36 protein-coding genes (1 of these 36 running past the window's edge) are annotated in these 57,671 nt (G+C 63.7%); 17 read left to right on the forward strand and 19 right to left on the reverse strand.

The annotated features are described in order from the left end of the window. Nucleotides 1-152: 152 nt before the first annotated feature. Nucleotides 153-923, forward strand: coding sequence for an amino acid ABC transporter ATP-binding protein (locus VNH11_28260; protein HVA50281.1), 771 nt, complete (start codon nucleotides 153-155; stop codon nucleotides 921-923). A gap of 112 nt (nucleotides 924-1,035) precedes the next feature. Here the strand turns inward: VNH11_28260 and VNH11_28265 are convergent, their stop codons facing one another. The 8 genes from VNH11_28265 to VNH11_28300 form a co-directional block, all read right to left on the reverse strand. Then, nucleotides 1,036-1,470 carry a cysteine peptidase family C39 domain-containing protein gene (locus tag VNH11_28265; GenBank protein ID HVA50282.1) on the reverse strand — a complete coding sequence of 145 codons (435 nt, stop codon included), beginning with the start codon at nucleotides 1,468-1,470 and terminating at the stop codon, nucleotides 1,036-1,038. Nucleotides 1,471-1,480: 10 nt separating this feature from the next. Then, a complete protein-coding gene (locus tag VNH11_28270) occupies nucleotides 1,481-1,876 on the reverse strand; it encodes a hypothetical protein (protein ID HVA50283.1) in 396 nt (131 codons plus the stop codon). 17 nt (nucleotides 1,877-1,893) lie between these two features. Further along, entirely contained in the window at nucleotides 1,894-2,898 is a 1,005-nt protein-coding gene (locus VNH11_28275; GenBank protein HVA50284.1) for a C-terminal binding protein, read from the reverse strand. An 8-nt stretch (nucleotides 2,899-2,906) separates the two neighbouring features. Continuing rightward, nucleotides 2,907-3,956: a sugar phosphate isomerase/epimerase family protein gene (locus VNH11_28280; protein ID HVA50285.1), complete on the reverse strand. Its 1,050-nt coding sequence runs from the start codon at nucleotides 3,954-3,956 to the stop codon at nucleotides 2,907-2,909. Nucleotides 3,957-4,132: 176 nt separating this feature from the next. Next, entirely contained in the window at nucleotides 4,133-4,618 is a 486-nt protein-coding gene (locus VNH11_28285; GenBank protein HVA50286.1) for a YbhB/YbcL family Raf kinase inhibitor-like protein, read from the reverse strand. Between the two features lie 111 nt (nucleotides 4,619-4,729). Continuing rightward, entirely contained in the window at nucleotides 4,730-6,532 is a 1,803-nt protein-coding gene (gene pepF / locus VNH11_28290) for an oligoendopeptidase F (GenBank protein ID HVA50287.1), read from the reverse strand. A 155-nt stretch (nucleotides 6,533-6,687) separates the two neighbouring features. Beyond that, a complete protein-coding gene (locus VNH11_28295; GenBank protein HVA50288.1) occupies nucleotides 6,688-7,206 on the reverse strand; it encodes a phosphatidylglycerophosphatase A in 519 nt (172 codons plus the stop codon). Between the two features lie 61 nt (nucleotides 7,207-7,267). Next, nucleotides 7,268-8,083, reverse strand: a complete 816-nt coding sequence (locus VNH11_28300; GenBank protein ID HVA50289.1) for a DUF4058 family protein — start codon at nucleotides 8,081-8,083, stop codon at nucleotides 7,268-7,270. Nucleotides 8,084-8,352: 269 nt separating this feature from the next. Here VNH11_28300 and VNH11_28305 point away from each other — a divergent pair, with 269 nt between their 5' ends. From VNH11_28305 to VNH11_28315, 3 genes are all read left to right on the forward strand, one after another. Next, complete coding sequence (locus VNH11_28305) at nucleotides 8,353-10,140, forward strand: NADPH-dependent assimilatory sulfite reductase hemoprotein subunit (protein ID HVA50290.1); 1,788 nt, start codon at nucleotides 8,353-8,355, stop codon at nucleotides 10,138-10,140. Beyond that, nucleotides 10,137-10,538 carry a hypothetical protein gene (locus VNH11_28310; GenBank protein ID HVA50291.1) on the forward strand — a complete coding sequence of 134 codons (402 nt, stop codon included), beginning with the start codon at nucleotides 10,137-10,139 and terminating at the stop codon, nucleotides 10,536-10,538. Before VNH11_28305 ends, VNH11_28310 begins: the two co-directional genes overlap by 4 nt. Nucleotides 10,539-10,691: 153 nt before the next feature. Continuing rightward, the gene (locus VNH11_28315) at nucleotides 10,692-11,432 is read left to right on the forward strand and encodes a hypothetical protein (GenBank protein HVA50292.1); all 741 of its coding nucleotides are present in this window, start codon (nucleotides 10,692-10,694) and stop codon (nucleotides 11,430-11,432) included. Here the strand turns inward: VNH11_28315 and VNH11_28320 are convergent. Then, nucleotides 11,333-11,767 (reverse strand): DNA polymerase ligase N-terminal domain-containing protein, encoded by a 435-nt coding sequence (locus tag VNH11_28320; GenBank protein ID HVA50293.1) that lies wholly within the window; start codon nucleotides 11,765-11,767, stop codon nucleotides 11,333-11,335. The two genes, VNH11_28315 and VNH11_28320, sit on opposite strands and share 100 nt — an antisense overlap. 620 nt (nucleotides 11,768-12,387) lie before the next feature. On the opposite strand from VNH11_28320, the gene VNH11_28325 reads away from it, so the two are divergent. The 9 genes from VNH11_28325 to VNH11_28365 all read left to right on the forward strand — a co-directional run bounded on the left by VNH11_28325 (nucleotide 12,388) and on the right by VNH11_28365 (nucleotide 38,919). Then, nucleotides 12,388-12,627, forward strand: a complete 240-nt coding sequence (locus tag VNH11_28325; GenBank protein ID HVA50294.1) for an addiction module protein — start codon at nucleotides 12,388-12,390, stop codon at nucleotides 12,625-12,627. Next, nucleotides 12,618-12,920, forward strand: coding sequence for a type II toxin-antitoxin system RelE/ParE family toxin (locus VNH11_28330; protein HVA50295.1), 303 nt, complete (start codon nucleotides 12,618-12,620; stop codon nucleotides 12,918-12,920). The genes VNH11_28325 and VNH11_28330 overlap by 10 nt, the downstream gene beginning before the upstream one ends. A 239-nt stretch (nucleotides 12,921-13,159) precedes the next feature. Continuing rightward, complete coding sequence (locus VNH11_28335) at nucleotides 13,160-14,293, forward strand: hypothetical protein (GenBank protein HVA50296.1); 1,134 nt, start codon at nucleotides 13,160-13,162, stop codon at nucleotides 14,291-14,293. 773 nt (nucleotides 14,294-15,066) lie between these two features. After that, complete coding sequence (locus tag VNH11_28340) at nucleotides 15,067-15,624, forward strand: sigma-70 family RNA polymerase sigma factor (GenBank protein ID HVA50297.1); 558 nt, start codon at nucleotides 15,067-15,069, stop codon at nucleotides 15,622-15,624. A gap of 163 nt (nucleotides 15,625-15,787) precedes the next feature. Then, nucleotides 15,788-22,711, forward strand: coding sequence for a protein kinase (locus VNH11_28345; GenBank protein ID HVA50298.1), 6,924 nt, complete (start codon nucleotides 15,788-15,790; stop codon nucleotides 22,709-22,711). 542 nt (nucleotides 22,712-23,253) lie between these two features. After that, a complete protein-coding gene (locus VNH11_28350) occupies nucleotides 23,254-34,212 on the forward strand; it encodes a DUF4214 domain-containing protein (protein HVA50299.1) in 10,959 nt (3,652 codons plus the stop codon). A gap of 599 nt (nucleotides 34,213-34,811) precedes the next feature. Next, a complete protein-coding gene (locus tag VNH11_28355; GenBank protein ID HVA50300.1) occupies nucleotides 34,812-36,629 on the forward strand; it encodes a hypothetical protein in 1,818 nt (605 codons plus the stop codon). A gap of 41 nt (nucleotides 36,630-36,670) precedes the next feature. Further along, nucleotides 36,671-38,140 (forward strand): hypothetical protein, encoded by a 1,470-nt coding sequence (locus VNH11_28360; protein HVA50301.1) that lies wholly within the window; start codon nucleotides 36,671-36,673, stop codon nucleotides 38,138-38,140. 35 nt (nucleotides 38,141-38,175) lie between these two features. Then, the gene (locus VNH11_28365; GenBank protein ID HVA50302.1) at nucleotides 38,176-38,919 is read left to right on the forward strand and encodes a hypothetical protein; all 744 of its coding nucleotides are present in this window, start codon (nucleotides 38,176-38,178) and stop codon (nucleotides 38,917-38,919) included. 315 nt (nucleotides 38,920-39,234) lie between these two features. On the opposite strand, the gene queA is transcribed toward VNH11_28365, so the two are convergent. The 4 genes from queA to VNH11_28385 all read right to left on the reverse strand — a co-directional run bounded on the left by queA (nucleotide 39,235) and on the right by VNH11_28385 (nucleotide 43,206). After that, nucleotides 39,235-40,284: a tRNA preQ1(34) S-adenosylmethionine ribosyltransferase-isomerase QueA gene (gene queA / locus VNH11_28370; GenBank protein HVA50303.1), complete on the reverse strand. Its 1,050-nt coding sequence runs from the start codon at nucleotides 40,282-40,284 to the stop codon at nucleotides 39,235-39,237. Beyond that, the gene (locus VNH11_28375; protein HVA50304.1) at nucleotides 40,281-41,123 is read right to left on the reverse strand and encodes a phosphoenolpyruvate hydrolase family protein; all 843 of its coding nucleotides are present in this window, start codon (nucleotides 41,121-41,123) and stop codon (nucleotides 40,281-40,283) included. Before VNH11_28375 ends, queA begins: the two co-directional genes overlap by 4 nt. Before the next feature lie 2 nt (nucleotides 41,124-41,125). Then, nucleotides 41,126-41,788: a DUF4038 domain-containing protein gene (locus VNH11_28380; GenBank protein ID HVA50305.1), complete on the reverse strand. Its 663-nt coding sequence runs from the start codon at nucleotides 41,786-41,788 to the stop codon at nucleotides 41,126-41,128. A gap of 71 nt (nucleotides 41,789-41,859) precedes the next feature. After that, nucleotides 41,860-43,206, reverse strand: coding sequence for an MFS transporter (locus VNH11_28385; protein ID HVA50306.1), 1,347 nt, complete (start codon nucleotides 43,204-43,206; stop codon nucleotides 41,860-41,862). Nucleotides 43,207-43,405: 199 nt separating this feature from the next. On the opposite strand from VNH11_28385, the gene VNH11_28390 reads away from it, so the two are divergent. Beyond that, nucleotides 43,406-44,731, forward strand: coding sequence for a S41 family peptidase (locus VNH11_28390; GenBank protein ID HVA50307.1), 1,326 nt, complete (start codon nucleotides 43,406-43,408; stop codon nucleotides 44,729-44,731). 204 nt (nucleotides 44,732-44,935) lie between these two features. Next, nucleotides 44,936-45,166: a hypothetical protein gene (locus VNH11_28395; protein HVA50308.1), complete on the forward strand. Its 231-nt coding sequence runs from the start codon at nucleotides 44,936-44,938 to the stop codon at nucleotides 45,164-45,166. An 11-nt stretch (nucleotides 45,167-45,177) separates the two neighbouring features. On the opposite strand, the gene VNH11_28400 is transcribed toward VNH11_28395, so the two are convergent. Beyond that, the gene (locus VNH11_28400) at nucleotides 45,178-45,510 is read right to left on the reverse strand and encodes a hypothetical protein (protein ID HVA50309.1); all 333 of its coding nucleotides are present in this window, start codon (nucleotides 45,508-45,510) and stop codon (nucleotides 45,178-45,180) included. Between the two features lie 627 nt (nucleotides 45,511-46,137). On the opposite strand from VNH11_28400, the gene typA reads away from it, so the two are divergent. Further along, nucleotides 46,138-47,973 (forward strand): translational GTPase TypA, encoded by a 1,836-nt coding sequence (gene typA / locus VNH11_28405; protein ID HVA50310.1) that lies wholly within the window; start codon nucleotides 46,138-46,140, stop codon nucleotides 47,971-47,973. A 364-nt stretch (nucleotides 47,974-48,337) separates the two neighbouring features. On the opposite strand, the gene glnE is transcribed toward typA, so the two are convergent. Both glnE and pncA read right to left on the reverse strand, forming a co-directional pair. Then, nucleotides 48,338-51,484 (reverse strand): bifunctional [glutamate--ammonia ligase]-adenylyl-L-tyrosine phosphorylase/[glutamate--ammonia-ligase] adenylyltransferase, encoded by a 3,147-nt coding sequence (gene glnE, locus VNH11_28410; GenBank protein HVA50311.1) that lies wholly within the window; start codon nucleotides 51,482-51,484, stop codon nucleotides 48,338-48,340. A gap of 64 nt (nucleotides 51,485-51,548) precedes the next feature. Further along, nucleotides 51,549-52,184 carry a bifunctional nicotinamidase/pyrazinamidase gene (gene pncA, locus VNH11_28415; protein ID HVA50312.1) on the reverse strand — a complete coding sequence of 212 codons (636 nt, stop codon included), beginning with the start codon at nucleotides 52,182-52,184 and terminating at the stop codon, nucleotides 51,549-51,551. A gap of 163 nt (nucleotides 52,185-52,347) precedes the next feature. On the opposite strand from pncA, the gene VNH11_28420 reads away from it, so the two are divergent. After that, nucleotides 52,348-52,479 (forward strand): hypothetical protein, encoded by a 132-nt coding sequence (locus tag VNH11_28420; GenBank protein ID HVA50313.1) that lies wholly within the window; start codon nucleotides 52,348-52,350, stop codon nucleotides 52,477-52,479. Between the two features lie 84 nt (nucleotides 52,480-52,563). Here the strand turns inward: VNH11_28420 and VNH11_28425 are convergent, their stop codons facing one another. The 3 genes from VNH11_28425 to VNH11_28435 form a co-directional block, all read right to left on the reverse strand. Then, a complete protein-coding gene (locus VNH11_28425; GenBank protein HVA50314.1) occupies nucleotides 52,564-54,801 on the reverse strand; it encodes an HlyD family efflux transporter periplasmic adaptor subunit in 2,238 nt (745 codons plus the stop codon). Between the two features lie 188 nt (nucleotides 54,802-54,989). Further along, on the reverse strand, nucleotides 54,990-55,928 hold the full coding sequence (locus VNH11_28430) for an HlyD family efflux transporter periplasmic adaptor subunit (protein ID HVA50315.1): 939 nt from the start codon (nucleotides 55,926-55,928) through the stop codon (nucleotides 54,990-54,992). A 10-nt stretch (nucleotides 55,929-55,938) separates the two neighbouring features. Beyond that, a protein-coding gene (locus tag VNH11_28435; protein ID HVA50316.1) for a biotin/lipoyl-binding protein crosses the window boundary here: on the reverse strand, nucleotides 55,939-57,671 show its 3' portion. Its footprint extends 301 nt past the window's final position; only the last 1,733 of its 2,034 coding nucleotides appear in the window; its start codon lies off the right edge, out of view — the gene reads right to left on this strand; its stop codon occupies nucleotides 55,939-55,941.

Consider the following 57,671-nt stretch of genomic DNA (forward strand, 5'->3'; position numbering starts at 1 on the left):
AATTTATCAGCCACGCGGGCTGACCAAGCCGACGCGAGCTCTGTCTCGCGAATTACGGCTCAACGACTGCTGTTTTGCCGCCGCACCCAACGCGACGGCCGGCTCGAACTATGTCCGGAAACCGCGAAACTTGAACTAAGACCGAAACCCAAATGTCGAATCCCGACGCCGAACCGTTCATTGCCATCCGTGGTTTGACCAAATCCTATGGCACGCGGCAGGTGCTCGACGGCGTCACGCTTTCCGTCGGCGCGGGCGAGACGCTGGTGGTGCTTGGCCCCAGCGGCAGCGGCAAATCGACGCTCTTGCGGTGCATCAATGGCCTGGCCCACTGGGACGGCGGCCAGATACGTGTTGGTCCGCACGCGGTCGACGCCGACCAGCCGCGTGCCAACGGCAAGCTGACGTGGCCGCCCATTCGCCGCTTGGTGGGAATGGTATTTCAAGACTTTCAGCTTTTCCCGCATCTCACGGCGATGGAGAACGTCATCGAAGCCCCCGTCCACGTGCTCAAGCTGCCTCGAAGCGAGGCGAATGCCCGTGGAAAAATGCTTCTCGACCGCGTCGGCCTGGCGGACCGCGCCTTGGCTTATCCCGAGCAGCTTTCGGGCGGGCAGAAGCAACGGGTGGCGATTGCCCGTGCCTTGGCCATGCAGCCTCAAGGCTTGCTGTGCGATGAAATCACCAGCGCGCTCGATCCCGAGTTGAAGCACGAGGTGTTGACGGTGCTCGAAGGTCTGAAGCGCGACGGGCTGACGCTGGTGATGGTGACGCACGAAATGGGTTTTGCCCGTCGGGCGGCAGACCGGGTGGTGGTACTGGCCGATGGTCGCCTGATCGAGGAAGGCCCGCCCAGCCAGGTGCTTGACGCCCCGCGCCACGAGCGGACGAAACAGTTATTGGCCCAACAAATGCCGACCTAATCTGCACCACCGTATCATTTCGGAATTGAAAACGCGGCGCTGGCCGAGGCCCGGAAAGGTGTTCAAAGCGGCGAGCCACGCTACCGCGGGCGGCCGTGACGCCGGTTGCCTGTTATGCGCTCGCCGCTTTCCAGCACACGACACTTCGGCCCCCTAGGCGCTCGTAGGCCAGCCGGAAAAGGCGAATCGACTTGCGCACCGGACGTGGCTGCATGGGATCGTGATACCAAATCGACGCTTTGCTGACGCGAGTCGGAATAACCGTATGGATTCTTGCGTTTCGCAACGAATGCCGATCGCGCGCGGCGGGGGTCAACTCGAAGACGGCGCGATCGATGTATGCGATCGGCAGTTTTCCATCGGCCAATAATTGCCCTAGCTGATTGACATTCGGTTCCTGGATCTCCGCCGCCAGTCCGAATTGCCGCGCAAGTCGCTCAAGTTCGCCGATGTCCGTACCATCCACTTCCATGCGAGCCTCGTCCTCCAGATCGCGTTCCGCCACCACCGTGCCGCATGCAGCCAGCACCATGCGAAGGCAAGCCAACGCGCAAGTGTTACGGTTCTCCTGCTTGAAAAGTGGAAGCTTGATACTCATCCCACTGGCGCTTTCCTTCTGGATCGGCGGCGATTTGCCGCGCTCGCTCCTGCATTGTTTTCAGGTCGGTCAACTCCGTGATCCGCTCTCCGTCGACCGCGAGATCGCCCAAGTATCCCTCGAACCCCGTCGGATAACGAAGATTCACGGCCACAATCCAGCGACGGCAGCCGTCATCCGACTTCTCCTCCCGAATCCCGGCAACGGTCCACAGCATCGGGCGCTTCGCCTCGAACAACAAGTAGATTTGCGCTCTTTTGAGAATCGCCTCTTCTTCCAGGTCGACGGGCGGGATCTTTTTCCTGGCCGCCGTCTTCCGGGCCCTCGCTGGGACCGCTTTTTTGTGACTTTTCATGACAACACCTCCACCGGCTAGTTGACCACGTTCCGCAACGGCAGACCGACGAGTGCCCGGCGGCAGGCTTCGGCGCCCTTGATGCGCATGTCGAGCAGACCCTCCTCGCTGTAGAAAGCCGTGTGCGGGTTGAGGATCACGCGGTGATGGGCCGGATGATCGGGGTTTCGCCAGGCCACGATCAGCGGGTCGTGGTCGGCGGGCGGCTCGAAGGGCAACACGTCGAGCGCCGCGCCGGCCAGCTTGCCCGAAGCGACGGCGGCCGGAATGGCCGCGGTATCGACCACCGCGCCCCGCGACGTGTTCACCAGGTAAGAGCCGTCGGCCATCTTCTCCAGCGTTTCGGCGCGCATCAGGTGGCGGGTTTCGTCGGTCAGCGGACAGTGCAGGCTGACGACATGGGCCTGGGCCAGCAGCTCGTCGAGCGATTCGACGCGGCGGACGCCGAGCGACTTGTCGCGGCCGTCGGGCGCAAACGGATCGTAGTAAACGACGTCCATACCCAGCGCCTTTCCCCGCAGCGCCGCCGCCGATCCGATCCGCCCCAGGCCGACGATGCCCAATACGCGCCCGCGCAATCGCCGCAGCGGCGCCGCATGACGATAGCTCCAGTCGATCTTTCCCTGCCGCAACTGCGAGTTCAACAGCGAGATGCCGCGGGTCATCGACAACATCAGGCCGATCGCCGAATCGGCCACTTCCTCGGTGCCATAGTCGGGCACGTTCGCCACCGGAATCCCGCGCTGGCGGGCGAACTTCCAGTCGACGTTGTCGAAGCCCACGCCGCAGCGCACGATGAGCTTGCACCGCGTGAGCCGCTCGATCGACCGGGCGGTGAACTTCAAGCAGTGATAGATCATCACCGCGTCGGCGTCTTCGACGCGGCCGACGAGCTGCTCCTCGTGGTCGGCGCGGAGCACCTCGACGCGGGCCAACTCGCCCAAGACGCTTTGTTCCGTTTCGGGCGGATGGGTGAGGAAATCGGTGATGACGACTTTGTTCGGGCGGTTGGATGTGGTCATGGCGGCAACTACACCTTCCTCGCCAACATGCGATCGAGCGCGTCGGACGTTTGATAGACGAGCGCTTCGGGGTAATGCTCAAAGGGATGGAAATACTCGAAGGTCAGGTATCCGTCGTAGCCCACCTTGTCGAGCGCCTCGATCACGGCCGGCCAATTGGTGGTGCCGTCGAGCAGCGTGCGGAAGGTGCTCAAGTTGAACTCGTGCGTCCGCTTGTCCCACTCCTTGAAATGAATGTTCTTGATCCGCTCGCCCAGAATCGGAATCCAATGTTCGGGGAACTGATACTGCATGATGTTGCCCGTGTCGAAGTGGACCCGCACGTGTGGGCTTCGAAAGCTGTCGACAAACTCGACCATCTCCTGCGGGCTGAACAGAAAGGCGTTGGCGAAGATGTTTTCCAGGTTGAGCGTGACACCCGCTTTCTCGGCTTCGGGCACGAGCTGACGAATCGCCTCGCGTGCCCGGCGGTCGCAAACGTCGTTGGGCACCGGTTCGGTCCCTTCGACCCACGGAATGTAGACCGCGCCGGGCACGACCAACAAGTTATCGGTGCCCAAGCGTTCGGCCGCCGCGATCATCTGCCGGGCAAGCTGGAGTCCTTTCTTTCGCCGCTGGGCGTCGTTGGAGGTGAGCGAGTAAGGCCAATAGAGGAACGAGCAGACGCCGCTGATGGCGATGCCGGTCTTGTCGGCCAGGTGGCGGATGCGGTCGATTTCTTCGGGACCCGACTCGGCCGAGAATTCACCCTGCAAGGCAAAATTGATCTCGACTCCATCGAAGCCCGCGTCTTTGGCCAACTGGAAACAGTCGGCCAGCGTCATCTTCTGGGGGTAGGGGAAGGCCCAGAGATTGATCGACTTTTTCATCGCGTAGCGCTTGCCCGGCCTGTTGACGGGTTGGCTTTCGGCCTTGGCGTCGCGCTCTTCGCCCTGGGCCAGCCCTTGGGCCGCCAGAAACGCGCTGCCGAAGGCGGCCGTGTAGGCCAACAGCTCGCGGCGATCGAGCGGGCCGGCGCCGGAGGAAGACCGAAGTGGCTTGGTGGTTTGGTCGGCCATGGTGAGATGCTCCTGGAGGATTAGGCGTCGGGTTGCCGGCATCGGGCGTCAGGTTGCATGTGCGTTCAGCGCACCGCTGACGCGCGTCGCGCCGGACGCCTCATTCTGCAATGTCGGCCGGCTGCTGACAACCGTAGTGCCCGTCGCAAGCAGCGCCGCAACACGGACATCCGCCCTCATTTCCGCTCGTAGGTGCCGATCAGCACGCCTTCGGCCAGCAGGTGCCCTTTCATCGCATCGAGCAGTTCCTGCTTGGTCGCCTTGGCGTGGAGCGAAAGCGGCGCATCGAGCGCGTAGAGTCGGAAGTGGTAGTGGTGCGGGCCGTGGCCCTTCGGCGGCGCCGGACCACGATAGCCGACCGTGCGGCCCGTTTTCCAGGTGTTCATTCCCTGTCGGGCGCCGGCCGGCGCCTTCAACTCCGCGTCGGGCGGCACCGCTTCGGGCAAATGAGTCGCGTCCGCCGGAATCTTGTAGAGCACCCAGTGGACCCACGGCTCGGCGGTGGGAGCGTCCGGATCGTCGCAGATCAGGGCCAGCTCTTTCGTGCCTTCGGGCACCTTCTGCCAGCTCAGGGGAGGCGAAACATCTTGCCCGTCTTCGGTACACTTTTTGGGAATCGGCGCCCCTGCTTTGAATGCCTCGCTACTGACGGTGAGAGACATGCGTCCTCCTTTCTGCGGCGCGCCGTAGCACGCCAGCGCCATGCTGCCAACAACGAACATTGCCAATAAAACCGAGTTGTACCGTTTAGCTGTGGGCATCGTCAAACCTCGCTACAAAAGTTGTTCCAACTGTTCCACAAGATCGCCAAAGTGCGCCAGCGCCGTGTCGACCGGTCCGGGCTGCTCCATGTCAACCCCGGCGTCGCGCAACAGGTCGAGCGGGTCTTTCGAGCAACCGCCTTGCAGGAAGCGGAGATATTGCTCGACCTCGCGCTTTCCGCCCGAGGTCACCCGCTCGGCCAGCGCGATCGCCGCCGACATGCCCGTGGCATATTTGTAAACGTAAAACGCCCGGTAAAAGTGCGGGATGCGAAAACACTCCAGCGACAGCTCGTCGTCGAGAGCGAAATCCGGGCCAAAGTAAGCTTCCAGCAACTCGCGGTACAGTTGCTTGGCGCGATCGACGGTGAGCGGTTCGTGCTGCTCGACCAGCTCGTGCGTGATTTTCTCGAACTCGGCGAACATCGTCTGCCGCACGATCGTGGCGCGGATCGAGTCGATCTCGCGGTTGATGAGGTACGCCCGCTGGCGATCGTGTTTGGCCTCGGCCATCAAGTGCTTGCTCAAAAGCTGTTCGTTGAAGGTGCTCGCCACCTCGGCCACGAAGATGGTGTAGTTGTAGTAGTGATACGGCTGGTGCCGGGCGGAGTAAAACGAATGCATCGAGTGGCCGGCTTCGTGGGCCAGCGTGAACACGTGGTCGAGCACGTCGGGCTGATAGTTCATCAAGATATACGGATCGCCGTCGAAGGAGCCGGAACTGAAGGCGCCGCTCTGCTTGCCCTGGTTTTCGTAGCGATCGCACCACCGCCCCACGAGGCCGGCTTTCAGCACGCCGCGATAGTCGTCGCCCAGCGGCGCCAGCGACTCGATCACCGTGTGGCAGGCATGGTTCCAGGTGTGCCGCGTTTCCAGATCGCTGAGAATGGGTACATAAGTGTCGTAATGATGGATGTCGCGCAGCTTCATCTTGCGCCGCCGCAGCTCGTAGTAACGATACAGTGAGGGCAGGTGCTTGCGGACGGAGGCGATCAGATTGTCGTAGACCGCCGTCGGGACATTGTCGGGAAAGAGTGCCGCTTCCAGAGCGCTGGCGAAATTGCGGGCATGCGCGTGGAACACATCGCGTTGAATCGAGCCTTGCAGCGTGGCGGCCAGCGTGTTCTCGTGGGCCGAAAACTGCTGATAGTATTGTTTGAACGCTCGTTGCCGCACGCCGCGGTCGGGCGAGTGAAGCAGGGCCGAAAACGAAGCGTGGCTCAACTCGACCCGTTCGCCGCGCTCGTTTTCCACAAACCCGAATTTGAGGTCGGCGTTGTTCAACTGGCGAAACACCAGGCCGGCCGTGCCCGACACCTCGCTTTGCATGGCCAGCAGTTTCTCTTCGCGGTCGGAGAGCGTGTGCGGCCGGTCGCGCAGCAGTCGTTCCAGCAGCAGTCGATAGGTTACCAACTCTTTGGCCGCCAGAAACTTCTTGATCTTCGCGGGTGGGACCGCCAGAATCTCCGGGCGAATGTAACTGGCTTCTTGACCGGCACGGCTGGCCGCATTGCGGTAGCGACCGAGCATCCGCTGATAGGTGCTGTTCGAGGTGTCCTCGGCGCTCTTCAGGAAGGCATAGGTGCCGAGTCTCTCGCCCGCCCGGTCGAAATCGGAATCGAATTTCAGGCAGGCCGCCAGCGCCTTGGGCGATTCGCCCAGCTTGCCGCGATGTCGGGCAAATCCGGCAAGTTGCTTTTCCCATTTCGTGAAGGCCGCTTCCCAAGCGTCGTCGTCGGTGAACAGGCTGGAGAGATCCCAGGTGTCGGGTGTTTTGACCTGGCTGCGGCGAGGAAGCGATTTGACTTTAGGCATCAGGTAGGGTTCGGGGTTCGGGGTTCGGGGTTCAGGACTGGGGATTTTGAAAGCGTAGGGTGGGACCAGCGAGCTTGCGAGCGCCGGCCCACCGTGACGGACTAAGATGACAAATCGGTGATGGAAGCGAAAGGAGGCGGCCCAGCCCACAAACGTCATACCGCGTTGCACCACATGAGCAGGCGCAGGGCCAGATTTGCGTAGACCGCGGCCGCGGAGTCGTCGGCCATAATTCCCAACCCGTCGGGCAGCCGCTCAAACTGCCGAGCCGGAGGAGGCTTGGTGATGTCGAACAGGCGGTGCAGCACAAAGCCGGCTGCGGCAATTCTCCAGTTGTTCATGTCGATGAGGAAAAACACAATCGGCAGGCTGGCGATCTCGTCCAGCACAATCGAGCCGGGGTCCTTCAGCCCGCCCATATATCGAGCGGCCCGCGTACAAATCGGAATGCCGGCCAGGAAGATGACGACAATCGACGCGGCTTGAATGGCCGGCGAAAAGTGTTGCAGGCCCCACGTCAACGGAATTCCCCACACTGCTCCGACGGTGCCCGGAACGATGGGAAAAAACCCCGCGCCCAGACCCGTCGCGCAAACCATTGCCAGTCTGCCGATTGCCTTGGGCGAACGATCGAATGCCGTGTCATTTTCGTTTGGCGGAGCTGATTCAGTCATCACGTCGATCGTTCGCGGATGAGTCGGTTTATCCAAGGTTTTTCGCCAGCCTCCCCCGAAATTACCCGCCCCGTCCCTGTCGCGTGCGCTGCAGTACTCCCTTCGCCCATTCCTCCTTATCGGCACGCAACGGCGGCACCAGGGCGTCTGCCTGATAGTTCACTTCGCGGGCGTAGGGTCCCGCGTCGTAGCAGTGGTCAAGCACCGCTTGCAAATCGATGATCACGGCCGGATCACCCGGTAGCAAGGGAATGGCAATCTGGGGCAGCCGTTCGTCAAGCTGAATCGGATAAACGAAGTAGTCTTCGAGGTTGTCGAAGTGATGCACACAGACGTGGTAGTCGAAGGGGCCAACCTCCGCTAGGACGCATTGGCACGGCACGGCCGTGCTGTGCTCGCCGCCACGCAGGAGATCGATTTCGACCAGATGCACTTTGCTGCCCAATATCTCCCTCTGCTTGCGCAAGTAAAGCTCGCGGCCATGCTCGCCCGGCGTTTTGTTGGTCAGGCTCAGAATCTCGATGCTGGTGACCAGTCGCTTGTCGCTCCCCTGTCGAACATAGACCTCCAGGAAAGTTTCCCGGCGTTCATCATGCGGCACGCGCACCACCTTGGCCTTGACGGCGGCAATGGCCACGCCTCCTGACAAATGCTCGACGGGAGGGGATCCTCCTCGCGAGCGCTGCACCTGGACGTCCGGGCCGATGTAACGCTGTGACACTTCGATCCAGGTACGCCGGCCGATGACCGCGTAATAAGGCGACGGCAAGCCCACTTGGAGGACTTCGCTGAGGTGAGTATTTAGCCTATCGTGCAGGTCTGGGAAAATGTCCGGATGTTCCAGGAAGGGATCCATGCCCGGAAAAGGCGAAGACATTACTGTTCTCCTCTCAAATCAAACAGGCAGAGTCCGGGAATCGTTCGTTCTTCATTATATGCTGTCGCCGTCGACCGCCGCACTTTCGCATTCGATGCTCAGTTTATGCCAGAAAACGCCGAATTCGCCCACTGCGATAGTGACTTTTCCGGCCTGGCCGGTTATCCTTGTTGACGGGCGCCGTATAATCACGACAATAGTAGTAATGTTAGTCGGCTTTGTGCCGCACTGCCGCCGCCTACCCCCGTTTCGCCTGATCTGGCCCATTCATGTCTGACGACGCAAAGTTAAGCCCCGTCGAGGGTATCAAGGCCCAAAGCCACAACCTGCGCGGAGAAATTGCCGCCGAACTGACCGATGGCAACGACTTCTTCGGCAAGGAGAGCATTCAGCTTCTTAAGCACCACGGCACGTATCAGCAGGACGATCGCGACCATCGGGCACACAAGTCGGGCGGCAAGTCCGCCAAGGCGTTCATCTTCATGGTCCGCACTCGCGTGCCCGGCGGAAAGCTGACCAGCGACCAGCTTTTGGCCGAGATTGACCTGTGCGACGAGCTGGGCAACACCACCCTGCGCTGCACAAGCCGGCAGGGCCTGCAGTTGCACGGCATCGTCAAGGAAAACCTGCGGGAGGTCCTTGCCCGGATCAATCAGGTGCAGCTCACCACGCTGGCGGCCTGCGGCGATGTGGAACGCAACATCATGTGCTGCCCGGCCCCGCACCACTTCGATCCGGTACATGCCCAACTGCAAGACCTGGCCGACCGCCTGGCCGCGCATCTGGCGCCGCGCACGCGGGCCTACCACGAAATCTGGCTGAAGGACCAGGAAACCGGCGAAGAGGAGTTGGTGGCGGGCGGACCGAACGGCCACGAGATCGAGCCGATCTATGGGCCGACGTATCTGCCACGCAAGTTCAAAACGGCCATCGGGCTGCCGGGCGACAACTGCGTCGATCTCTATGCCAACGATCTGGCCCTGATGGCCATTTGCGAGAACTACCAGATCGTCGGCTACAACGTGCTGGTGGGCGGCGGAATGGGCGTCACGCCCAGCGCCAAGAAGACGTTTCCGGCACTGGCCAGGCGGATGGCCTTCGTCACGCCCGACCAGGTGGTCGACGTGGCGACGGAAGTCATCAAGGTGCAACGCGACTTCGGCAATCGGGCCGACCGCAAGATCGCCCGGCTGAAATACCTGATCGCCGACCACGGCCTGGCCTGGTTCAAGGCGAAGGTGGAGGAATACTATGGCCACAAGCTGCCCGACCCTCATCCCGACGACGTCTGCGGCTTCGACGACCACCTGGGCTGGCACGAGCAGGGCGACGGCCGCTGGTATTACGGCTTGAACGTGGAAAACGGCCGCATTCACGACACGGACGAGCTGCGCCTGAAGACCGCCCTGCGCGAAATCTGCGGCAAGCTTCGCCCAGGCATTCGCCTGACCGCCCATCAGAGCATTCTGTTCACCGATGTGGTCGGCGGAGACCGGCCGGCGCTGGAGGAGATTCTGCGGCACCACGGCGTGAAGCTTTCGCACGAGATTTCCAATGCCCGCCGCTGGTCGATGGCCTGCGTGGCCTGGCCGACGTGCGGTCTGTCGATTACCGAAGCCGAACGCGCCTTGCCCAGCGTCATCGACAAGGTCGAAGTCGAGCTGGCGCGGCTGGGCCTGTCCAGCGAGCGCTTTACGATCCGCATGACCGGCTGCCCGAACGGCTGCGCCCGGCCCTATAACTCCGATGTCGGACTAGTTGGCAAGACCGCCGGCAAGTACACGCTTTTCCTGGGCGGCCGTTTGCTGGGAGATCGGCTGAACTTCGTTTACAAGGATTTGGTACCGGAAGAAGAGATCGCCTCGACGCTCATCCCCGTGCTGGTCTATTTCAAGCAAGACCGCTTGCCGGGTGAAACGTTCGGCGATTTTTGCCATCGCAAGGGAGCCGACGATTTGCTGGCATGGACGACCAGTTTCGAAGCAGACACAGCCAGCACAAACGCCAGCGGCAACGGCCATGCGGCGGTTCTGGCCCCGGAGGCCGTGGCCAAGTGAGCTCGCAGCCCGCGCCGCGGCTTTCTCCCTGGATGACGCGGCTGCTGTGGTTTGTCGGCGGTTACAACCTGCTGGCCGGCGTGGGCATGTTTTGCTTCTACCACGAGGGCTTTAAGCTGCTCGGCGTGGAGAAGCCGCAACTTAACCTGCCGATTCAACTGGTCGGCATGCTGGTCGGGCTGTTCGGCGTCGGCTATTGGATGGTCGCGTCCAACCCCGTCGAGAACCGCAACCTTCTGCTGCTTGGCTTCTGGAGCAAAGCGTTGGGCAGCATGCTCGGCGTTTACTACGTCTGTGTCGGGAAGCTGCCGACCGTATTTCTGGCAATGCTGTTCTTTTCCGATATCGTGTATCTGCCGCCGTTTTACATGATTCTACGGCGGCTGGATTCGCATTGACGGCGGTGGCGGCCAATCGTACCATTCCCGCGCCTTCGCACCCTGCACTTCACCTCTGGTAGCAGAATTCGTGAGAATTCTGGGCGTAAACGCGACGACGGCCTGACTTCTCACGAAGTCAGCAACACCCCTCACCGCTCCGCAGAGATCGCTATGAACCGCCGCGTTGCCAAATGGGTAGCCGGTGCTCTGTTTGCCTTCGGCATGGGCCTGTTGGCCTGGGGCTATTGGGCTGCGCGGCGCGTCCCGCCGTTCTATGCCGCGGCGGCGGCGGTGCCGAGCGACAGCCATCGCGAGGCCGGCGAGCGTCTGCTGGAAAACGCGGCCGCCCTGGCCAGCAATGTCCAGAAAACCGGGCAGTGGCAAGCCATCTTCACCACCGGACAACTCAATGGCTGGCTGGCGACTCGGTTGGAAGAAACGTTCCCCGGACTCTTGCCCGATTATCTGGCCGATCCCAGGGTCACCGTCGGGCCCGACGGCGTGATGTTGGGTTGCCGTTATCTGAAAGGGAACGTCGAAACGGTCGTCTCGCTGAAGGCGGAGCTTTACGTCAACGAACCAAACGTCTTGAAGGTCCGGTTGAGCCATGCGCGGGCCGGCGCGTTTCCGCTCCCGTTGGGAAACATCCTGCAGGGCGTGACGCGGGCCGCCGCCGAGGCGAAGGTGCAGTTGAGCTGGCTGCAGGCCGGCGGAGACCCGGTGGCCGTCATTCGCCTGCATCCCTCGGACGACAAGGCGTTTTACCGATTGGAAAAGCTGGAACTCGGCGACAACGAGGTGTTTGTGGCCGGCTATACGGTGCCGCGCGACTCCGGCCCGTCGGAACCAGAAACTTCGCCCGACCGACCGCTGGCTGCCGCACCTTCCACAAAGGAAAAGCGCCAACGCTGACCGTCCGCGGCGGGCCGCTCCAGCCGGGCCGTTCCTCGCAGCCGCCGGCCGTGTAGTTCGACGACGACGCTCTCGCCCTCTGCCGGCAACGGCAGATAGTCTCCGGCGTCCCAACGCGTGACTGTTCCGCGCCCGCCGGACACTTCGCCTTCATAGTCGAGATAGGCGCGGCGATGGTCGGGCAACCGCTCGGCCAGGCAGGCCGCATCGGCCGACGGCTCCTCGGCCAGCGCCCAGGTTTGCAGTACGTCGGCCGCTTCGAGCATCAAGTCCCAGTGTAGGCCGCGGCCGGATTCCGGGGGAAGGTCATGTCGCAGGACAACGAAACGGGGCATGACTATCGTTCGATGAATTGTGTTGCCGACGATGAGGGGTGGTGGCTGGGGCAGAGCCTGGCCACGATCGCTATTCTAGTCAGGACAGACGACGAGGCCAGGCGATGCCCCGGTACGGCCCAGGTATGAGGTGGCTTCGCGAAAATCTATCGTGGCGGGCGAGTTCAACCTTCCTCTGGCCATCTAGGGCCGCAACTTGCGGGCATTCTTGACACCATCGAGGTCGCCGTCTGGCCGCCCCCGCCGCGAACGATTGGTGGAACAAATCCAGCGTCGGCATCAGCGGCACCGTCGTTCCGCCGCCCGAACCTCAATTGTCGGTTTCCGCCCTAGCCGGGTGCCAGTTTTTTTGGCAGTTCGGCGTTGTTATTGCCTACACGAAGGTGGCCATGATTACCCAACGCAGCAAGTACGTGCGCGCAACAAGGCCAGCGAGCAGAAGATGAGGGCCGACAATGAGGCGGCCATCGCCCGCGGAATCAGCGCTCTGGCCATCGGAACCGGGGCAGGTTTCTAAGGAGCGGACGATGAGTGTTTGTCCCTACTGCCAATACTCGCCCTTGGCGTGCCGGCTTAGGAAACAACTTGACTGGCGCGCTTGACCGGCGTATTCTCAAGACATGCAAACCGATGAACTTGTTCAACAGTTAATCGCGCTTCCCTTGCCTGACCGAGTCACGGTCGCGCAAGCGCTATGGGAAAGCATCGACGAGGGTTTGGCCACGGATGTGGCCGATGAACAACGGGACGCCATTCAGGCTGCTGTGCGGCGCGACGACGAATTGAGTTCGGGTTCGGTTGTCGGTCGATCGCATGAGGAAGTAATGCAGGCCGTGCGCCAGGCCCTTAAATGCGGGTAGTTTACCACCCCGACGCTGAGGCTGAATTAACCGAAGCGGCGCTCTACTACGACCAGCGAGTGCCTGGCTTGGGTGATTCCTTCCTTCGCGCGTTTGAGTCGGCGCTGGCCGAAATTGAAAAGCAACCCCAGTGGTGGCCGATCGTCGAAAGCGATCTACGTTACCGTTCTCTGCGGCGTTTTCCCTACGCGGTTTATTACCGAATCGTCGACGATGAATTGAGGATCCTCGTCGTTGAGCATCATAAACGTCACCCCGATTACTGGCGGTATCGACTGCGCGACGAACGTTAGCACGCCGGCGTGCCGGCGGCGCCAAAAGGCAAAACCGGCCCCGCCCATTGTCGAAAACTGACCGCCGCCGCAAAGGGAACCAAGATGCTAAAACTGGCCGCCGTCACGGTGGATGACGGACGCGAGCCCTTTGGACCCCGTCAGCCTTGTGGATTGGTGAACGAGGTTGACCGCCCGCCGCGGAGAAAACCAATGACTGCCCCCGTGCCACCCAATGCCCACTGGAATCGATGTCATTCATGGTTAACCAGCGCTTTCCCATGCACGTCACGCCGCTCGATCTGACCAGGCTCAAGGTCTTGCCGCTCCGCGAGCGGCGCAGCCTGACGACGGTCGACGAAATCTTGATCGATCCCGACGCCGCTCCGCGCCCCTGCCCGGAACGGGTTCCTCCGCTCGTTCGCCAGTGCGCCGAAAATATCCGCAGGGCGCGAGAACGCGGGGCGACCGTGATGCTCATCTACGGCGCCCATCTGCTTCGCAACGGGGCGGCCCAGATCATCGAACGCATGCTGGCCGACGATTGGCTGACGCACCTGGCGACCAACGGGGCCGGCACGATCCACGATTGGGAATATGCCTGGTTCGGCGCTTCGACCGAGAGCGTCGAAATGAACGTCGCCAGCGGCACCTTCGGCACCTGGCACGAGACGGCCACCAACATCCACCTGGCCCTCCTGGCCGGCGCGCTCGACGGCCTGGGCTACGGCCGGGCACTCGGCAAGTTCATCCTGGACGACGGCACCACGCTGCCGGCCAGCGACGACCTTGCCCGCTCGATCGCCGAAAAGCCACTCGATCGGCTCACGGCGGCCCGTGCCGATCTGCTACGGACGATGACCGAGCAACATTGGCCGGCGGGACGCATCGAAGTGAAGCACCGTTGGAAGCAGGCCTCGATGGTGGCTCAGGCGTATCGTCACGGCGTGCCGCTGACGGTGCATCCGGGCATCGGCTACGACATCATCTCGAATCACCCCGTCTTCAACGGCGCGGCGCTGGGCCGGGCGGCCGAGTGGGATTTCAAGCTCTTCGGCGGCTCGCTGGAGCGTCTCGAAGGCGGCGTGGTGCTGAACGTCGGCTCGGCGATCATGGGTCCGCAGGTGTTCGAGAAATCGCTGAGCTGCGTCAATAATCTGCGGCTGCAAGCGGGCCTGGACGTGGTCCGCGGCCACAACATCTACGTCGTCGACATTCAGGACGGCGGCGGCTGGGACTGGTCGCACGGCGAGCCGCCCAAGACGAATCCGGCCTATTACCTGCGGTTCTGCAAAAGCTTCGTGCGGATGGGCGGCGCGTTGAATTATGTGCAATGCGACAATGCGGCCTTCGTGCATCGGCTTTACCACGAACTGGCGCGGGGTAGCGATTGAGATCGCAGGCTGGGACTGGCCTATGCAAAATCGTCGATTTCGGCTGTGAAAAAGCAGCCGGAATTGGCGCGGAAGCTGTTCCACTCGCCACATCCAGGCTTGGGCTGCGCGCGCAAAGCGACACGCGTGTCGCGTCCGCGCCGCGCCGACAAGCAACGGGCCACGAATCAAAACGAGTCCCTCGTACATGAGAAGAAGCGCCGCGCGCGGCGCTTTTGTTCTGCGCCGTGTCGAAGGTCGGACCAAAACGAGTCCCTCGCGCAAAACAAAAGCGACACGCGCGTGTCGCTTTTGTTTTGCGCACCGTGTCCGCGTGACAGGGCGCCCGCCTGTCGGTATCGCCATAAAGTGTTACGCCGCAAATGTTTACAGAGGAACGCACGCAGACTTCCTCGTCTCGGCACCGAGCGGGTGCCTCTAGGGTGGTGGCTTGGGGCGAGGCGGGCCTGGGCAGAATCGTCGAAAACGCGGTCCAACCCGCGGGTTCTATTTAATTCGAGTATTGTTCCCAACGGCGAGGATGGCGCATGGCATGCCGCCGGCTTTCCAGGCGGTTGCTGACGCTCGCTTTCTACAGAGTGGCGGCATCCGGGGGAGCAAAAATGACGTCATTCTTCGGCGGGGCCAAGCCACGATTTTGCACAAGCTGGTCCCACCCTACGACGATGGCCTGGCCGGCCGCTTGTTAAACCGCGCGTTCTGGCTATGATGGCTGGCTGGCGAATGCCGGTCGAAGCACCAGCGGCTGTGGCATTCGCGTCACGTCTAACACAATGCACACGACTCCCGTCAGTCTGCTCGTGCGGTTGAAGCAACCCGAGCCGGAGGCCGCCTGGCAACGGTTCGTGGAGCTTTATACTCCGCTGCTCTTTTTCTGGGCCCGCCAGGCCGGGGTCGGCGCGCCGGACGACGCCGACCTGGTGCAGGACGTGTTGGCCCTGCTGGTGCAAAAAATGCCGGGCTTCGACTACGACCCGCAGCAAAGTTTTCGCGGCTGGATACGCACGATGATGCGCAACCGCATCCGTGACCTGCGCCGCCGGCATCACGTTCCTGAAGCGGCGGTCGACGAGAGCTGGCTGGCCGAGTTGCCCGCTCCCAAAGACGACGCCTGGGAAGAAGAACATCGCCAACTTCTCGTTTCCCGCGCGGCCGAGATGATGCAAGCGAGTTTTCACGAGACCACCTGGCGGGCCTGCTGGGAATCGACGGTCAACGAGCGTCCGGCGGCGGAAGTGGCCCGCATGCTCGGCATCAGCGAAAACGCCGTCTATATCGCCAAGGGAAGAGTCCTTCGGCGGCTGCGGCGGGAACTTGAAGGGCTGTTGTAGGTAGGCGGGAACAAGGTAGACGGTAGACGGGGGAGAGAATTGCAAATTGCAAATTGGCAATTGCCTGACGCCTGACGTCTACCGTCTACCGATTTTCCTGACAGGTTTTGCCCCCTGCCAACGTACATGCTGTTATGGCCCGCTTTTTATGGAGAATCGAACCATGACCGACAAGGCGGTTTGCCCGGATGCGGCGGCGATCGAACGGCTGCTGCTGGGACGCACCAGCGACGCGGAAACCGACGATCTCGAGCGGCACCTGCTCGATTGCGACCGCTGTTGCGAGGTTTCGCGTTCGCTGCATCTCGACGACACGATGGTGGCCGGCTTGCGGCGCGACAACCACTTGGCCGCCATCGCCCAGGAGGCCCCGGTGCGAGCCACGATGGCCCGGCTGATGGCCCTGCGGACTGCCGCGGCCGCCAGCCAGCCGGAAGAGACGATGACGGTGGCCGGCGAGAGCACCGACGACGCCTGGGGGCTGCGCGAGCTGCTCGACCCGCCCCAGGCCGAGGGCGAGCTGGGCGGTTTCGCCGGCTACCGCGTGCTGCGCGTGCTCGGCGCCGGCGGCATGGGCATCGTCCTGGAGGCCGAAGATCCGCAGTTGCAACGCCGCGTGGCGCTGAAAATCATGAATCGCGGCCTGGCCGCCCGCAGCGAAAACCGCCAGCGGTTCCTGCGCGAGGCACGGGCGGCGGCGGCCATCGAGCACGCGCACATCGTCACGGTCCACCAGGTGGGCGAGCAGCGGGGCGTGCCCTTTCTGGCCATGCAGTTACTCAAGGGCGAGAGCTTGCACGACCGGCTCGAGAGAGAGGGTTCAGGCACCCAGAGGGTACCCCGGGTTCAGGGTTCAGAAAAGAGGGAAGCGGGAATGGACAATCCAAAATCCAAAATCCAAAATCCAAAATCGCCTCTGCCGCTGGCCGAGTGCCTGCGCATCGGCCGCGAAACGGCCGAGGCCCTGGCCGTGGCGCACCAGCGGGGGCTGATCCATCGCGACATCAAGCCGGCCAACATCTGGCTCGAATCGCCGGGCGGCTGGGTGAAGCTGGTCGATTTCGGCCTGGCCCACGTCGTGGAAGACGAAGTCCATCTTACCCAGACCGGCGCCATCCTGGGCACACCGTCCTATATGTCGCCCGAACAGGCCCGCGGAGACAGCGTGGGTCCGCGGTCGGACCTGTTCAGCCTGGGCGTGGTGCTCTATCGGCTGACGACCGGGCAAACTCCTTTTCAGGGCCGTGGCACGCTGGCCGTGCTGACGGCGCTGGCCACGGCCGATCCGCGGCCCGTGGGCGAGTTGAACCCGGAGCTACCGCCGGCGTTTGCCGACGTCATCATGCGGCTGTTGGCCAAGGATCCGGGCGAGCGGTTCGAGTCGGCGGAGGCGGTGGCCGAGGCGATTCGGGCAATCGAGGCGGCGGAGAGCGAGGGAGCGAGGGAGAGACAGAGAGACGGAGCGAGGGAGAGACGGAGCGAGGGAGAGATGGCGGGCAGACCGCCGCGGCGCCGATCGCGCTGGCCGTTGGTGGCCGCGGCGGCAGCGGCTTGTTTTCTGTTGGCGGGCATGGTGGTGGTCATCCGCGACAAGGAGGGCCGCGAGGTGGCGCGGATCAACGTGCCGGAAGGCGGCAGCGTCGCGACCGAAGAGAGTCCGGCGAGCCCCGCCGCGCCGGGACGTAAGCTTGCCGGTAGTACCGATGCGGCGAGCCGCCGCGCCACACCAACCCGAAGCGCCAGCGAGGAAAGCGCCAAAGCAGGCCCGGTCCCGGCGCGCCGGGGTGACGGGAGCGCCAGCCCGTCGCCCGAAGGGCGACCGGCGTCTCCGCCATCCCGGCGCGCCGGGATCGGAGCTACTTTGCCCGACCGTGCGAAGCCGTTCCTCTTGGTCCGCGAGGGAAAACAGGCCGCCGAGTTCAAGACCATCGCCGGCGCGCTGGGCGAAATGCAAGCCGGCGACGCGATCGAGGTCTACGGCAATGGGCCCTTCACGCTGCCGATCGTCAATCTCGATGGCAAGCCGTTCACGCTCCGCGCCGGCGCCGGTTTTCGCCCGCGGTTCGTGCGCACCGAGGGGGCCAAGCAACAATTCCACAGCGCGTGGATCACAGTCAACAACGCGCCGCTGACACTGGAAGGCATCGAGCTGCGCGAAGATCTGCTTGCCCACAATATCCTGCACGGCGGCGGGGCACCCTGGGAAATCCGCCGCTGCCTGTTGCGCAGGGGGGATTCCCATGCTGCAGCACTGCTTCATTATGAACGTGGACCGCACCTGCGAATCGTCGACAGCGTGTTGGCATCGGGGCATAGCCAATATTCGATCAAAATTGGCACATCGGCCGAGGTCCACTGCGAAAACAACCTGTATTGGAGCGGTGGCAGTTTCTTCACGCTCCAGGGCGGCGGCCAGAAGCTTCGCTTCACGCGGAACACGTTCGCCGGCCAGGGCACTTGGCTCCATTTTCCAGATGCGGAACATGCCGCCGTGGAAGTGCTGGCGGAAGAGAACGTGTTTCGCGTCGGCCAATTGCTATGCACGCGCACCACCAGCATGGAGGTATTTCGCGAGGTCTGTCGCTGGAACGGTCGCCGCAATCTGCACGGTGTTGTCGGTGGTGCCAGCAGTTTGATCTTCAGTCAACCTCTTGAAGGTTCGGGCAGGGTGAGCATCGCTGGCGACGACCTGGCCGCCTGGAGCAAGTTCTGGGGCGAGCATGAACAAGGCGCCATGCTCGGTACGACGCCGACGCTGAGGTATGAGGCCGCCTGGCTGGCCCCTAAGGCCGGCGACCCCCGGCGCGGCGGCAGAGGCATTGCGCTCCGCCGTGATGAAACTCCCCTACCGCGGCTGCACCACTGGCTCGACCCGCGCCCGCTCGACCCGCTGTCGCCCACCACGGCAGGCTCCGAAGGCGACGCTGGCCCCAGCGCCGCGGTCGGCCCCGATTGGCGCCTGGTCGGCCCCGGCGAAGCATACCTGCGCGCACTGGCCGATGCCGGGCATCCGGTCACCGACGAGCAGCTTGGCCTGGAGGGGACTGAAGAGGGCGCGGTGGTGCTGCTCCACGAGAATACGCTGGCCCGTGGTTACGCGACGGTCGCCGAGGCGGTCGCCGCCGCAGCCGACGGCGACACCGTGGCCATCCGCGCCAACGGCACGTTTCCGGGCTTCGACCGGCGCGGTGAGCGACAGGGCAAGCGGCTCACGCTGCGCGCCGGTTATGGCTATCAACCGACGATCGGCGATAACGTGCTGTTGGCCCCGGGCGATGTGTGGTCGATCGAAGACTTGCACTTCAGTGGCCAGGTCTGGGTGGCGAACGGCGCGCCGGCGGCCGAGGGTCAACCGGCGCCGCGGCTGCTCAATTGCAGTTTCGAGCCTGCCCTGGCAGCCTCTGGTCCGATGCCGCAGGTCACGACCTACTCGGAAAGCGCTCCGCCGCTGGAGGTGGTGAATTGCCTGCTGCCGAATGGGGTCAACTTCGCCGGCGCACGGCTGCGTGTGGTGAATTCGGTTATTGCCTCGGTCGGTCTCAATCCGATCGAGCCGCAACGGCCGCGCGCGCTGGATCTCGACCGTTGCGTGGTCTGGAGCAACTTCTCGCCGGCCATTCAACACGGTACTGTTCAGTTGACGGTCAGCGCGCGGCGCACCTGGTTTGAGTTTAGCAGTTTCCTGCGCCAGGGTGACGACGCGGCATTTCAGTGGCAGGGCGACGAAAACGTCTACTGTCACGGGGCCGTGCGATGGCAGAGCGATTGTGATCTGACCACCGCCGCCAATTATGTCGGTTCCCTGCCGGCATGGCAGGCGCGCTGGTCGAGCGACGCAGGCTCGCGCCAGGGCGACGCCGTGTTCATCGACCCGCGCTTCTGCGGGCTGTTGCCCAACAGCCCCGGCCATCAGGCCGCGCAAGACGGCGGCGACCTGGGCGTGGACCTGAGCCGTCTGGGCATGGCAACCCCGAGCGACAAGGTAGACCCGGCACTCCGTGACGGGGGCGCCAGCCCGTCGCCCGAAGGGCGACCGACGTCTCCGCCACGGAGTGTCGGAGCTACGTTGCCCGAACCGCCGCCGCTCGACGAGTGGCTCAAGGGGCGAGAAATCCTGACCGTCGCCCAGGACGGCAGCGGACAGTTCAAGACCATTCAGGCGGCGCTCGATGCGCTTAAGCCGCACCAGGTGGTAAAGGTGCTCGACCGCGGGCCATATCGCGAAGTGGTCCGCGCAGACGGCCTGCCACACGATACCGGGCTCATCAGCGACCGGCAAGCGACCATCCAGCTTTCGGAATGGGACAAGCACGACGGAGCCTACTTAAGCGGGCACAGCTTCGGCCCGCTGGACGGCTTTCGCCTTGCCGGGTGCCGTTTCGTCGCGCCTCCGCATGAGAAGTGGGTCTGGGCTTCAATTATCGGCTTGCGACGAGTCGAGGGACTTGTGGTGGAAGATTGCTACTTCGGCTGGACAGAGCCTCGGCCGGAAAACCGCATCGATCCCGAACCCGCGATCTGCTTGTACTCTGATGACGGCCAGCGCGGCAGTGCCCCGAATGTGGTGCGAAACTGCTTCTTCAACGCTGCGGCTCTCGGCCTCCAGGGCCCCAACCTCTTCGTCGACCGGAATTTCTTCGTCGACACGATCATCGCGCTGAGTGGACCGAAGCACGAGACGCGCATTCGGCACAATGTGTTGGTCCGCGATGGGTTTGTGCTCGATTTAGTCAAGATCGACGAGGTCACGGGATTCGTGGAAATCAGCAACAATACGGTCTTCGGTGCCGGTTTCGATGTCCGCGACGGCGCACCGAGACAAGGCGTCGCCATTCGCAACAACATTACTACGCAAGGGGTTCGCCTCAGCGGTGAGGCCGACAAGCTGCGAGACCAAATCTTTAAGAACTGGCTGGTGGACCATAACAGTTACTTACGCCTCGGCTCGCTGCCGAAGGGGCGCGGCGACATCCTGGAAGATCCCGCGTTCCTTTCGACGGAGCCTGGCGGCCGGGACTACGCGCGCATTCCCGCCGACGGTCCCTTGGCCTCGGGCGGCGCCGGCGGCGACTTGCCGGACTACGTCGGCGCCTTGCCGCCCGGCCCCGCGCCCAAGGAAGGCGATTGGTTTACGCGGCTGCGAGAGCGGTGGCAGGCCGGCGAGGACAAAGTAGACCCGGTCCCGGCGCGCCGGGATGATGTGGGCGCCAGCCCGTCGCCCGAAGGGCGACCAACGTCTCCGCCACGGACCGTTGTTCCCCGTCTACCGCCTACCGACTACCGTCTACCTACCTTGGCCGACGAGCGGGCGGTGGCCAAGTGGGTCGTCGAGAACGGCGGCACGGCGGAATGCGGAGACTACCGAAGCTGGCGGAGCCTGCCCGTGAGGACGGTCCGGCTCAACGGCAACTTGTCGGTGTACGACGATTCGCTGGCACGTTTCCGGCACTGCCCCCGGCTGGACTTCATCGACTTGAAGCGCACGCTCATCTCCGACGCGGGCCTGGTGTACTTGGCGCCCCTGAGCATGCTTCGCCACCTCGACCTGCGCGAGACCGACGTTTCCGACGCCGGCGTGCAACGTCTCGCCGCGTTGAAGCTCCTGGAGCGGCTTGACTTAAGCGGCACGCGCGTCAGCAATGCGGCCCTGCCCACGCTGGCCACGGCGTTTCCCGTGCTACGTTTCCTGCTGCTCGAAGGCACAGCGATTACCGACGCGGGCCTGCCCGCACTGGCCGCACTGGAGCAATTGGACGAGCTCGACCTCAGCCACACCCAAGTGACCGATGCCGGGCTGGCGCGACTGCAACCGCTCACGGGTCTGATGCGCCTTTCACTCGCGGGCACCGAGACGACCGACGCGGGCATCGACGCGCTGCACAAGGCGCTCGTCGATTGCTGGATCACCGGGCCGGACGGACGCCTTCACGCCCCGCCGGTGCGCGACGACGATCCCGATCGAACGGCGGCCGAGGCCCTGCTGGAGAGAGGCTTCAAGGAGATCTGCCTGACGGCCGACGGAGTCAACGAGACGCGTTGCCGGGCCGCGGCGGATCTTCCGCGCGGGCCGTTCAAGGTGCTGCGCGTCGAGGTGCTCTGGATGGGCCACGCGCCGAACATCGCGGATGCCGGAGCCGTGGGCGACGCAGAAATCAAGCTGCTCGCGCGGCTGCGGCAGCTTCGCGTTGCGAATTTGAACGGCACGCAAGTCACAGACCGTGGGCTGGATTGCCTGAAGGGCTTGCCGAAACTCGCCGAGCTGGGCCTCAGCGGCTGCCGGCGCTTGACCGCTAACGCCCTGTCGCTCTTGGCGACGCTGCCGCGGCTTCGCCTGCTGTGGATCGACGGCGGGTGTTGCACCCCCGCCAGTCTCCAGCACGTCGCGGCGCTGGCGTATCTCGACTTCCTGCACATCAACGGCGACCAGTTCGCCGACGCGACGCTGAAAAGGCTCAGCGGATTGTCGAACCTGCGGTTCCTGCGACTGAGCGGCGGGAAAGTCAGCAGCGCTGGTCTGGGGCAGCTCGCATCCCTGCGCAGCCTTTTGTCTTTGGACCTGTCAGATGATGTGAGGTTGCAGACGAGCGACCTTGAGGGCCTTGCCGAGGTGCGCGGATTGGAAGAGCTTGGTCTGCCCGGCGTCCTCACTTCGCCCGACGTGTTCCGCCGGCTTGCCGCCCTGCCGCGCTTACTGGTTCTTACTACGCGCGGAACCAAGCTTGGCGACGACGGCTGTCGAGCGATCGCCGGACTGCGGTCATTGGAGGGGCTCGACGTGACTGGGCGTTTAGTGACCGACGCCGAACTGGCGCACCTCGCGCGGTTGTCGGATTTGCGATATCTGCTGCTGGATGCGGGACAAATCACCGACGCCGGCCTGGCGCACCTCGCGCAGTTGTCCAATCTGCGAGAGCTCGTGCTCCGCCCGGCGCTCAGCATGAGCGGCGCGGGCCTCGAGCATCTGCACGGCCTGAAGATGCTCAAGGTGCTGAGGCTGGTGCAGTTGCCCGTCACTGAATCCACCGAGTCGGGCGTCGCGGCCTTCAAGGCCGCCGTGCCCGGCTGCAGCGTCGATTGGCCGAAATGACGCCTCCATTGGGGAAGTGTTGATGTAGCACATCCGACCCCATCGAGCTCGCCTCGATTGGTGAAGAAGATGGCGGGCTAGGTTGAAAAAAGCGACGTGGCGCACGACCCCATCCAGCTCGCCTGGATGGTGAAGCAGATCGTGAGCTACCGAGCAGCCGCCGGAAATCTTATTCACCATCCAGGCGAGCCGGATGGGGTCTTTTCGCGGAATTCCCCGGCAACCGATTAGCCCGCCATCTCGTTCACCGATCCGCGCAAGGCGGATGGGGTCCTTACTTTCGCGGAATCCCCCGGCAACCGATTAGCCCGCATCTTGGTCACTCCCGGCGCGCCGGGACACAAGGCGGATGGGGTCCGGCGCGCGCGACGTCAAGCCTCGCCCCGCCCAACACTTGGCGCGCGCCCAAAACCCAAGACCCACGCCCCAAGACCCATTTCGAAATTCTCCTGACAGGTTTTGCCTGTTGGGCTCGTACATGCCTTTTGAAGCGGACTGTGTTGTCCGCGGGCCGAAATCTTTCAGCGTCAGGAGTCACCGACATGTTCGCCCACTGGACCGCCAAGCAGGCACGCGCTCAAAACCACCGCCGATCGAAGTCTCGCCGCCGCAAGGGCCAGCGGCACGCCGGACGCAAATCGCTGTTTCAGCTCTTGGAACAGCGCTCCCTGCTCTCTGCGGTGTTGTGGGTGGGCGGCAGCGGCAACTGGGACGACGGCACCCACTGGAGCGGCGGCCAAGTGCCCGGCAGCGGCGACAACGTGACGATCGACACCGGCGCCACGGCGGCCACCATCACCATCAAGTCGGGCGACGACATCCAGGTGGGCAGTCTCAACACCACCGCCAACGACACGCTGGCCATCACGGGCGGCTCGTTGGTGACCGCGGGAACGTCCACCCTCAGCGGGCCGCTCGACATGACCGGCGGCTCGCTCGAGGCCGACGCGAATCTGACGGCCAACGGCAGCACCACGGTTTCGCAGGCCAACCTGGACGCGGAGAATGGCGCGACCCTCAGCCTGCCCAAGCTGACGAGCACGATCACCAACGGCTCATTCACGGCCAACGGCACGGGCAGCGTGCTCGACGTCTCGGCGCTGACCAAGGTCACGCAGCAGGCCGGCTGGAACGTCAACGCCACCGCTGGTGGCGAGGTCAAGCTCTCCGGCCTGACCAGCCTGACCAGCACCCAGGGCATCAACATCAACGATAGCGGCAACAGCACGCTCCTGGACGGCAAGCTGACCAGCCTCAACGGCGTCGGCGTCACGCTGGACGGCACCGACCCGCACGTGGCCGACGCTTGGACCAAGTTCACCAGCGGCACGCTGACGGTATACGGAAACTCCGTAGGTACCGGCTACAGCCTGTCGGCCCTGACCGACGTCGATCAGTCGAACCTGGACGCCGAAAGCGGCGGCCAACTGGCGCTACCGAAAGTGACAAGCTATGTCTCCAACCAAACCTTCTTCCAGGCGAGCGGCACGAACCCGGGCACGTCCGCGCCGAGCCTGCTCGACGTGTCGGCCCTGACGGGCCTGACGCAGCAGAGCTACTGGGACGTCCATGCGTACTTCGGGGGCGAGGTCAGGCTGACGGGCCTGACCAGTCTGACCAAGACGCAAGGCATCTTCTTCACCGACACCTACGGCAGCACGCTTGACTTGAGCGGCCTGACCAGCCTAGCGGGCACGGCTGGCGGCGACATCACCGAATCTGGCGGCAGCACGCTCGTGGATCCGAAGCTGACCACCCTCAACGGCGTCAATGTCCAGCTCGACGGCACCGACGCGCAAGTGGCCGACTCTTGGACCACGCTGACTAACGGAAGCCTGGAGGTCGATACGGGTTCCTACAGCCTGCCCGCCCTGACCGACGTCGATCAGTCCAGTCTGGACGCCGAAAGCGGCGGCCAGCTCGCGCTGCCGAATCTGACGGGTTACGTGTCCAACGAAAATAACTTCCAGGCCAAGGGCACGAACACGGCTACGCTCCAGCCCAGCCTGCTCGACGTGTCGGCCCTGACCACGCTGACGGCGCAGCAGGGCAGTTGGGCCATCAACGCGCTCAACGGCGGCGAGGTCAAACTGTCGGGCATGGCCAGCCTGATGAACGGCCCCAACCAGGGCATCAGCCTCACCGACACCGGCGGCAGCACGCTCGTGGATCCGAAGCTGACCACCCTCAGCGGCGTCAGCGTCACGCTGGACGGCACCGACGCGCACGTGGCCGACGCTTGGACCAAGCTCACCAGCGGCAGTCTGGAGGTCGATGGAAATCCATCGAATTTCGGCTACAGCCTGTCCAGCCTGACCGACGTCGATCAGTCCAGTCTGTTCGCCGAGAGCGGCGGCCAGCTCGCACTGCCGAAGCTGACAAGTTACGTGTCCAACGGCTTCCTTCAAAACGGCACGTTCGAGGCCAATGGCATGAACACGGCTACGCTCCAGCCCAGCGTACTCGACGTGTCGGCCCTGACCACGCTGACGGCGCAGCCGGGCAGTTGGACCATCAACGCGCTCAACGGCGGCGAGGTCGAGCTGTCGGGCCTGACCAGCCTGTCGACCAGCACCCAGGACATCAACATAACCGACACCGGCGGCAGCACCGTCCTGGACGGCAAGCTCACCAGCCTCGACGGCGTCAATGTGACCACCGATGGCAGCGACACGCAGCTCGTCAACTCCTGGACCACGTTCACTAGCACCAGCGGTCACCCGGATCGCCTGACGGTCACGGGCGGTTCGCTCACCTTTCCGAAGCTGACCGACCTCGCCTCGTCGAGCCCCCTCGGCGGCACCGCGCTCGACTTTCCGGTGCTCGCGAAAGGCAGCCTGATCTTGGGCGACGGCACGAGCGCGACCATTCAAGGCACCCTCGTCGCTTTGCCGGCCTCGGGCGCCACCGGCGCCACCGTCAACGCGCCGGCCTCGCAGGGACTCAGCATCACGCTCGACAGCAGCGGCACCTTCAACGGCGGCACGACCGTCAATGTCGGCGCGGGAACCACGCTCGCGCTGGCGGGCGGAACGTACCTCGGCGGCGTCAACTTCAACTTCGGCGCCGCGGCGACCGCCGATCTCACCGGCGGGCAAACGACCACCTATGGCGGCACGCTCGCTGCCACCGGCGCCGGCACGGTCGTCATCAGCGGCGGCATATTCTATCCCGCAACGGGTGGCGGCGCAACCCTGAATTTTCCCGGCGGCATGTTCCAGTGGACCGGCGGCGGGATGGAGCTTTCCGTCGGCGATGTGACCAACCGCGGCACGATCAACCTCTCCGGCTCGAATGACACGCAAATCTTCGCCGACGGTACGCTCGACAACTACGGCAGCATCATCCAGACTGGCAGCGGCGACTTCAATCTGCACAGCGACAGCATCACGCCCACCACGCTCAAGATCGAACCAAGCGGGCAGTACCAGATGGAGTCGGATGCCGGCATCAACAACTTCTACGGCACCAACCTGATCGACAACGCCGGCACCATCGCCAAGAAGGCGGGAACCGGCACGTCGACGATCGGGGTGAATGGCCAAATCATCAACACCGGCACCATCGAGGCCGATTCGGGCACGCTCGATCTCGAACCTAGCTCGTTCGCCCAGATCGACGCCAACGGCAACCTGACCGGCGGCACCTGGAAGGCCCTCAACGGCGCCGCGCTCAACTTTCCCAGCGGCACCAGCATCACGACCAATGCGGCCACCATCGCCCTCGACGGCAGCGGCGCGGCCGTGACCGCAGTCTACCCCGGCGGGACGGGCTACTCCGCGCTGTCCGCCCTGGCCTCCAACAGCGGCACGCTGGCGCTCACCAACGGCGCCAGCCTGAACACGGCGGGCGATTTCGCCAACAGCGGCAGCCTGACACTCGGCGGCGCGCTGGCCGTCGGCGGAAACTTCACACAGACCTCCGCCGGCACGCTCGACGTGCAGATCGGCGGCAGCCCAACGAGCGGCAACTTCGGACAGGTCGCCGTCACCGGTTCGGCCACGTTGGCCGGCAATTTCAACGTCTCCCTGGTCAACAGCTTCACGCCCGTCGCCGGCCAGGATTACCCGGTGCTGAAGTACACCAGCGCCACCGGCTCGTTCGCCACCGTGACCGGCCTGCCTTCGCGCATGACCGTCAACCAGACCGCGACGGAGCTTGACGTCGACATGCCCTCGGCCGGCGCCGATCCGGGCCTGACCAGCGTCACCGCGCCGACGACGGCCTCCGACGGCCAGTCGATCACCGTCGACTGGCAGGTGAAAGACGAAAACGGCGCGGCCGCCAACGGAAATTGGCTCGACAGCGTGTATCTCTCCACCATGCCGACCATCACCGCCGGCTCCATCATGTTGGGAAGGGTCGAGCACACGGGCGGCCTGGCCGCAAACGGGTCCTACGACGGCAGCCTCAACGCCGCCGTGCCCGCCCTCGCGCCGGGCAACTATTACGTGCTCGTCGAGGCCGACAGCCATGACCAGGTGCCCGACCCCGACCGGAGCAACAACACGTTGGCCGCCACGACGGGCCAGCTCGCCGTCAGCGTGCCGGCACTGACGCTCGGCAAGTCCACCAGCGGTTCTTTCACCGCCGCCGACCAAGACCAGTATTATCAGGTGACCGCGCCGGCAGGCGGCGCGCTGGTCGTCACGCTGACGAGTGCGGCCAGCTCGGGCGCCACCGCGGTCTACGTCAGCCAGGGCATCGAGCCGACGCCCTATGGCTATCAACTCGCCGCCGTCGCCGACCAGCCGAACCAGACGCTTAACGTCCCGAACGCGGTGGGAGGCACGTACTATATTCTGGTCCACAGCGTCTCCGGCAATGCCGCCACAGCCGGCTACACCCTCACGGCCAGCCAGACCGCCGCGCTGAGCATCTCGTCCATCTCCTCGTATGCCGGCGGCGTCTTCGGCAGCGTGACCATCGAGATCGACGGCGCGAACTTCACGCCCAGCACCACGGCCAGTCTGACCCTGATTCCGTCGCCGGTCTCTCTCGGGCCGGCCACCATTCAGGCCTCGGCCGTCGACTTCGTAAGCCCCAGTCAACTCTTCGCCACGTTCTTGCTCGGAGACACCGGCAGCTATACACTCAGCGTCCAGCAAGGCGCTCAGTCGGCGAAGGCCCCCACCCCGTTCCAGGCCGTCGTTCCGACCACCTTCGCGCTCGGTGCCACACTCGTCACGCCGCAGTTCGTTCGCTCCGGCCGCACCGGCAGCATCGTGATCACTTACACGAACGACTCTGCCAACGACCTGATGGCCACGTTGCTGGACATCTCGTCGACCAACCCCAAGGTGCTGTTCAGCACGCCCGACGATCCGAACAACTTCGTGACCCAGGCCCAGGTGTTGGCCGTCGCGCCCAACGGGCCGGCGGGCATTTTGCGGCCCGGCCAGAGCGGCCAGCTTACGCTGCAACTGTTGTCCGACGACACGATCGATGGCGACGAGATGCCCGTGACGGTCAGCGAGGTCGCGCCCGCTCCGCCGCCGCACGTCTTCGGGGGGGCGACGATCAGCGAGGCGTCGACGGCCGCCCAGATCGATGAGAGCCAGACGATCGACTGGGCATCACAAGAGTCCGCGCTGCGGCCCGCCAGCATTCCGGCCGCGGCCTGGAGCGTGATCTACGGCAACCTGACCTCCGCGCTGGGCACGACTGTGGAATCGTACAACGCCGCACTGGCCCAAGCGGCGACCTACCTGGGCAACCTCGGCGACACGACCGCGCAGGTCAGCGACGTCAGCCGCCTCTGGTCGTTCCTCGTGGCGCAGGCCAACGCCTCCTTCCCGACGCCAACACTCGCGTCGGCCGTCGACGCCTCTTTGCCGACGCCCGGCGGCCTTTCGCTCGCCATCGGCCGCACTTTCAATTCGTCAATCGGCGGCCGCTCCACGCCCGGCATCTTCGGCCTGGGCTGGAGCACCTCCTGGCAGTCTTCGCTGAGCGTCGACGCCGCCGGCAACGTCACGATCGACTCCGGCGGCGCGGTCAGCTTTTTCGTCGCCCAGCCCAATGGCGACTATCTCGACACCGCCGGCGAATCTGGCACGCTCACCAGCTCCGGCGGCGTCTTTACGTTTACCTCGATTTCCGGCACGCAGGACGTCTTCCTGGCCAGCGGCCTGTTGAACTACGTGCAAGACACCAACGGCAACCGCATCACGCTCGGTTACAACTCCGGCAAGCAACTCGTGACGCTCACCTATTCCAACCCCGCCGACGCCAGCGAGCCGAACGAGACGCTTACGCTCTCGTATAACTCGCAGGGCCTCGTGTCGCAGGTCGCCGACGGCACGGGCGCAAAGTGGTCGTATGTCTATGACACGTCGGCCCATCTTCTCTCCGTCACCGCGCCGGGCAACCTGACGACCTCTTACGCGTACGACACCGGCACGAACGCCGAAACGGCCAACGCCCTGCTTTCCATCACCAACCCCGACGGCTCGCAAGACAACTTCACCTACGACCCCGCAACGGGCCGGCTCACCGGCACGAGCGCGAACGGGGGCGCCGACGCGATCGCCTATGCCTTCCTGGGCCAGGGCGAAGTCTCGGCCACGGACAGCGCCGGCAACCAGAGCATCGTCTGGTTCGACGACCAGGGCGCGGCCGCCCGCGTGCAAGGCCCCAACGGCGGCGTCTCCAACTCGCTTTTCGACGACAATGGCAATCTTGTCCGTTACACCAATGCCGCCGCAGCGAGCTACCAATACGCCTATAGCCAAAACGGCGATTTGACCCAGATCACCGATCCGCTCGGACAGACCCAGACGCGCACCTATGGGCCGCTCGGCACGCTGACCTCCTATTCCGACGCGTCCGGCAGCACGACCCAGATTTCGTCGGACTCAACGACCGGCAATGTCATGAGCATCACCTATGCCGACGGCACATCCCGGCAGTTCAGCTACGATCCGCTGGGCGACCTCAAGGAAACGGTTCTGCAAAACGGCGACGCCATCGGCTATGAACACAATAACCAGGGTCTGGTGAGCCAAATCACCTTCGCCGACAAGACGTACCAGGTGTTCGTTTACGACGCGCGTGGCAATCTGACCAAGGCCGAAACCTATGACGCGACCGGGACGCTCACGGGCACGACCACGCTCGTCTACGATACGAACAATCCCGACGAGCTCGTATCGATCAGCTACCCCAACGGCCTCTCGCTCTCGTTCACCTACAATCCCACGACGGGCCAGCGGATCCAAAGCAAGGACAACAACGGGTTCATCGTCAACTACCAATACGACGCTCAGGGCCGCCTCTCAAAACTGACCGACGGGACCGGAAAGCTGATCGTGCAATACACGTATAACGACCTGGGCCAACTCTCGGCGAAGAAAAACGGCAACGTCACCTCGACGGTCTACGGATACGATCCGGCGGGCAATCTGACCAGCATCGTCAACTATGCGCCCGACGGCAAGACGGTCAATTCCTCGTTCACCTACAGCTACAACCTGCTGGGCGAAGTCACCAAAATGGTCAGTGCGGCCGGCACGACCACCTACGGCTACGACGCCACCGGGCAATTGACCCAGGTGGGCCTGCCGGACGGCACGAGCATCTCCTACGCGTTTAATGCCGCCGGCGACCGCACGCAGGTCACTACCAACGGCACGGCCACTAACTACAAGAGCAACGCCGCCAACGAGATCACGCAGGTCGGCTCGGCCACGTATTTCTACGACAAAAACGGCAACCTCCATACCGTCTCCGACAGTAGCGGCACGACCACCTACAACTACAACGACCTGAACCAGCTCGTTTCGATCGCGGCGCCCGACGGCACGGTCACCAATTTCCAATACAGCCCGCTGGGCTTCATGATGGGCAGCTCGACCACGCCGGCCGGAGGCAGTGCCAGCCAGACCAACTACCTGGTCGATCCGACCGGCCTGGGCAACGTGGTCGGGGCCTATACCGGCTCAGGCTCAGTGATCGCCGACTACACTTACGGCCTGGGACTGGTCAGTCAGACCGGACTCAGCGGCACGGGCTACTACGACTTCGATCTCACCGGCAATACCGTGGGCATCACGGGGGCCAGCGGCTCGTACGTCAACCAATACAGCTACCGGCCGTTCGGCGAGACGACCACGGTTGGCACCCCGCAACTGCCCAATGCGTTCACCTTCGCCGGGCAGAGCGGCGTGATGCAGATCGGCGATAACCTCTTCGACATGCGGGCCCGCGACTACACCCCGGCGACCGGGCAGTTCCTTTCCAACGACCCGACCGGCCTGGCGGGAGGCGACACCAATCTCAGGCGCTACGTTGCAAATGATCCCGTCGACGGCAACGATCCCAGCGGTCTGGTTCCGGTCCGTTTTGCGGCGCCCTCGTTGGCGGACGCGCTCGCCGGGGCGTCGGCCGCTGAGATGGCCGGGGCGTACTCTGCGGCAGTTTACCAGGCGGCTTACGCCAGCGCGATAGCCCAAGGCGGCTGGTGGGCGGCAAACGCCCAAAGCTACGCGACCGCGCAGGCGCAAGATGCCTTGCTTTTCGCCCAAGGCCCGACGGCAAATGCAAGCTATATCCGGCAGTTTATCCTGGCCCACAGCCAGCCGGCGGCCTCCGCCGGTGGGGCGGGTCTCGAGGTTCCCATTTCGCGCGACACCAAGGTAGCCTTTGCAAGCCCGGTCGGCGTCGCCGGGGCGGGCCTGGTGGTTCCCATTTTGCCCGGCACCAAGGTAGCGTTTGCAATCCCGGTCGTCGTCATCTCCACCGACCCCAACGCCCTCATCGGCCCTGGCGGCTTCGGCCCACAGAACTTCATCCAGCCCAACGGCACCTGGTCCTACACGGTCGATTTCGAAAACGACGGCAGCGTCGCCGCACAGGACGTCACGGTCAGCGAGCAGCTCGACGCGAACCTCGATTGGTCGACGTTCCAACTCGGCTCGGTCGGCTTCGGCGCGGTCAACGTCAACGTGCCCGCGGGCCTCACGCAATATCAGACCACCGTCGCTTACCAGAATGTCGACGGCTCGTCGCTGAACGTGCAAGTCGCGCTCGACTTCAACGTGCAAACCGGCAAGTTGACCGCCACCTTCACCTCGCTCGACCCGCTCACCGGCCAGCCGCCGACAGGCGTTACCGACGGCTTCCTGCCGCCCGACGACAAGAACCACATCGGCGAAGGTTATGTCCAATACAGCGTCCGGCCGAAAGCCAACCTGGCCACCGGCGCCGTCGTCAACGAAGCGGCGACGGTCGTCTTCGACACCAACGCGCCGATCAACACCAACACCGCCAGCAACACCATCGACGCCGACCCGCCCACCAGCAGCGTGGCCGCACTGCCCGGTACGGAGACCGCGACGAGCTTCACGGTGAGCTGGTCCGGCACAGACGACAGTGGCGGGTCGGGCATCGCCAGCTACAATGTGTTCGTCAGCGACAACGGTGGACCCTTCACGGCCTTCCAAACGGACACCACGAAAACCTCGGCCACTTTCACCGGCGTCAATGGCCACACCTACGCTTTTTATAGCGTGTCCACCGACAACGTGGGCAACGTGCAGACGACTCCGACCGCGGCCCAAACTACCACGAAGGTTTCGGTGGGCGCGGTGTTGCCTACCAGCAGCGTGGCGGCCCTGCCGGCCACGGAGACCTCGACCAGCTTCACCGTGAGCTGGTCGGGCAGCGACACTGGCGGGCCGGGAATCGCCGGGTATGACGTTTACGTCGCCGACAACGGCGGCGCCTTCACCGCCTTCAAGACCGACACCACGGCCACCTCGGCCACGTTCACCGGCGTCAGTGGCCACACCTACGGCTTTTATAGCGTGGCCATCGACACCGCCGGCAATCGGCAGACGACGCCGACCGCGGCCCAGGCCACGACGAAGGTTTCGGTGGGCGCGGTGCTGCCCACCAGCAGCGTGGCGGCCCTGCCGGCCACGGAGACTTCGACCAGCTTCACCGTGAGCTGGTCGGGCAGCGACGTCGGCGGGCCGGGAATCGCCGCGTACGACATTTACGTCGCCGACGACGCCCAGGAGTTAACCGCGTTCAAGACCGACACCACGGCCACCTCGTTCACGTTCACCGGCGTCAATGGTCACACCTACGGCTTTGCCAGCGTGGCCATCGACACCGCCGGCAATCGACAGCCGACCCCGTTTCTGCCCCAGGCCACGACGTTCGTTTCCGTGGGCGCGGTGCTGCCCACCAGCAGCGTGGCGGCCCTGCCAGCCACGGAGACCTCGACCAGCTTCACCGTAAGTTGGTCGGGCAGCGACGTCGGCGGCCCGGGGATCGCCGGGTATGACGTCTTCGTCGCCGATAACGGCGGCGCCTTCACCGCCTTTAAGACGGACACCACGGCCACCTCGGCCACGTTCAGCGGCGTCAACGGCCACACCTACGGCTTCTACAGCGTGGCCATCGACAGCGCCGGCAATCGGCAGACGACCCCGACCGCGGCCCAGGCCACGACGACCGTGTCCACCGCCACCTTCTCTGTGACCGACCACACCTACACGATCGGTTCGGGCACCGTGACGGTTTCGGCCGCCAACGGGCTGCTCACGGGCGACACCGGCCCGAGCCAGCTCACCGTGACCGCCGGCACGGTGACTGGCGCCCAGGGCGGCACCTTCGCGTTCCACGCCGACGGGTCTTTCACGTATACGCCGGGCGCGAGCTTCCCCGGCTATGACAACGCCCAGGTTACGGTGACCGACACGTCCGGCGACAAGGGCACGGCCACGGTGAATGTGCTCTCGCAACACGCCGGCGTGGTCTGGAAGTTTTACGAATCGGCGCTCAATCGCGTGCCCGACGCGGCCGGCCTGCAATACTGGACCAACTATTTCAACAGCGGCGGCAACACCGGCGACATGGCGTTTGGCTTCTTCGAGAGCGACGAGCTGCTGGACAAGGTGCTCGGCAACTACTACGAGCAGTATCTCTTGCGGCCGCTCGATTCCGGCGGGCTGGCCTACTGGAAGGGCATCTGGCACGCCACCGGCGGCCCGGAGCAGATCAAGGCCGGCTTTGCCGACAGCCCCGAATTCTTCAACTCGGCCGGCGCCACGCCCGACGCCTGGATCGACGCGCTTTATCAGCGGATTTTGAACCGCACGCCGGATCCCAACGGCAAGACGTTCTGGCTGAATTACTACCAGCAGCAGACGGCGGCGGGCGTCGACGCCGGCACGGTGCGCTACAACATCGCGCTGGGCTTTTTCGACAGCCCGGAGGCTTATGGCAACGACGTGACCGGCTGGTTCCAGGAGTATCTGTTCCGCGCGCCCACCGATGCCGAGAAGTCGCAGTACGCCAACCAGATGGAGGCCGGCGCGACCGACCGCACGATTGAGCAGGCCATCACGAACCTGCCGGAGTATGCGAACAATCCGGCGCAACCGGGGGCTGGCACGGCGACGACGTTGCCCGACTACTACCAGACGTCTCCTGCGTCGAGTCAATCAGAGGCCGTGGTCGCGGCTAAAGACGCCTTGTTTTCGCGACTTTAGGTCCCGACCCCGAGGGGTTTGTACTCGAAAGCCCAGGGTACACGCAGCGGAACCCTGGGTTACTGGCGGGAAGAGAATTGTGATCGCCAACGGGGCGTCATTCCGCGGGGGCCGCGCCCGATGGTTGCCTCTCCCACGATTCGGTGCGCAGGATGGGGGAATGACGCCCTTACAGGGCTACGACGATTTGTGTCTTCCCGATACCCAGGGTTCCACCCTGGGCTATCGAATGACAAAACTCGCAGGGCTTTTCCGCCAGGTGGCCGCCGACCCGCACGGTGCGGGCCTGGGCACGCGAAACTATCGCGACATTGAACGCGCGGTCGACGACATGAGCGATAAACTCCATTCCGAGATTGCCCGGTTCAAGCCGAAGGACTACATCGTTTGGCATCGAACTCGACGCCGCCCCCGAGCTGCTGGACGCGACCGATCGCGGCTTGCTGGTCGGCGCCGGCCGCGACGCTCGTTGCTTCGCCCGGCCCGCACCAGGATAGTCCGTGGTACGACGGATAGCAAGTTTGGGGTAGACTTGCGAAACAATCAGTCGGCCGGAGATACTCAAGATCGCGAGTGCGGTCTCTTGAGGGAGAATCCTTGTGAAAACATGCCCCGCCTGTCACCGGCCGGTTCCGGATACGGCAACAATATGTCCGCATCAAGGCTGCGGCCATGCTTTTCCGGTGGCGCACACCGGCATCAAGCGTCCGCCGCCTCCGCCCACTCGTGTAAAGATCACGAGCAACGATGCGCATCCGGCGACGCCGCCGCCGGCTGCTTCGCAAGCGGCGGTCGGTCGGACGAGCTCGCGATGGACGATGGTCGTTTGGCTTGCCGGCATCCTCATTGGATCGGCGCTGGTGGGCGTGGGCTTGCTCGCCTACTTTCCGTTGCCTCATGAAGCAACGGAAGTGGCGTCGATCAACGCGACCGCACAGCCTCCTCGGCAGAAACGTCCATCGGCCGCGAGCAAGGCTCCGCCCGTACCATTACCCGGCGACCACACCAAGTCTCGTGACAAGTCCGCCACCGCAACCGACAAAAAAGTCGCCGGCGAGGCCGCTTCACAAGCGGCGCCGCCGGCCGCCAAGCCCGACGAACCGCTGGGGATCGTCGACAATCCGCCCAAAAAAATGCGCCCAGACGACCCCAAGGGCATCGTCGCCGACGAACCTACGGGACTGCTGGCCGACGCGCCACGTAAGCCCGAGCCGCTCGGTATTCCGAAGGAGCCGAAGCTGGGCGTCGTCGCCGACACGCCCAAGGGACTCTACGAGGAACGGACGAAACCCAAAACACCCGAATGGCTCGGCGAGCGCGGCGGAACGATCGAGTCGCAGAAGGCGGTCGAAGACGGCCTGAACTGGCTGGCCCGCCACCAAGGCGCCGACGGACACTGGGGCGCCGATTGCCTGGGCACCGATCCCAACTCGCGCTGCGATCAGAAAGCTCCTTGCCAGGGGACCGGCCAGGCCTACGAAATCGCCCAAACCGGCCTGGCGCTGCTTGCGTTTCAGGCTGCCGGCCACTATTACTTCAATGGCCAAAAATACTCCGGCCAGGTGGCGAAAGGCCTGGATTATTTCGTCCAGGAGCAGGCACCCGATGGTTCGATCGTCGGTTCGCAAAACCCCTCCGCGGAACAAATCAAGGCCGGCGCCAAGTTCCAGCAATACTTCATGTACGAGCACGCCCTGGGAACGTTCGCCTTGTGCGAGGCCTGCGCCGTGGCGATCGCCGAAGGAAAGAAGCCCGACCCACGATATCTGAAGGCCGCCGAACGCGCGGTGTACTTCATCCAACGCCTGCAACACGACGACGGCGGCTGGCGCTATACGACGAACGCTCGCGACCCGAGCGATTGCTCGGTTTCGGGCTGGGTGATGCTCGCTCTGAAAACGGCCCGCGAGGCAAAGCTCAGCGTTTCGCCGCAAACCGTTTCCAGGATGATGGACTTCTTTGCCGCGCATTACGCAAACGGTCGGACCTACTACCAACCCCCGAACCCGGGCACCGACGCCATGACGGGCGTAGGCATGATGGCGGTCGAGTTCTTTCAGCACACGGTCGACGCGCCGATCGTGCAAGGCGGCGCCGACTATCTGGCCGATCAGGCCGACGGGCACGGCCTGTTTTTCCTCCCCAATTACTATCTCTGGTACAATTGCACGATGGCCATGTTTCAGGTCGGCGGCGGGCCGTGGAAGCGATGGAACAGCCCTGTGCGCGACCGCGTGACCGGCTTGCAGGCGCAAGGCGAAGGGTGCGAACGTGGAAGCTGGCCTCCCAACGATCAGTGGGGCGGTCAGGGCGGCCGCATCTATTCCACCGCGCTGGCGGTGCTGACGCTGGAGGTCTACTACCGCTTTCAGCGCGTCGCCGGCCAGCAAGAAAATGATAAGTTCTTCAAGAAATAATGTAGAGATTTCGAGCGGAAACTCGATCAGAACCAGATTCCATGCAGCAACACCAGAAAGCTTTTTGGGCCGCCGTCAAACGAGCGGCTGCCGCGCGCGACGAACGCGCAACCTTGCCGAAGGCCAGCCCGGTATTGTCGCCCTGGGCCTTTTGGCTGTTGGTGGCCCTGGTGCAGCAACGAAGGCGGCAGCGGTGGGTGGCCGACGTTGTCAGGAACCATCTGCAAGGCGACCCGGAAGCACTCGCCACGGCCGGCGCGCTCGGCCAACCGGAAGAGATCAGCCAGCAAGGCATCGTGCCGGGCATGCCGGAATGGGAATATCGCTTTCACGGCCGAGGCTGCGAGTTGACGCACCGAATTACCGGCGAGTCGATCGACGTCGATTTCTATGACGATGAGGGCGAATGGTTCGACGGCTGGTTCTATTGCCGCTATTTGAAGAAGGCCCGCCAGTTGACCCCGCCAGAGCAACGGCTGATCGAGCTTCACCCGTCGATCGACACCATCATGGTCAGCCTCGCCGAATTGAAGCTCACGCGATTTGCGACAGGCATCAAGGAGAACCGGGCAGTCTTTAAGTTGGCCGACGACGTGGTGGCCAACACGGCTCTGGTGGAAGCGTTCTGCGATGCGTGGAGCGGCGGCAAAAACCGCTTCTCCGCGGCCGTCGAGGTCGGCGATTGGCTGGCCGCAAGCGATCGCCTGCCCGAGGGCATCGACGAAACAACGGCCCGTCTGCTGCAAGCGGCCGCCGACGAGTGCCGCCGCGCGAGGGCCCAGATCGTGCTGCGGCAACTCGAAGAGGGCCGAGGCGATCGTACGGCCATGTTCGCCTTGGCCGAAGTTGGGCCGCCCGAACTGGATGCCGTCATCGAGAAGGTGCTTCAAGGCCAGCCGAGCAGCATGATGGTCGGAGCTCTCGACGTGATCGCGCGGCGCGGCGGTCCGGCCTGGTGCGATCGTGTTTTTGCCTTATTCGAGCGACTCGATCCCAACGCCGACATTCCCCAGCCGGCCGCCTGGATGCGCTGCGCGGTGTTCCTGATCAGGCAGGCTTACCGCGTGCCCGAAGTGCTGACGGCACTCTCGCGGGCCCGCAGCCATGAAGCGGCCGACGCGGCCCTGTTGCTGTTGGAGCATGCTCCGGAACTGAGCCGGCCGCAGTTTCGCGCGGCGCTGAGATCGAGCGTTCCTTTCGACCGGGCCAGGGCCGCGGCGATTCTCGCCATTCTGGACGAGGAGTGGGGGCGCCGCGAAATGATCGAGGCCCTGTGGGCGTCGGAAGACCAGCGAATGACTTCCGATTGCCGCGCGGCGCTTTGTTGCAGCCGCTCACCGGAGGCGCATCGAGCGGCGGAAGAGTGGGAAGAACGGTTTCCGCACGTGCCTGAGAGTGGGCCGTTTTACTCGGCGGCCGATGTGGCTTTGCGCAACTCTGATTCGTTTCTGCAATATGAGATGAGTCAGTTGCACGATCGGGTGCTGCCGTTGCGGGGCCGCGTGAAATAAGGGTTGATCCACCGTTTTTTAGCGAGACGATTGCGATGAGACGTTTGACGGTTACGGCGGCTGCATGGACCATCACCGCCATTTGTCTTTGCGGTTTGTCATTGGCCGATGACAGCAGCGAGGCGGCCAAGGCTCGCGCTGAGGCCGATGAGTCCAAGCCGGCCCCGCCAAAGCCGCGTCAACCAGCGAAGATTACGTTTGCGATTCACGCCCATGACGGCGTGATCCAGACGATGGGGTGGTCGCCGCTGAAAGCGGAGTTCGAAAAGCGCGGCTTTTCGTGCCGGATTATTCGCTCGCCGAAAACCGAGACGAAAACACCGAATCAGGACCGGGCGAGAATTATGGTCGAGGCGCTGAAGAATGTCGAAGGCGATATCGTCCTCGTCGGCATCTCCAACGAAGGATTGTTCATGCCGCTGGTGGCAGCCGAGCGTCCGATACGGCGGATCGTGATGATCAACGCCGTCGTTCCGACGCCGGGCAAGTCGTTCAAAGAGGTGTTCGATTTCGAAGACGTGTTCGCGTCGAAGATTGCGGTTCGGCTCGCCGAGCGCGCCCCTGGCATGTCGGAGGTTTGCCCGCTCAAGGAATTGCCGGCGGTCGAATATGTCTACGTCTGCGGCGAAAAGGACGACGCGATACGGCCGGAATGGGAGCAGCGGACGGCGCGCGAGTATCTGCATGTCGAACCGGTCGTCGTCAAATTCGCGGGCCACGCGAATATCATTTGGTTGTGCGCGAAAGAGGTCGCAGACGCCGCGACGAAAGGACTCTGACGGGGCTCGGAACCGTTTGCCGCCACATTGTGGTGGCGTCGTCCGTTCTCGTGCCACCATGCCTCGGCGTCGTCCCGCGACGGCCGCCTCGCCGTGTGGGGTTGGGGGTCGAATCCGTTGCGTTTTTTTGTGGCTTTGGCTGCCCCTCGCGCTATCGTGAGTGAGATGCCGAGACTGATGCTACCCCCCAGGATGTCCACCTGCGGCCCTCCTTGCTCCACGTTCCGAAAGGTCGCAGCCATGCCCACATGCCAGTCCCACCCTACGACGATGGCTGCGTCCGTGAGACGTCGGTCACCAGCAACAGATCGACAATCAGACGATGAGCATCGCGTCTCCGTAGCTATAGAACCGGTACTTTTCGCGGACCGCCTCGTCATAGGCCCGCATGATCAGCTCGGCGCCGCCGAAAGTGCGCACCAGCACCAACAGCGAGGTGCGCGGCAAATGAAAGTTCGTCATCAGGGCGTCGACGATCTGGAATTCGTAGGGCGGACGAATGAAGAGCTCCGTGCGGCCCGCCCAGGGTTTCAGCGCGCCGGAAGCGGCGGCCGTCTCCAGAATGCGGACGGATGTGGTTCCCACCGTGACGACCCGTCCGCCGAGCGACCGGCAATGCTCGATCCGCTCGACGGCCGCCGCCGCGATCTCTCCGCGTTCGCTGTGCATGTGGTGCTCGGCGAGAGTGGCGGCGGTGATCGGCCGAAACGTGTCGAGGCCGACGTGCAGCGTCACGCGGACCGGCGTAACTCCCGTGTCGATCAGCCGGCCCAGCAGCTCGTCGGTGAAGTGCAGGCCGGCGGTGGGCGCGGCGGCCGAACCGGGATGCCGGGCATAGACCGTCTGATACCGCCGCCGGTCGTCTTCGACCATCTCGCCGCCGCGAATGTAATGCGGCAGCGGCACGCGGCCCACGCGGTCGAGCAACGCAAACGTCTCGTCGTTCGATTCGATCCGGGCGAGCCAGACGCCGCCAGGCTGCTTTTCGATCAATCGGAGTTGAAGGTCGTCGACGCCGCGGCGGTTGATGAGCGTCACGGTTTCGCCGGGCATCAGCTTGCCGCGCGTCTTGCACAACAGCCGCCACTGGCCCGGCTCATCGACGGAAAGAAAAAGGCCCTCCCAGTGGCCGCCGGTGAGCGTCCGCTTGCCCAGCAAACGGGCCGGCACTACGCGGCTGTCGTTGATCACCAGGCAGTCGTTCGCTCGCAACAACTCCGGCAGGTCGCGCACGTGGCGGTGCTGGATCGAGCCGTCGGCACGGTCGATGACCATCAGCCGCGCGTCGCTGCGGCGGCCCAACGGTTGCTGGGCGATCAGCGGGCGAGGAAGATCGTAATCGTAGTGAGACAGCTCCGAGCTCATGAGCCCGCTCGAAAACGCAGCCCTGTGAATTCGCGCACGCGGTTGGCGATGGCAGGCTCGACGGGCAAGCGCTCCATGCTGCTCGCCCCATAGAAACCGACGACGCCTTCCGTTCGGTCGAGCACGTATTGGGCATCGGCCGGTTCGGCGATCGGCCCCCCGTGGCACAGCACCAGGATGTCGCGACGGACGCGCACCGCCGCGTCGCGCATGTCTTGCACACGGCCCACGGCGTCGTCGAGCGTCACGGCGGTCGAGGCCCCGATGCTTCCCTTGGTGGTCAGGCCCATGTGAGGAATGAGAATATCGGCCCCGGCTTCGGCCATCGCGCGGGCCTCGTCGGCATGGAAGCAATACGGGGTGGTGAGCAGGTTCATCTCGCGGGCCAGGCGGACCATATCAACTTCCAGGCCGAAGCCCATGCCGGTTTCTTCCAGGCCGGTGCGGAAGGTGCCGTCGTAAAGGCCGACGGTGGGAAAGTTTTGCACGCCCGAAAAACCCGCCGCGGCCACGTCGCGCAAGAAGAGCTGCATCAGGCGAAAGGGATCGGTGCCGCAGACTCCGGCCAGCACGGGCGTGTGCTTGACGACCGGCAGCACCTCGCGGGCCATGTCCATGACGATGGCGTTGGCGTCACCGTAGGGCATCATGCCGGCCAGCGAGCCGCGGCCGGCCATGCGAAAGCGTCCGGAGTTGTAAATCACCAGCAGGTCGATGCCGCCGGCCTCCGACATTTTGGCACTGATGCCGGTGCCCGCTCCGCCGCCGACGATCGGTTTGCCGGCGGCGACCTTGGCCCGCAGCCGCGTGAGGATTTGGTCGCGAGGGAATTGAGACATTGTCATGCCTTGAAGAACCAGAAAAGGTCGAGCGCGCCGCAGGCGTGGCCCGCCGCGCCGGCGAGCATCGCGGCGTAGGCCTGCGTTCGCACCTTATGGGCGTCCACACGGGGCTTTCCCGCACCGGTGGGATGGTTCTCATAGGCGTTCGTCTCGTTGAACACTTTCTCCGGATGATTGTTGACGTGCCACGACTTGGCGGTGACCAGGCCCAGCACCAGACCGAGCTCGTTCGCGCGGTTGATCACATCATCGACGTTCTTGAAGAACGCTTCATTGGGCCTCGTGGGATCACGGTCGATAAACGGCGGTTGCCCGACGAGCGAGCGGTTCCCATCCGGATGTCGCTTGTCGAGGCCCCGGATGAGATAGGCTTGGATTACGGTAAACCCTTTGCCGGCCCGGTCCTTCAGGTACTCGTCTACTTCTTCGTGATTTGGCCTCTGAAACAGCAGCCAGCAGGTGCCCGCGAGGTAGAAGAAGGGCTTGCCGTCCTGGTCGACAAAATAGCGCCCGTTCGAGCTGACCTTGAGCCTCGCACTCTTGGTCGAAGGCGCGACTGCACCTCCGCCGTTATTCGCCGCAGAAACGGGCATGCCGGCCAGCAAAACCGCGGCGCAAAGCACCTGCGGATTACCGTTTTGGAGTCGTGCGAAGCGGAGCATGGAAAGCCTCTCTTCAACTTGCGAGTGCGTCAGGCCAGCCGCCAGCATCCTAACCGTAACCGTAACCGGGATCAATCTTCGGGCAGTTCTTCGTGCTTCGGCTCCGGCAGCCAGAAGCAGGCCAGGCTGCCGACGGCATACACCAACAGCGCGACCGCGGCGGCGGCGTTCGCCAACTTGATCGAATATGTCGAACCGGGCATCCATGCAGTCAGCTTCGTCGTGAGCACTGCGGCGGACGTGCCGATGACCCGCCCGCCGATGTTGGCCGCGAAGCTTTCACCGGTGCCGCGCAGGTGAAGCGGGTAGACCCGCGGCAAATAGTTGCCCCAGAAACTGAACTGGGCAATCGTAAAGAAACTGGCGAAAAAAATGCCGACCAGCAAAAGGTTGAGGTTGTCTTTGGCCGGGTAGAAGAACACCAACGGCACGACAACCAAGCCCGGCACCTGGAACACGCGCAGCAGACCTTGACGGCTGACGATCCGCACCGCCAACACGGCCAATGCACAACGGCCCACCAGGCCGCCAATCTCCTGCGAGAACAGCACGTTCTTGACCACGCCCTCTTTTTCCACCGGCTTGGAAAGAGTAGCCACGCCCGGCATGTTGGGCACGATTTGCGGCAACTGCTGAATCGCCCCAAAGGCCGCCCCGAAGCTGCAAGCGAACATCAGGGTGGTCACCAGCGTCGTGCGCCGGTAGGCCGGCTGAAAGAGTTCCCTGATGCTCGGCCGCTTCAAGGTGCCGGCCAATTTCTTCCGCTGCCATTCGGGCGACTCGGGCAAGAACGGCCGGATGATGATTAAGGGAATCGCCGGGATCACGCCCGAAATCACCTCGTATCGCCAGGCATCGTGGGCGCCGAGGATTTGCGGAAGGTATTGGGCGAAGCTGGGGTTGTGGGCCAACCAGTGAGCGCCGGGAACCAGCAGCCCCCCGATCGACGAAAAGGCCTGCGTGTAGCCGAGCACCGCCTCGCGGCGCTTCGGGTCCGGAAACAGCTCCGCCAACCAGGCGACCGCGGCCACAAATTCGACGCACACACCCACAAAGGTCGCGCAGCGGAAGAACAGGAACATGCCCGGCGACGTGCAGAATCCGGCGGCCAACGTTGAAAACGCGTAGAGCAAGATGCTCCAGGTCAGGATTCGCCGTCGTCCCAGCAGGTCGGTCAAGTATCCGCCCAGCAACCCGAAAACCCCGCCGAACAAAGCAGGGATGAAGAAGAGCTGCCAGGTCCATGACTTGTAGGCATCGGTACCAAACTCGATGCCGAACGTGTCCAGCATCGGCTTCAGCACCGGCGGCAGCATGAGCAGCACGTAAATGTCGAACGCGAAGCCGATGGCCGCCATCGTGCAGATCAGCCATTGGACGGCGGTCAGCTTTTGCGGCGCGGCGGACGAAGTGCTCATCAATCAGTCCTGGCGGGAAAACGAAGGCGGGGCGGGCAACCGCGACGGGCCGACGGTTGTTCCAACGAGCATAGCAAGCCGCCGACCGACATGCCAGCCGCCCAGCCGCGTCTTCGGCCGTCTTTCGGTTCCCACTGCCAACGGTGCCGCTCTGACGTTAGACTTTATTGTATTGCCCGTTCGTCCCGCAGGTCCGCCCATGCCTCGCCGAAACCTTTACCTGTTGTGTGCCGTCGCGGTGGTCTCGTTGGCCTGCTATGTGAAGGCCGACAGTGCCTATCGCAGCCGCTACGGCCAGATGTCGGAGACGTTCATCGAGGCGCTGAAGCAGATCGACCAGAACTACATCGAGCCGGTTCAAGAGCGGCAGTTGTTCGAGGCGGCGTTGACCGGCATGGTGGCCCGGCTGGGCGATCCCTACTCCGCCTACGAACCGCCCCAGGAGGCGCTCGAATTCCGCCAACAGCTCGATCAGAAGTTCGGCGGCATCGGCGTCGAGATTACGCTCGACCCCGAAACGAAGCGGCTCACCGTCGCCAGCCCCATGATCGGCACGCCCGCTTACGAGGCGGGCATCCTGGCTGGTGACCAGATCGTGGCCATTGACGGGCAAAGCACCGAAGGCCTCGACTATGAAGAGGCCCGCCGCCGCATGCGTGGCGAACCGGGCGAGCCGGTGACGCTTTCCGTCTTGCACCCAGGTCAATCCGCGGCGCGGGAAGTGAAGCTCGTGCGTGCCGTCATTGAAATCCCCAGCGTGCTGGGCGACGCCCGCGACGAGCGGGGCCAATGGAACTTCACGCTGGCCGAGCATCCCGCCATCGGCTACCTGCGGATCATCAGCTTCGGCGAACAGACCGTCGACGAGTTGCAGGCCGCGATTGTCGAGCTGGAGAAAAAGCAGGTGCAAGCGGTGGTGATCGACCTGCGGCACAACTTCGGCGGAATTCTTCGGGCGGCGGTCGCCACCTGCGACCTCTTTGTGCCGAAGGGGGTGATCGTCACCACGCGCGGCCGCGACAAGAAGCAGGTGCTCGAACCTTTTTACGCCTCCGGCAAGGCCCGCTGTACGAAGTGGCCGATTGCCGTGCTCGTCGACCATCTCACCGCCAGTGCCGCCGAGATTGTGGCCGCTTGCCTGCAAGACCACCATCGGGCCGTCGTCGTCGGCGAGCGGACCTGGGGCAAGGGAACCGTGCAAAACGTGCTGCCGTTGGAGGGCGGCAAAAGTGCCCTCAAACTCACCGTGGCCACCTACTGGCGCCCCAACGAGTTGAACATCCACCGCTCGCTTACGGCGAAAGAAGAAGACGAATGGGGAGTGAAGCCCGATTCCGGTTTCGAGGTTAAACTCAGCCCAGACGATCAGGTCCGCTCGGCCGAAGCTCGTCGTCAGCGCGACATGAACGGCGGCAAGGCGGAGGGAAACGAGTTGCCGCCGCTCTACGATCCGCCGCTCGACAAGGCGGTCGAGCATCTTCGGCGAAAGCTGGATGCCCAGCCGTCCTCCATGGATGCAGCCTGATGTACGCTTTTGCAATTGTTGTCGCATCGCCCGGCTGGCCCCGCCGGCATTTTCGACTGGCGGCTGAGCTGTTAACTGGTTACGCTGGAAGTAGCTACATACAGATACCGTGGACGGCGAGGCAGGCCGGCAACGATTGGCCTCGGAATTGCTGGGGTAGGCTTGCCAACGAAGTCCGATGGTAGTTGAGAAAGGAAGCGATCCATGTCCTCTCGAGTTTCACGCTGTGTGGTGGTCGAAGTTCCTGAACTGAGTCCGGGCGTGCCCGACCTGATGGCCGGGCCGAAAGACGTTCTTCCCTGGGCCGATCCTTACGTTGCGGCCCTGCTGACGAATCGCCGCTTGCAAGCCGCCCTGGACGATTCGTTGCGGTTTATCGAGCGCGAGCAAAAGGCAGACTGGCGCGTGTCCAGCGGCGAGTGGGGCGAGGGATAGTTCTCGGTGGCTTATGCCGCGCGGCCCAGCATCTGGCGAGTGCGTTCGCGGTTCAGATCGGTCAGTACCGACTGCACCACGCGATCGCTGGCCTGCGACACCGCGATGCCCAAAGACGCGACCGACAAACCGGGGTAGCGGCCCGCCAGGGCCCGTGCTTCCGACCGGATCACCGGCGCGGCCTTGGCTCGAACATAGCCCCGCGCTTCGGCCCGGCTGAAGGCGAACACCTGCGGACCTACCGAATCGCGAACCAAGGCGTAGCTGCGTTGCGCGAGCTGGCGCGACAGTTCGGCAATCGAGGGTGCGTGGCAAAGCGCGTCGAGCCAGTTCTTCAGTCCCATGGTGTTTCTCGTCCTTTCCAGCAAGCCGGGGGTTGTGTTACCGTTTAGCAAGATATAAAGAGAATCTCTGTAGGGAACGGACTCCGTGCCGTTCCGGGAACCCGCCAAATACCGTCGAATCGCACTTCCCGGAACGGCACGGAGTCCGTTCCCTACAGAGCACGGCGGCTTTTTCTTGACAGCGCTCCAAACGGTATCACTACCCAAGCGAACCGTCGCTTGAATATCAATCGAGCGTCAGCCGCCGGGTTCTTGACTTGCAATCGAACTCACTTCCAGCGGCAGCCGGCGACCGTGACGAACGCAAATCGTTATCGGGCAAGCGGTAGCGGAGGGCCGAGAGCGGAATTGCGTCGCCCTACCGTCGATGGCACGTGCCGGTCAGGCAAGCCTTGACGCCGCGGCCCCCGCTACCACGGCTGGATTGCCGCGCTCACCAGAATCTCATCCGACTGCCATTCTCTTTTGCAGGGGATCTCCCCTAGAATAGTGCAAGCCCGCCAAGAGCCACCCGGAACAGGCTCGTCCGAACACTTGCTTTACTGATACTTCAGGCAGGCTTTGCACGCGTCGCAGAGTTCCTGAGGACTCTGACCTCCACGCTGCTCGAAAAACCCCCTGGAAACTATGTCGAATACTGTTTGCCTGCAACGCCGCACCGATATCCGCAACATCGCCATCATCGCCCACGTCGATCATGGCAAAACCACGCTCGTCGACTGCCTGCTGCGGCAAAGCGGTGAGTTTCGTGCCAGCCAGCTCGTGGGCGAGCAGATTCTCGATTCCAACGAGCTGGAACGCGAACGGGGCATCACCATCCTGGCCAAGAACATCGCCATCCCCTACCGCGGCGTGAAGATCAACCTGATCGACACGCCCGGCCACGCCGATTTCGGCGGCGAGGTGGAACGCGTGCTGCGGATGGCCGACGGCGCCTTGGTGCTGGTCGATGCCGCCGAAGGCCCCATGCCCCAGACCCGCTTCGTGCTCTCCAAGGCCCTGGAATTCGGCCTCAAGCCGGTGGTGGTGATTAACAAGATCGACCGCTCCGATGCCCGGCCCGACGAAGTGCTCAACGAAACATTCGAGTTGTTCGTCGAGCTGGGGGCCGACGACGCCCTGGCCGATTTCCCTTATATCTTTTCCAGCTCGCGGGAAGGCTTCGCCACGCACGACTTCAACGAGCGGGGCGACTCGATGCAGCCGCTGCTCGATCTGGTTTTGGAATCGGTGCCCGGCCCGGAAATTGACGCCGAGGCTCCGTTGCAGCTTCTGGTGACCACGCTCGACTGGTCGGAGTACGTGGGCCGCATCGCCATTGGCCGCATCCAATCGGGGCGCATTGCCCGCGGACAGCGGGTGGCCTTGCTGCAGGCCGGCGACGTGGAGTTGCCGGCGAAGGTCAGCCAGCTCTACGTGTTTGCCAAACTGGGCCGCGTGGAGGTCGAAGAAGCGACCGCCGGCGACGTGGTGGCGGTGGTCGGGCTGGAAGAGGTCGAAATCGGCGACACGATCAGCGATTATGAGCTCCGCCGCCCGTTGCCCCGCCTGGAGATCGACCAGCCCACGCTGGAGATGATTTTCAGCATCAACACCTCGCCCTTCGCCGGCCGCGCGGGCAAATACGTCACGACTCGCAATCTGCGCGACCGGCTGAACAAGGAGCTGGAGCGGAACGTCGCCCTGCGCGTCGAACCGGAGCCGGGTTCCGACGCCTTCGTGGTGGCCGGCCGCGGCTTGCTGCACCTTTCGGTGCTGATTGAGACCATGCGCCGCGAGGGTTTTGAGCTGTCGGTGGGGAAGCCGCGAGTGATCACGCGCGAGCGCGACGGCATCATCGAAGAACCGTTTGAGACGCTGGTCGTGGAAGTGCCGCCCGACCGGCTGGGAGCGGTAATGGAGCTGGTCGGCACGCGCCGCGGACAGATGCGCGGCATGCACAGCCGCGGCGATTACTCGCACGTGTCGTTTTCGATTCCGGCACGCGGGCTGATCGGTCTGCGCACGCGGCTGTTGAACGCCACGCAGGGGACGGCGACCATGCACCACCGCTTCGAGGGCTATCGGCCCTTGGAGGGTGACATCGCCGGCCGGCCCAATGGCGTACTGGTGTCGATCGTCACCGGCAAGGCGGTGGCCTTTGGCCTGGATGGATTGCAAGAACGGGCGGAGCTGTTTGTCGCTCCGGGCGATGAAGTTTATGAAGGGATGATCGTCGGCGAGAACAGCCGCACGGGCGACATGACGGTGAACCCGACGAAGGAGAAGAAGCTGACGAACATGCGTGCCTCCGGCAGCGACCGCAACATCATCCTCAAGCCGCCGCGCCAGATGACGTTGGAGATGGCGCTGGAGTATATTGAAGAGGACGAGTTGGTCGAGATCACGCCTTCGCACATACGCTTGCGCAAGGCGATGCTGAGCGAGCATGACCGCCGCCGCGCCGCCCGCCGCGGGGCCTAAGGCGGCGCTCGACTGGCGCCGCTTCCACCGGCTCTGTGAGAGGGCCCGGGGGAGGGGCGTGGCGCCGCTTTCCGTTCGACCCTGCCAGGTCGCCTTGGCACACGCGGCCTGCGACACGCGTGTCGCATCGGCCGCCATCTGGCGCCGCGTCCGGGTCAAGGACTGCATTCTGCTTGACTTGTATCAGATTATTTTGGCGACCTTCGGCTTCGAGGGCGGTTGGTGGCATATTCGCTGGCAGCGCAGAACGAGCCGTCCGTATCGACGCTGATGCCGCTGAAATCGCCGGTCGGGCTGTTGGGGGCGTCGACGTCGCCGACGTCCGCGGCGCCGGCCGATTTCACTGCGAGAGTGAAAAAAGGGGTCATTCTACCGCCGCGGCGGATTCCGAGAGCGACGGGGCTTCCGCGGCAATCAGGGCATCGAACCGCTCGCGGTTGCGGCGCAGGTAACGCCGGCACTCGGCTTGCAACTCGGCCCCGTCCGAATAGCCCAAAGCGCCGGCCAGTTTGGTCAACTCAATGGGGTCGTCGGGCAAAACACGCGTCGGCGCTTGCATCAGCCGCAGACGCGACTCGACCGTCCGCAAAAAATGATAGCTGGTGGTGAAGTATTCATAGTCTTCGCTGTTGAGATAACCGTGCTGGTGCAGCAGCGAAAGAGCGGCCAGCGTGCTTGGGTTGCGAACGGCGGCATTCTCGCAGCCGATTTTCAGTTGCAGCATCTGCACGATGAATTCGATGTCGACAATGCCGCCCGGCCCGCGCTTGATGTTGTTCGCCGGCGCGTTTTCCTCCATCCGCCGACGCATGTCGCGAATCGCCGCGGCATGCGTACTCTGCCAGGGATGATCGTAGGCGGCGCGGGCCACGATCTCACTGAGCGTTTCGACCACGTCGGGCGGGGCGATCGCCACACGGGCCTTGGTCAGCGCCTGCCGCTCCCAGAGCTGGCCGGCGCCTTCGGCGAAGTAGCGGGCGAATTCATCGAACGTGGTCGCCAGCGCGCCGCTCTTGCCCGTCGGACGCAGCCGCAAGTCGACCTCATACAGTTTTCCGTAAGGGCCGAGCCGCGTGCAGATTTTCACGATCCGCTGGCCCAGCTCGCTGTAAAAGTGCTGGTTGGTCGTGGTGGTCGCGTTGCGCCGGGCGCGCGGCCCGTGAAAGGTCGGCCCGTCGGCCTCGTAAAGAAACACCAGGTCCAGGTCGCTGTGATAGTTCAACTCATGCCCGCCCAGCTTGCCCAAGGCGACAATCGCCAGCCTCGAGCGCTCGCCGGTGCGCGGGCCGCCGGCCACGGTCGGTTCGCCCCACTTGGCAACCAGCTTCTCGTATTCGGCTTTGGCGACCGCCTCGACGCAGGTTTCGGCAATGTCCGAAAGCGCCGCGGTGCTGGCGTGTACGTCCACCTTGCCCAGGATATCGCGCACGCCGACGCCCAACTGCATCGTGTTCTTGAAGCTGTGCAGGATCGGCTCGAGGTCTTCGGCGCCGCGCGACAGCTCGTCGAGCGTCTCGCGCAGCGACTCGCGCGTGGGCGGCTTGTTCAGCACCAGGCTGTCCATCAGCTCGTCGATCATGCCCGGATTGCTGATCAAGATGCTCGACAAATACGGGCTCGACGAGCAGAGGTCGACGTACAGTTTCATCGAGGGCGGGTTGAAGCTGAACAGCTCCCACAACACGCCCTTGCCGCCCAACGAGTCGCTGACTTTCTCCAGGTTGACGAGCGTCGAGTCGGGGTCGGGCGTGGCGGCGATGGCTTTCAGCAGTCCCGGCGCGATCGACGCCAAGAAGTGGCGGCAGCGCCGCGTGAGCAGAAAGCGCAGCTTCTCGGTCGCCAGCGAGACCAGGTTCTGATAGGCCAGCGGCACGTCGCGAAACGGATAACGGCCCAAGACGGCGGCGATCTTTTCCGGCGGCGGATCGGGGTCGAGCACCAGATCGACCTCGGGCTCGGTCTGGGCGTCGTCGCCAAAGGCGTCGTGCAACAAATGGTCGAGAATCTTGCGGTTGACGGCGGTCTTCGACTGATAGTCGGCGTCAAACGCGGCCAAGGCCGTTTTCTGCGGCGCATCGCGATAGCCCATGCGAATCGCCAGCTTGCGCAGCTCGCCGGGCTGTTCCGGCAAGAGGTGCGTTTGCAAGTCGAACATGATTTGCAGCCGGTGCTCGATCTTCCGCAGGAAACGGTAGTTCTCGTCCAGCAACGACCGCTCTTGGTGCGTCAGGCAGCCGACGTTCTCCAGCTCGGCGATCGCCTCGAGCGTGTTGCCCGTGCGCAGTTCGGGCAAATCGCCGCCGTTGAGCAACTGCAGGAACTGAATGGCGAATTCGATGTCGCGAATGCCGCCGCGGCCGGTTTTGACGTTGCGCGACTCGTCGCCCTCGTGGATCACGCGGTGCTCGATGCGCCGCTTGAGGGCCTTGATGCCCGTAATGTCGGCCAGCGACAAATAGCGCCGATAAATCCACGGCTCGAGCGACTGCAAGAATTCGCGTCCCAGATCGCGGTCGCCCGCCACGGGACGCGCCTTGACGTAGGCCTGGCGCTCCCAGGTGCGGCCCATCACGTCGTAATAGGCCAGTGCGGCTTCGAGGCTGTGGGCCACCGGGCCGCGCTCGCCTTCCGGCCGCAAGCGAACGTCGACGCGATAGGCATAGCTCAGATCGGTCGGTTCGGTGAGCAGCTTGACCACGTCGCGGACCAGGCGGTCGAAAAACTCGACGTTCGTGGTCGGACGCGGACCGTCGGTCTTGCCGTCGCACTCGTAGAGAAACACCAGGTCGATGTCGCTGGAATAGTTCAGCTCGACACCGCCCAGCTTGCCCATGGCCAAGGCCACGAAGCGTGCCGGTTGGCCGTCGGGCCGACGCGGCCGGCCACGCTTTTCCGTCAACTGCCGTCGGGCGAACCGCACGGCGGCCTCGACGATGGCGTCGGCCAAAAACGAAATCTGCGAGGCCACCGTTTCCAACGCCTGGCCGCGGATCAAGTCGCCGTAGGCGATGCGCAGGGTTTCGCGTCGTTTGTAGCGCCGCAGTGCGGCGCTGACGGCGGCGGGGTCGGCCAACGCATCGATCTCGGCGGCCAACTCGGCGACGAGCACGTCGCGGTGTACCGGCTGCCCTTCCGTCACACGCAACAGGTCGTAGCCGCCCGGATCCTGAATCAACAGATCGCTGAAGTATTGGCTGGTCGAAAAGATTTGCAGCAGGATGGGCAGGGCGTCACGGTCGCGCTCGAACAGCGAGCCGAGGGCCAAGGGACTGCGCGCGGCGGCCACGAACCGGTCGAGGTTGTTCAGCGCCATGTCGGGGTCGCTGGTCTGCGGAAGCTGGTCGGCCAGGCAATCGCAAACGGCAGCCAGCAGATCGAGCGTCAGGCCGGCCGTGGCCATGCTCAGAAGATTGGCATGAGCGTGGCCGGGGTCATTCAGCCCCCACGAACGCAGCCGGGCCTCCGCCTCGGCCGGGCTGTCAAGATAGCGACGAAGTTGATCGAGTTGCATGGCACAGACATTTTACCATGCCTTCAGTATTCGAGGCTACGCCTATGTTCAGGACTTCAGGACATCAGGACCCGAACAACCCTCTGCTTTCACCGATCAAAACTCCCGCGTTCGCCATGTCGTCCAGTGCGCGGCCGACGTCGCCCGTTGCGGCGTCGACGCCGCGGCAGCCATCGGCGACGAGTACCACGCCCAAGCCGAGCCGCCGAGCATCGAGCGCCGTCGCCTTGACGCAGTAGTCGGTCGCCAGACCCACCAGATAAATGCTATAGGCGCCGCGCTGGCGCAGGTAATCAGCCAAACTGGTGGCGCGGCCGCGGAAGTCGAAGAAACCGCTGTAGCTATCGACCGACGGATCGGTGCCCTTTTGAACGACGTGCGCGATGCGGCGGGTGTCGAGAGCGCCGGCCAGCGCGGCCCCATGCGTGTTCTGCACGCAATGCACCGGCCAAAGTCTCTGTTCGGTTCCATCCATTTCGATCGCGTCGCCCACGCGCTTGCCCGGATGGCTGGCCGCGAAGCTGACATGATTCGGCGGGTGCCAGTCTTGTGTGGCAATCACCAGATCGAAGTGCGCCTGCAGTCGGTTCGCGACCGGCAAGATCGCGTCGCCATCGGGCACCGGCAGCGCACCGCCGGGCAAGAAATCGTTTTGTAGGTCCACCAGCAGCAGGGCCGTACCCGACAGAGGTGATTGCATCGCAAATACCGGCTCAGCCGGAACCTCGCAGCGAATTTGGCAATGCGGGCGAAAAGGCAATACAATTTACTTATGCTTCACGCGGCCGAGAATGTGACATCGGCGGTGGCTGGGGAGCCTGGCAAGGTGGAGGTGGCACTCCGTTGATCTCGAGGGCCAGGCGATGCCCCGGTACGTCCAACCGGGGCATCGCTTGGCCGCCACGCCGTTGATGGGCGCCAGCCGCTATCGGGCCAAGCTCTGCCCCAGCCACCGCTTTTGCTCGCGGCAAAACGTCTCATTCTCGGCCGCGTGAAGTCTACGTCCGCAATGAATCCCAGGTTCCAAGGGAGCCTGTGAATTTCCACGTTGGCTGGCCGAAAGGCGCACGCATTGATCTTTAGAGCCGGATATTGAACGTCTGCATCAGCAGCCGCCACAGCCTCCGGCCGAGCGGTTGCGGCGCGGTGTGAATGCGGGCACGCCCCTTGTAGCCGATCCGCAGCAGGCCCTCTGGATCGTCCAACGGCACGCGCGCCTGATACGACGTGTTCTGCGGCCGCTCGACCCCCGACTCGTCCGTCTTGGTCGCCAACTCGCCGCCCGCCTTGTTCGACAAATGCCGCGGGCTGACGCGCAGCGGCTCGCTCGCGATCTCGCTGATCTTGCCGTGCAACGTGTCGAACGGCAACTCGTCGAGCTTGATGTCGACCCGTTGCTCCTTCTTGATGTATTCGATGTCGTTCTGCTCGATGACTAATTGCGCCTCCATCTTCGCCGGATCGCCGACCTGACAGAAGAACGTCCCCTCCTGCAAAAAGGCGCCGCGGTTGCGCTCCGCCAGCGGCGTGCCCGTCCACGAGGCAAGCTGCGTGTCGGCGGTCGGTTTGTCCATTTCGGGCGGGGGCAAGACCATGCCGGCCACGGGCGTCACCAATGCCAATCGCGTCAGATCGGTGCGCTTCTCGGCCAACTGTTGTTTGACGGACCGCAGCGTGGCTTCGAGCGGTTCCATTTTCAGTCCGGCCGTTTCGTGCCGGTCGCGGATCAGCTCGCTTTGCAGGTTCGCCAGTCGGATCTCCGTCAGATCGCGCTCGCCTTCGAGCCGCGCCACTTCCAAATCGGCGTCGACATTCTGGAGCTGGGCCAGCAGCGTGTCTCCTTCCACCCGATCTCCCGGCTTGACCCGGACGTCGACCAACTCTCCGGGCACCGTGACATAGACCTTGTAGGCGTCGCGAGGCTCGATCTCGAAGGTACAATAGACGCGGTGCGGCAACGGCACAAAAAAGACGGCCAACAGTGCGGCCGCAATCACTCCCAGCGTGGCGTACATCCGCGGCTTCTTCACTTTTTCGATCCTCCCAGGAACCCAAAAGAATTTGCCCAGCTTCCAAAACGGTTGCACCACCAGGCCGTACAGCGACATCGAGCCGATGATTTGTCCGATGATTTCCAGGCGGTACGGCTTCCAGACTTCGTACAAGAAGAACAAGATCGAGAACACGATCACCCAGCGATAGATGGCCGAGGCCACGCTGTAGAGCGCGAACAGAAACTGGTTCCGCTCCGGTAGGAAAGGGTCGTCCTGCGGTTCCAGGCCCAGGCACCACTCGCCCATTTTGCGGTTGAGAATGTCGGTCGCCTTTTGTCGCAGGTTCGGTATCTCGAGCACGTCGGCGAGAATGTAGTAACCGTCGTAGCGCAAGAGCGGGTTCGAATTGAACATCAGCGTGCTGACCGAGCACACGAACATAGTGCTCAGGCAGAGGTGGTTGAGCAGTCCGGGCTCGGTATACCACCAGATGAATGTGCAGATCGAAGCGATGACGATCTCGATGTACATTCCGGCCGCGCCGATGGCAGCGCGGTGCCACTTGTTCGGCAACATCCAAGAATCGGAGACGTTGCAATACAGACACGGCGTGAGCACCAGGAGCATGACGCCCATCTCGTGACATTCGCCGCCAAAGTGCTTGCACGTCAGGCCGTGGCCAAACTCGTGAATGACCTTCGTCACGCCCAGCGCGATCGAAAGATAGACCGCGTTCTTCAAATTGAAAAACTGGTGGAATTCGGGCAGCTTCGATTGGAAGACGTCGAACTGCACCAGCACCAGCGACAACGCCGACAGGGCCAAAAGCATGCAGGCGACGACGGCCGGCCTGGAATAGATCCACTTCATCCGTGGATACAGCCAGTTGAGAATGCGTTCAGGGTCGATGCCTTTGAAACGGACCGAGAGGATATTGCTCATCCGGCCGATCCACTCTTTGCGCCAACGATCGCTGCGCCGCAACAATAATTGGTGCCCCTGTCCGGGCACGTTGGCGACGATCAGACCGCTGCGGTGGAGCATGCCGACGAACTGCTGCAGCTCCTCGATGCCGATTTTTTGGGGCGGGAAGAGGGCCTCGAACCGCTCCTTGATCTCGTCCAGACTGGTGTATCCGTCGAGCATCTTGAGGATGGCGTATTCCTCTTCCTGGAAGCGGAAGTAGTTCAGCCCGACCGGCTCCTTGACGACCCAGTAAAGCCGGCCCTGATAGCGATGCTGCCGCGCGGTCAAATCGGGCCGCATGCGCATGGCAAGCTTGCGCGCGGAACTCGAGACCAAGCTGTCGTGGAGGGTCAGCATCGGGAGAAAACGTCTATGTTGCTTTTTTGGACCGCATTAGGGATCAGGGGCCGTTGGGTGGGAGCGAGCGAGCTTGCCAGCGCCGGCCCATCATCGGCGCGATTTTGGATTTTGGATTGGTTGGAATCCAAAATCCAAAATGGTTGTGGGCCGGCGCTCGCAAGCTCGCTGGTCCCACCCTACGTCGTTTACCGTCGTGACGCTTTGGGCTTCTCGGCGGCCACGCCCGCGTCGACCTTCATCACCGGCGTCATACCGGGCAACAACAGCCAGGCCCCGCGCTCCTCGCGGTTTTCGACTTCCGCGATCACGCGGTACTTGTCGCCCGCCTTCAATTCGGGGGCCACGAACACAATCTGCCCCTTGAACTCGACCGAGCGGTTTCCGGTCAAGGTGGCGACGACCGTCACCGGCCGGTCCACAACTTGGGTTTGCGCAACGTCGGCCAGCCGCAAACTTCCCTCGACGCGCACGGTTTTCATATGCACGACGCGGACGATGGGATCGCCCGGATTGACCCATTCGCCGACGTGCCGATAAACCTCGATCACCACGGCGTCGATGGGCGAGAGCACGCGACGACGGTGAATGTCGTCGTCGGCGGCCTCGACCGACGCCTCTTTGACCTTGGCCGTAAGCTTGGCCACGTCCAATTCGAGTTGCGCTTTGTCGACTTCCAGCATGCCCTTTTGCCATTGCAACAGCAGCTTCATCATCTCGGCCTTGGGAGTCGAGCCGGGGGCCTGCTTGTTGGCGTCGCGGTGAGCTTCGAAATCAAAGTGAGCGACCTCTTGGGCCTTGTCGGCATAGCGCACGGAAATGTCGTTGGTTGCCTCCGCCAAGGCCACCTCGTGCTCGGCCTGGGCCACCTTCTTGGCGACTTGGGCCTTACTGTCGTTGATCTGCGCCAACTTGTCGCCGGCCTTCACCTCCGCGCCTTCGCGGACCTTCACCTCGGTGAGCACGCCCGGCTCCTGAGCGGCGACGTCGATCTCCCCGCCGTCGATAAAGGTGACCATCGCGTTGTCGACTTCGAATTGGCCGGCGGCGCGGCGGCCCGGCGATTCGCCATTGTCGGGCCCCGTCAGGGCAAGCGCGGCGGACAAGAACCAAATGCTGGCGGACATGCGTTTTTCCTCACATATTCATCGGGAACAAGACGCGCGACTCCAGGAAGCCGAACGCGTCGTGGAATAACCAATAGCCGACCGATGTGCGGCCGCAGTACACGCGGGCCTTCACGTTCGCGCCCGGACGAAGCAAGGCAGCGTGTTGCTCTTTGTCGATTTTCACCTTGATCATCACGACGCTGCCGTCTTCGCCGTGGACCTCGGCGCTTTCGTGAACCTCGGCGATTTTGCCTTCGTAGTTCGTGCCCGGCTCCGTCGCCAGGTGGTAGGTGACGGGCAGGTCCGGCCCGCGGTCCTTCTGGGCCCACACGATGTGCCCCATGCGGTCTTCGGGCGTGTCGAGCTCGAGCTGCCAGTCTCCGCTGTCGTCGGCCACGGTCAACAGCGCGTCGCCCGGCTTCACGGGCCGCGCGAGCAGGTCTTTTTCGAAGTCCCACGTGGTAATCAGGCCGTCAATGGGACTGGTGATCTTCGTTTTTTCTTTTTTCTCTTCGAGCAGAGCCAGTTGCCGCCGGAAGCTCTTGACTTCCACGTCGTGCTCGGAAATCTCCCGCTCGGCGGCGGATTTGGCGTCTTGATCGTCGTTGCGAGAGACGCGGCTGTTTCGAGCGTGCAACGCCGCGAACAACGATTCCTGCGCATGCTCTAGCTTGCCGCGCACGTCTTCGAGGGCCACGTCGAGATCGGTGCTCTTCATTTCGACGAGTACCTGGCCCTTGTGGACGTGCTGCCCGTGCTTCACCAGTATGCGCTCGATCGTGCCGTCGGTGGTGGCAAACACCTCGCGGCGGACCACCGGCTGCAGCTTGCCTTCGCTGGTGAAGCTGAAATCGATCGGGTAGATGAACAGGAACAGCAGCACCAGCAGGACGGCCACGGAAATGGAAATGGTCTTGGGCAGCGTGCGCGCCTCGACCACCCACTTCGCCTTGCCGATCGTGCGCCACACCGGCATCAAGAACAGGCTGTTGTGCTCCAGCGCGTTGGCCAGCGCCAGCGAGCTATGATCGCAGACCACGTTCACGCGCTGCACCATTCCTTCGCGCGGCCGAGCGTCTTCGATTTGTTCGACCACCAGCGCGCCGATCGTCTCCGGTTCTTCGGCCTCTTCGTCGGTGGGGTCGATCACGGCACGCTTCAAGGGCAGAACGGCCACGTGCTTGGAGTGCGATTCATCGACGTAGGCCTGCACGGCGTCTTCGACCTGCGGGGCCAGGTCGCTGGTGTCGCCCGAATACCACAGCGGCTCACCCGCCATCACCACGGCACTAGTCAGCTTGTTCAGCAGCGCGATGACGTTCGAGCGTTTGTCGAAAGTGTCCTGTCCGCTGACCGCTTCGATTTTGCACTTGCGGCCGTGGCGAATGGCCACGCTGACGCGGTCGCACTCGATCAAGCGGCGGCCCTCGTTGGCGATGGTGTAAGAGGTTTCACGCGGGTCGAGACTAGTGTGGGCCACGCGGCTGAAGTTTTCGAGTTGGTTCCAGAGCGTTTGGCGGTCGGTAAAGTGCCGCAACTGGCGGTTCTTCAGATAATCGCTGGCCAGCTCGCACATCTGCAGCAGGAACTTCAAGTATCCGCGCTGCGTGGTGGGAGGGGCGCCGGGACGCTGAAAGACCTCGATCACCCCCTTCGACTCCTGATCGACCTTGATCGGTCCGAGAATCAGCAGGAAATCGGTGGGGTTGCCGGGCTGGTTTCCGTCGCCTTCGCCCGAATGGGGCGTGATCAGAGCGCCTT

The sequence above is a fragment of the Pirellulales bacterium genome, assembly GCA_035533075.1.
Lineage (GTDB): Bacteria > Planctomycetota > Planctomycetia > Pirellulales > JAICIG01 > DASSFG01.

Excerpts from the sequence above, each read along its gene's own strand:
- VNH11_28385 (HVA50306.1), bottom strand. The coding sequence starts at position 43,206 with ATGAGCACTTCGTCCGCCGCGCCGCAAAAGCTGACCGCCGTCCAATGG.
- VNH11_28335 (HVA50296.1), top strand. The coding sequence starts at position 13,160 with ATGGTTAACCAGCGCTTTCCCATGCACGTCACGCCGCTCGATCTGACC.
- VNH11_28320 (HVA50293.1), bottom strand. The coding sequence starts at position 11,767 with ATGCCCCGTTTCGTTGTCCTGCGACATGACCTTCCCCCGGAATCCGGC.
- glnE (HVA50311.1), bottom strand. The coding sequence starts at position 51,484 with ATGCAACTCGATCAACTTCGTCGCTATCTTGACAGCCCGGCCGAGGCG.
- VNH11_28380 (HVA50305.1), bottom strand. The coding sequence starts at position 41,788 with ATGCTCCGCTTCGCACGACTCCAAAACGGTAATCCGCAGGTGCTTTGC.
- VNH11_28400 (HVA50309.1), bottom strand. The coding sequence starts at position 45,510 with ATGGGACTGAAGAACTGGCTCGACGCGCTTTGCCACGCACCCTCGATT.
- VNH11_28360 (HVA50301.1), top strand. The coding sequence starts at position 36,671 with ATGCAGCAACACCAGAAAGCTTTTTGGGCCGCCGTCAAACGAGCGGCT.
- VNH11_28315 (HVA50292.1), top strand. The coding sequence starts at position 10,692 with ATGAACCGCCGCGTTGCCAAATGGGTAGCCGGTGCTCTGTTTGCCTTC.
- VNH11_28340 (HVA50297.1), top strand. The coding sequence starts at position 15,067 with ATGCACACGACTCCCGTCAGTCTGCTCGTGCGGTTGAAGCAACCCGAG.
- queA (HVA50303.1), bottom strand. The coding sequence starts at position 40,284 with ATGAGCTCGGAGCTGTCTCACTACGATTACGATCTTCCTCGCCCGCTG.
- VNH11_28425 (HVA50314.1), bottom strand. The coding sequence starts at position 54,801 with ATGCTGACCCTCCACGACAGCTTGGTCTCGAGTTCCGCGCGCAAGCTT.
- VNH11_28345 (HVA50298.1), top strand. The coding sequence starts at position 15,788 with ATGACCGACAAGGCGGTTTGCCCGGATGCGGCGGCGATCGAACGGCTG.
- VNH11_28275 (HVA50284.1), bottom strand. The coding sequence starts at position 2,898 with ATGACCACATCCAACCGCCCGAACAAAGTCGTCATCACCGATTTCCTC.
- VNH11_28365 (HVA50302.1), top strand. The coding sequence starts at position 38,176 with ATGAGACGTTTGACGGTTACGGCGGCTGCATGGACCATCACCGCCATT.
- VNH11_28430 (HVA50315.1), bottom strand. The coding sequence starts at position 55,928 with ATGTCCGCCAGCATTTGGTTCTTGTCCGCCGCGCTTGCCCTGACGGGG.
- VNH11_28325 (HVA50294.1), top strand. The coding sequence starts at position 12,388 with ATGCAAACCGATGAACTTGTTCAACAGTTAATCGCGCTTCCCTTGCCT.
- VNH11_28350 (HVA50299.1), top strand. The coding sequence starts at position 23,254 with ATGTTCGCCCACTGGACCGCCAAGCAGGCACGCGCTCAAAACCACCGC.
- typA (HVA50310.1), top strand. The coding sequence starts at position 46,138 with ATGTCGAATACTGTTTGCCTGCAACGCCGCACCGATATCCGCAACATC.
- pepF (HVA50287.1), bottom strand. The coding sequence starts at position 6,532 with ATGCCTAAAGTCAAATCGCTTCCTCGCCGCAGCCAGGTCAAAACACCC.
- VNH11_28260 (HVA50281.1), top strand. The coding sequence starts at position 153 with ATGTCGAATCCCGACGCCGAACCGTTCATTGCCATCCGTGGTTTGACC.
- VNH11_28305 (HVA50290.1), top strand. The coding sequence starts at position 8,353 with ATGTCTGACGACGCAAAGTTAAGCCCCGTCGAGGGTATCAAGGCCCAA.
- VNH11_28330 (HVA50295.1), top strand. The coding sequence starts at position 12,618 with ATGCGGGTAGTTTACCACCCCGACGCTGAGGCTGAATTAACCGAAGCG.
- VNH11_28295 (HVA50288.1), bottom strand. The coding sequence starts at position 7,206 with ATGACTGAATCAGCTCCGCCAAACGAAAATGACACGGCATTCGATCGT.
- pncA (HVA50312.1), bottom strand. The coding sequence starts at position 52,184 with ATGCAATCACCTCTGTCGGGTACGGCCCTGCTGCTGGTGGACCTACAA.
- VNH11_28375 (HVA50304.1), bottom strand. The coding sequence starts at position 41,123 with ATGTCTCAATTCCCTCGCGACCAAATCCTCACGCGGCTGCGGGCCAAG.
- VNH11_28285 (HVA50286.1), bottom strand. The coding sequence starts at position 4,618 with ATGTCTCTCACCGTCAGTAGCGAGGCATTCAAAGCAGGGGCGCCGATT.
- VNH11_28390 (HVA50307.1), top strand. The coding sequence starts at position 43,406 with ATGCCTCGCCGAAACCTTTACCTGTTGTGTGCCGTCGCGGTGGTCTCG.
- VNH11_28280 (HVA50285.1), bottom strand. The coding sequence starts at position 3,956 with ATGGCCGACCAAACCACCAAGCCACTTCGGTCTTCCTCCGGCGCCGGC.
- VNH11_28300 (HVA50289.1), bottom strand. The coding sequence starts at position 8,083 with ATGTCTTCGCCTTTTCCGGGCATGGATCCCTTCCTGGAACATCCGGAC.
- VNH11_28420 (HVA50313.1), top strand. The coding sequence starts at position 52,348 with ATGCCCCGGTACGTCCAACCGGGGCATCGCTTGGCCGCCACGCCGTTG.
- VNH11_28270 (HVA50283.1), bottom strand. The coding sequence starts at position 1,876 with ATGAAAAGTCACAAAAAAGCGGTCCCAGCGAGGGCCCGGAAGACGGCG.
- VNH11_28395 (HVA50308.1), top strand. The coding sequence starts at position 44,936 with ATGTCCTCTCGAGTTTCACGCTGTGTGGTGGTCGAAGTTCCTGAACTG.